Source organism: Oricola sp. (assembly GCF_022763245.1).
In the GTDB taxonomy this organism is placed as follows: Bacteria; Pseudomonadota; Alphaproteobacteria; order Rhizobiales; family Rhizobiaceae; genus Oricola.
On sequence record NZ_JALEGV010000030.1, the window covers coordinates 57,290 to 110,946 of the forward strand.

Consider the following 53,657-nt stretch of genomic DNA (forward strand, 5'->3'; position numbering starts at 1 on the left):
CTTGAACGACCATGCGTGATAGGGGCATCGGAAGAACTTGCCGGTGTTGCCGGTCCGGTCGATGGCGATCTTGGTGCCCTTGTGGGGGCAGCGGTTGTAGAGGACCTTGATCTCGTTGTCGGTGTGGCGAACCATGATCACCGGCTGGTCGCCGATCTGGGTGGTGAAATAATCGCCCTTGTTCGGGGTCTGGCTGTCATGGCCGACGAAGACCCAGCTGTTGGCGAAAAGGTGCTTCATCTCCAGCCGGAAGACTTCCGGATCGATATAGACGTCGCGATGCACTTCCTTGCCGCGGACGAGCCCGGCGACGGCAGCGGGATTGTCTGAATAGCGTCCCATGAATTCCTCCTCAAAGATCCAGCACGAGGCGTGCCGATTTCGCGCGGCTGACGCAGATTTGAATGACCTTGCCGGCCTCGCGCTCGGCCTCCGACAAGACGACGTCCCGGTGATCGGGCGTTCCGGAGATGACATCGGTCTGGCAGATGCCGCAGTCGCCGCGCTGGCAATCATACATCAGGTCGACGCCACCCTCTTCGAGCACGTCGATGATCGTGCGGCCGGGCGGGATGGTGAAGACGTCGCCCGTGGAGGCGACTTCAACCTCGAAGGGGGCGTCTCCGTCCTGCGCAGACGACGCGTTGTCGAACAGTTCGACATGGATCCGTTCGGCCGCGATGCCGGCCTTTTCGGCGGCAGCACGCGCCGCGTCAATCATGCCGCGCGGGCCGCAGATGTAGAGATGACGGTCGGCGCCGAGCTGCTTGACGAGCGCATCGAGATCGAGCGCATTTTCCGGCTCGTCGTCGCAATGCAGATGCAGCGCGTCCCCGAACCGATCGGCCAGACGGTCGGCATAGGCCATGACGCCGCGCGAGCGGCCGGCGTAATGCAGGGCGAATTCCGTTCCCTTCGCCGCCAGTTCGGCCGCCATGGAAATCATCGGCGTGATGCCGATGCCGCCGGCCAGCAGCACTACTGGCGTGTCCGCGGCCAGCGGGAAGTCGCATTTCGGCGGCGTGACGGCGAGTTCATCGCCCGTCTTGAGGCCGTGCATGAAGCGCGAACCGCCCTCGCCTTCCGGCTCGAGCTGCACCGCGACACGGCATGCGGGCTGGCTGCCCCTCGCCGCATCGAAGGCGATCAGCGAATAGGCGCGGTCTCCGCCGTCGGGCAGCGACACGCGGATATGGGCGCCCGGCTGCCAGTCCGGCAGGGCCTCACCGCCCGCGGCCTTCAATTCGAACTCCGCGATCCTGTCGGTCAGAGGGCGGATCGCCGCGACTTGCATCGTCTGGGTGGTCAATTCATTATCTCCTCCGTTCGAAATATGATTTTTCATATAAAAATGGTCAAGCGATTTTTTCGAAGCTTCGCGTGCGGCGTGCCGCGGCCGCATTGACAACAAGAGCGGGCACACCGACTAGAGAGGCCAGCCGGAGGGAGGAAGGGCGAAACGTGACTGAAAAGACCATGGAACGACAGGTGCTCCAGGCTGAAAGCGGCGAATTCGTGCCGGATTACCTCCTCTATCTGCTGGCCGCAGCCAGCGACGCCGCCAGCGCCCAGTTTCACGACCATGTGCGTCAGGCGGGGTTGCGCGTGCCGGAATGGCGCGTGCTCGCATGCCTGAACGACCGCGACGGCGCGATGATCACCCGGCTGGCCCGATTCGCCCTGATCGAACAGTCGCGCCTGACCAAGATCATCATCCAGATGGGCGAACGCGGGCTGATCCGCCGTCAGGGCGACCCCGAGGATCGCCGCCGCGTGCGCGTCTATCTCACCGACGAAGGCCGTGCGCTGGCCGAGCGGCTGGTCGCCGACGCCCGCGACCACGAGCAGAAACTGCTGCAGATGCTGGAGGGCGGCGACGGCGCGCGCATCAAGCTGGCGCTCAGTTCGCTGATCGAGCGCCTTTCGCCGCCGAGCGAGGGCGAGAAGTAGAGGCCCGCCTCAGATGAGCCTCGCGGGCAGCCTGGCGTAGCCGCGAAACCGCATGCGCCCGCCCGGCACGCGACCATCCGCGATCTGGAAATCCGGGAAGCGGTCGAGGAAGCGTCCGATCGCGATACGCCCTTCCATGCGCGCCAATGTCAGCCCGACACAGACATGCGGCCCGCCCGCAAACGCCAGATGCCGGTTCGGCCGGCGCGTCAGGTCGAGACGGTCAGGGTCCTCGAACTGGGCCGGATCGCGGTTGGCGGCGCCGATGCACAGATGCAAATTCGTGCCGGTCGCGATTTCCATGCCATCGATCTCGATCGGCGCCGTCGTCTCGCGATTGCCCAACTGGTTGGGCGAGGAGAACCGAAGGAACTCCTCGACGGCGGAGGTTATGATTTCCGGGTTGCCGATCAGGCGCGCCTTCTCGCCCGGATGATCGTTCAGCGCCGCAAGGCCGTTGCCGATGAGATTCGTCGTCGTCTCATGCCCGGCATTGAGGATGAAGATGCAGTTCTGCAGCAATTCGATCTCGGAGAGCTTCTCGTCGGCGCCGTCGCCATTGATCAATCGCGTCAGCACATCCGTTTCCGGGTTGCCGGGCCTGGCGCGCCGGCGGGCGACCAGATCCTCCAGATAGGTCTTGAACTCGGTGACGGCCTCCTGGCCCCGCTTCAATTGCTCCGGCGTGAGCGACGGTTCCAGCGCGCCGAGGATCACCAGCGACCATTCGCGCAAGGGACCGCGTTCGTCCATCGGCACGTCGAGCAGGTTGCCGATCACCTGGATGGGAATCGACGAAGCGAAATCCTCGATCAGATCGACGGTCTCTCCCTCTTCCGCGCGAAGGCGCATCGTGTCGAGCAGATGGTCGACCGTCTCCGTCAGACCCGGCTCCATCTTCGCGATCGCGCGCGGCGTGAGCGCCGACGTCATGATCTTGCGCACGCGCGTGTGCAGCGGCGGATCGTTGAAGACGAGCGATGTCGTGTGATGCTCGAACAGCGGCGATCCCGCTCCGAATTTCGGCGCGAACGCCGCCTTCTTGTCGGACGAGTAGAGCTTGGTGTCGCGATAGATCCGGTCGAGATCGGCGTATCGGCTGAGCAGGACCGATCCGTTCGGCTGGCGCAGCACGGGCGCATGGGCAAGCAACGCCGCGTAGAAGGGAAACGGATCGTCGACGAAGCCGGGCGGCGGCGCCTCCAGATCGAAGGCCTGCACGGTCTCCGCCGTCACCGGCTCAATCTCAGCACGAACACCCATTGCTCTCTCCCTGCGTCACGGCGCATCACCTGAAAAAAATATGTTCACAAACCCACGGTTCTGTGAATACATGAAAAAGCATATGATTGTGCGGCGCAAGGAGTGTGGCCGCACGCCACCACCAGGGTCAGGGAGGACCAAGGCATGAAATTAAAGACATTGCTGGCCAGCGCAGCGATCGCGATCTGTTCGAGCACGATGGCATTCGCCGCCGAGACGCTGACGATCTCCAGCTGGCTGCCGCCCACGCACCCCATCAACACCGAGATGCTGCAGGGCCTGGTGACGATGATGGAAGAAGCGACCGACGGTCAAGTGACCGGCGAGATCAAGATGGGCCTCGCTCCGCCCCCGGCGCAGATGGACCTCGTCATGGACGGCGCCGCCGACCTGACCATCATCTTCCACGGCTACCAGCCGGGCCGCTTCGTCGGCACGAAGCTGATCGAACTGCCCGGCTACACCGGCAATGCCGAGGCCGCCTCCGTCGCCTACTGGCATGTTCAGGAAAAATACCTCGACAAGCTGGACGAGCATCGCGGCGTCAAGCTCGTCGCGCTGACCACCCACGGCCCTGGCCAGATCCACTCCAACAAGCCGATCAGCAAGCTGTCCGATCTCAACGGTCTGAAGACCCGCCTCGGCGGCGGGGTTTCGGCCGATGTCGGCGCGGAACTCGGCCTGGTGGGCATCCAGGTGCCGGCGCCGAAGGTCTATGAGACGCTTGCTTCGGGCGCGGCCGACGCCGTTGCCATGAACATGGGCGAGCGCATCTCCTTCAAGCTGAACGAGGTCGCCAAGAACGTCTACGAAATGCCGGGCGGCTTCTATCGCGGCTCGTTCGCCGTGCTGATGAGCCAGGAGAAGTTCGACAGCCTGCCGGAAGACGTCCAGAAGGCCCTCGACGAGAAGGTCTTCGGCGAGCCGGCGAGCCGGATGATGGGCATCGCCTGGGACGCCAGCGACGCCACGGCACGCGCCGAGACCGAAGCGGCCGCCGACAACACGATCGTCACCGCGTCTGAAGAAGACCAGGCGACCTTCGCGGAAATGGCCGAGCGCGTGCGCACCAAGATCCTCGCCGAACTGGACGAGGCCGGCATCGACGCCAAGGCCGCCTACGACATGGTCGCCTCCGAGATGGCTGCCGCGTCGAAGTAAGACATGCTACGTTGTCCCGGGCGCCTCGGCGTCCGGGACACTCCTCAAAGCCGGCCCCCCAATGGAACAATTGCGCAAACTCGTCCATTTCGTCGCGGCCATCCCCATGATGACGGCCTCCGTGGCGCTGTTCGCGCTGATGGTCCTGACATTCGCCGATGTCGTCATGCGGTCCGCATTCAACATGCCGATCGAGGCTGCGACCGAACTGATCCGCATCGCCATCGCGATCATCGTCTTTTCCGCCCTGCCGATCCTGTCCGGAAGCGACCAGCACATCGTGGTCGACCTTGCCGATCCGATCGTCGACCGCCTCGGCCTGTCGCGGCTGCGCGACGGCGTCATCACGCTCGCCTGCGGGCTGATGCTGTGGCTGCCGGCGCAGCGCGTGGTCGATCTGGCGGAGCGCGCGCGCAGCTATGGCGACCAGACCGAATATCTCAACATCCCGACATTCTACGTCGCCTGGTTCGTGGCCGCGATGACCTTCGTGACCGCAGCGGTGCTGGTCGTTCGCGGGCTGCTCGTCCTGCTGGCGCCGAAAACGCTTGGATTCTTCAAACATGACTGAATCGCTCATCGGCTTCGCCGCCGTGCTGATTCTCGTGCTGCTGCGCATGCCGATCGCCTTCGCGATGGGCCTCGTGGGCATGATCGGCTACGCCTACGAGACCTCCTATCGCGGCGCGATCTCGATCGTCGCGCGGCTGATCATCGACACCAGCCAGGATTACGGCCTGTCGGTGGTGCCGCTGTTCATCCTGATGGGGCTGTTCGTCAACAAGGGCGGCATCAGCCGGGAGCTCTACCAGGTCTCCAACGCCTTTCTCGGCCATCTGCGCGGCGGCCTCGCCATGGCGACCATCGTCGCTTGCGGCGGCTTCGCGGCGATCTGCGGCTCGTCGCTTGCGACAGCCGCCACCATGTCCAAGGTGGCGATGCCGGAGATGCGCAAGTTCGGCTATGCCGACGGGCTGTCGACCGCCTCGATCGCCGCCGGCGGCACGCTCGGCATACTCATCCCTCCCTCCGTCATCCTGGTGATCTACGGGCTGCTGACGGAGACCTCGATCGGCCAGCTCTTCATCGCGGGCATCGTGCCCGGCATCATGGGCATCCTGTTCTACATGGTGGCCGTGCGCATTTCCGTGGCGCGCAACCCCGAATCCGGACCGGCCGGCCCGCGCGCGAGCTGGCCGGAGCGGTTGTCTGCGCTGCGCGACGTCTGGTCGGTGCTGCTGCTGTTCGGGCTGGTGATCGGCGGCCTCTACGGCGCGCTCGACTTCTGGCCGATCCACCTGACCTTCTCGCCGACCGAAGCCGCCGGCATGGGCGCGATGGGCGCGTTCCTGATCGCCCTCTTCCGCGGCAATCTGAGCTTCGCCGACACGCGCGAAGTGCTCAAGGAAACCGCCGGCACCACCGCCTCGCTGTTCTCGGTGCTGATCGGCGCCTGGATCTTCTCCAACTTCGTCAATCTCGCCGGCCTGCCCGAAGCGCTGCGCAACGGCGTCGATTCCCTGGGCCTGGCGCCCTGGATGGTGATGGGCCTGATCATCCTGATCTACATCGCGCTGGGCTGCGTCTTCGAGAGCCTGTCGATGCTGCTGCTGACGGTGCCGATCTTCTTCCCGTTGGTGACCAGCCTCGGCTTCAACCCGGTCTGGTTCGGCATCGTGGTCGTCGTGGTCACCGAGATCAGCCTGATCACGCCGCCGGTCGGCCTCAACGTCTTCATCCTGAAGGGCGTGGTCGGCGACGTCTCGACCGCGACGATCTTCAAGGGCGTGACGCCCTTCTGGATCATGGACATCGTGCGGCTGGCGCTGCTCCTGTTGATCCCGGGCATCGCACTGTTCCTGCCCTCGATGATGTAAACCCGGAGCGACGGACGCCCCGGGTTCGATCATTCATCGGCAATGCACAAACTGATTCAGCGGATCGCCGCAGCCTGTTGAATTGTCAGGAAATCTCGGCGGTCGCCTCGATCTCGACCATGGCTTCGTCCTCGACGAGACCGGCGACGACGACCAGCGTCATCGCGGGGAAGTGCCGGCCGAGAACCTTGCGGTAGACCTGCCCGACCTCGCGCTGGCGGGCCATGTATTCCTTCTTGTCGGTGACGTACCAGGTGAGCCGCGTGATGTCCTCGGCCTTGCCGCCGGCGCTTTCGACCACGGCGACGATGTTCTTCAGCGCCTGCTCCATCTGGCCGATGAAATCGTGGCTTTCGAACACCTGGTCGGCGTTCCAGCCGATCTGGCCGCCGACATAGAGCCGGCCGTCTTCCGTGAGCATGCCGTTTGCGTAACCCTTGGCGGGCGCCCAGCCCTCGGGTTGGATGATGCGATGAGCCATTCGCCAAGCTCTCCTTGCTTGCTGTTCGCGGTGCGCGGAGAGGCCGGTGAAGGCCCCGTCCGCGCGCGGTGATTGAATTTATGCGCCGCTGCGGCGCCGGTTGCGTTCGGACGGCATCAGCGTGCCGCCTCGAATTCGGACAATGCCTGGCGCGCGATGACCACGCGCTGCACGTCGGAAGCGCCCTCATAGATGCGCAGCGCCCGGATGTCGCGATAGAGCTCCTCGACCTTCTGGCCCGACTTGACGCCGTCGCCACCGTGGAGCTGCACCGCCTTGTCGATCACCTGCTGGGCCTGGTCGGTGGCGAAGAGCTTCGCCATCGCGGCCTCGCGGGTGACGCGCGGCGCACCGGAATCCTTCGTCCAGGCCGCGCGATAGACGAGGAGCGCCGCGGCATCGACGTCCAGCGCCATGTCGGCGATGTGGCCCTGGACCATCTGCAGGTCGAAGAGCGGCGCGCCCTGCACGCTGCGCGTCGTCACCCGCGCCAGCGCCTCGTCGAGCGCGCGACGCGCGAAGCCGAGCGCCGCGGCGGCCACGGTCGAGCGGAACACGTCGAGCACGGACATGGCGATCTTGAAGCCCGATCCTGGCGTGCCGATCAGCGCGGAGGCCGGGATGCGGCAGTCGGAGAACCGCAGGGTCGCCAGCGGATGCGGCGCGATCGTTTCCAGACGCTCGACAATCTCGAAGCCCGGCAGGCCGGCGGGAATAACGAAGGCCGACAGCCCCCTCGCCCCCGGCGCTTCTCCGGTGCGCGCGAACAGCGTGTAGACGTCGGCGATGCCGCCATTGGAGATCCAGGTCTTCTCGCCGTTCAGCACATAGTCGTCGCCGTCCCGGGTCGCGGTCATCGTGGAATTGGCGACGTCGGATCCCGATTGCGGCTCGGTGAGGGCGAAGGCGGAGATCGCCTGCCCGCTTCGCGTCAGCGGCAGCCACTCGTCTTTCTGTTGAGTCGTGCCGAAAAGGGAGAGCGCGCCCGTACCGAGACCCTGCATGGCGAAGGCGAAATCGGCGAGACCATCGTGGCGGGCCAGCGTCTCGCGCGTCAGGCAGAGCTTGCGAACGTCGAGGCGTTCGCCGTCCTGCGCGGCGCTGTGATTGAGCCAACCGTCCCGCCCCATCGCCGAAACGAGGTCGCGGCAGGCCGTGTCGGTGTCGCCGTGATCGATGCCCGGCAAGGCGCCTGCCGCCCAGGTGTCGAGATCCTGCGCGAACGCCTTGTGCTCGGGCGTCAGGAACGGCCAGTCGAGGAAGCTCCGGTCGGCCATCAGTCGCCCTCGAAGACCGGTTTCTGCTTGGCGACGAAGGCGTGGTAGGCGCGTTCGAAATCGCCGGTCTGCATGCAGATCGCCTGCGCCTGTGCCTCGGCCTCGATGGCCTGCTCGATCGACATCGACCATTCCTGTGCCAGCATGGTCTTGGTCATCATGTGCCCGAAATTGGGGCCGGCCGCGATGCGCTTCGCCAGGTCGGCGGCTTCGGCCTCCAGCGCGTCGGCCGGCACCACCTTGTTGTGGAAGCCCCAGGCCGCGCCCTCGTCGGCGCTCATCGAGCGGCCCGTATAGAGGAGGTCGGCGGCCCGGCCCTGCCCGATGATGCGCGGCAGGATCGCGCAGGCGCCCATGTCGCAACCGGCGAGCCCGACGCGGGTGAACAGGAAAGCGACCTTCGCCTCCGGCGTCGCGACGCGCAGGTCGGACGCCATGGCGATGATCGCGCCGGCGCCGACGCAGATGCCGTCGATGGCCGCGATGACCGGCTTGCCGCAATTGACCATCGCCTTGACGAGATCCCCCGTCATGCGGGTGAAGGCGAGCAGTTCCTTCATGCTCATCTTCGTCAGCGGCCCGATGATGTCGTGCACGTCGCCGCCCGAGGAGAAATTGCCGCCATTGGAGGCGAACACGACCGCCTTGACCTCGTCGTCATAGACAAGGTCCCGGAACCAGTCGCGCAATTCCGCGTAGCTGTCGAAAGTCAGCGGGTTCTTGCGCTCCGGTCGGTCCAGCGCGATCGTCGCGATCCCGTCCTCAATCCTGCACAGAAAATGCTTCACGTCGCTGCGCATCAGTCGTCCTTTTCCTCTGTCTCGCCGGCGGAGCGGGCCACCTCGGCCAGCAGCGCCGAAAGCCGCACGGCGCTGTCCGGTTCGACCTCGCCCAGCAGCTCGTTGACCCATCGTTCATGCGCGGCGGCCTGCCGCTCGAATTCGGCGCGGCCCTTCGATGTCAGCACGGCACGGAACGCCCGCTTGTCGCCATGCACCTTCTCGCGCAGCGCGAAGCCGTCCTCGACCAGCCGGTCGACGATGCCCGTGACATTGCCGTTGGACACCTTCAGCACGCCGCTCAATTCGCTCATCTTCAGCCCGGGACCGACGCGGTAGAGCGCCGACATCACGTCGAAGCGCGGCAGCGTCGTCGCGAATTCCACGCGCAGCCGCTCGCGCAGCTCCGCCTCGACATGGCGCGACGCCTTCAAGAGCCGCAGCCAGAGGCGCAGCCGGGCCTTGCTGGCCGGTTCCAGGACCGCCTGTTTGCGGGTCTGCGTCATGTTTCCCCTCCGCTGATGGACACCGCCTGGCCGTTGACCGACCGGCTGCCCTCCGAACAAAGCCAGAGCGCGGCCTCGGCGACCTCGTCGGTCTGGATGAAGCGGTCCTGCGGATTGCCGGCGCGCAGCGATTTCGCCGCGTCTTCCGCCGACATGCCCGTCTTCTCCACGATATTGGCGATCGAGCGCTCCAGAAGCGGCGTCTCGATGAAGCCGGGACACAGGGCGTTGACCGTGATGCCCGTGCGGGCCAGTTCGACGGCGAGCGCCCGGGTCAGGCCGACCACCGCATGCTTGGCGGCGCAATAGCCGGAGACGTAGGGATAACCCTTCAGGCCGGCCGTGGAGGCGACCGCGATCAGCCGGCCCCAGCCGCGTTCCTTCATGCCGGAGGCGCTTGCCTGCCACAGGTTGAAGACGCCCATCAGGTTGACCGCCAACGCGTCCTCAACATCGCCCGGCGCCATGCGCAGGAAGGGCTGGCTGGCGGCCGCGCCGGCATTGGCGATCGCGACCTCGACGGGACCGTTGGCCTCGACGGCACGGGCGAGCGCGTCATCGACGGCCGCGCGATCGGTGACGTCGCAGGCGAGCGGCAGCGCGCCGGTCCCGACGGCCACGGCCTGCAACGGCTGGGCGCGGCGTCCGAGAATGGTGACCTTGCCGCCGGCCGCAGCGAAACGCGCAGCCATCTCGGCGCCGACACCGCTGCCGCCACCCGAGATCACGACATGCCGTCCGGCCACGCTCATGCCCGGATCATCTCCGCTTCGCGGTCCGCCAGGCGCCAGGCCTGGTCGCGCCCTGCCCGGTACGGCAGCGGCCATTCCTCGTGACGGTCGCCGATCTTCGCCGCTTCGTGCAGCGTCCAGTAGGGATCGGCGAGATGCGGACGCGCGACGCAGACGAGATCGGCGCGCCCGGCCATCAGGATCGAGTTGGCGTGGTCGGCCTCATAGATGTTGCCGACCGCCATGGTCGAGATGCCGGCCTCGTTGCGGATGCGGTCCGAGAACGGGGTCTGGAACATGCGGCCATAGACCGGGCGGGCCTCGACCGAGGTCTGGCCTGCCGACACGTCGATGATGTCGGCGCCGGCGTCCTCGAACATGCGGGCGATCTCGACCGCCTCGTCCGGGGTCACGCCCGCCTCGCCGACCCAGTCATTGGCCGAGATGCGCACCGACATCGGCTTTTCCGCCGGCCAGGCCGCACGCATCGCCCGGAAGACTTCCAGCGGATAGCGCATGCGGTTTTCCAGCGAGCCGCCATATTCGTCCTGGCGCGTGTTCGACATCGGCGAGATGAAGGACGAGATCAGGTAGCCATGGGCGGCGTGCAGCTCGATCATGTCGAAGCCGGCGCGCTCGGCCATCTTGGTGGAGGCGACGAACTCGTCGCGCACCGCCTCCATCTCGGCGCGCGTCATCTCACGCGGCATCGCGTTCTTGTCCGACCAGGCGATCGGCGACGCGGAAACCAGGTCCCAGTTGCCGTCCTTCAGCGGCGCGTCCATCTCGTCCCAGCCGAGCTGGGTCGAGCCCTTGCGGCCGGAATGGCCGATCTGGCAGCAGATGCGGGCGCTGGTTTCGGCATGGACGAAATCGACGAGCCGTTTCCAGGCCGTCTCGTGCTCGGGCGCATAGAGGCCCGGGCAGCCCGGCGTGATGCGGCCTTCCGGCGAGACGCAGGTCATCTCGGTATAGACCAGCCCGGCGCCGCCCTTGGCGCGCTCGCCGTAATGGATCAGGTGCCAGTCGGTCGGGCAGCCATCGACGGCCTTGTACTGCGCCATCGGCGACACGACGATGCGGTTCTTCAATTCCATGTCGCGCAGCTTGTAGGGCGCGAACATCGGCGCGCGCACCGGCGCGTTTTCCGACACGCCCGCCCGCTGCTGGAACCAGGCCTCGGCCGATTTCAGCCATTCGGAATCGCGCAGGCGCAAATTCTCGTGGCTGATGCGCTGCGAACGGGTCAGCAGCGAATAGTTCAACTGGACCGGGTCCATGTCGAGATAGCGTTCGACCTGCTCGAACCATTCCAGCGAGTTGCGCGCCGCCGACTGCAGGCGCAGCACCTCGAGCCGGCGCTCCTCCTGGTAGCGCTCGAAGGCGCGTTCCATGCTCGTCTCGCTGTCGAGCAGGCTGGCCAGCGCGATGGCGCTGTCGAAGGCGAGGCGCGAGCCCGACCCGATGGAGAAGTGCCCCGTCGCGGCGGCGTCGCCCATCAGCACCACGTTCTTGTGATACCACTTGTCGCAGATCACCCGCGGGAAGTTCATCCACACGGCCGAACCGCGCAGATGCGCCGCGTTGGAGATCAGTTCGTGACCGCCGAGATGGGCCGCGAAGATCTCGCGGCACTTCTCCACGATCTCTTCCTTGCTCATGTTCTCGAAGCCGAAATTGTCCCAGGTCTCCTGCTGGCACTCGACGATGAAGGTCGCGGTGTCCTGGTCGAACTGGTAGGCGTGCGCCCAAATCCAGCCGTGCTCGGTCTTCTCGAAAATGAAGGTGAAGGCGTCGTCGAATTTCTGGTGGGTGCCCAGCCAGATGAACTTGCATTCGCGGATGTCGATGTCCGGGCGGAAATGCTCTTCCCAGGCGGTCCGCACGGCGCTGTTGATGCCGTCGCAGGCGACGACGAGGTCGTAGTCGTCGGTGTAGTCCTCGACCGGGCCGACCTCCGCCTCGAAGCGCAGGTCGACGCCGAGCTCGCGCGCCCTCTCCTGCAAGAGCAGAAGCATCTGCTTGCGGCCGATGCCGGCGAAGCCGTGGCCTCCGGAGACGGTGCGTTTGCCCTTGTGGACGACGGCGATGTCGTCCCAATAGGCGAATTTCTCGCGGATGGCGCGGGCGGAGACGGGATCGTTCTCCTGCATGTTTTCCAGCGCGTCGTCCGACAGGACCACACCCCAGCCGAACGTGTCGTCGGCCTTGTTGCGCTCGAACACCACGACCTCGTGGTCCGGGTTCCTGAGCTTGATAGAAATCGCGAAATAGAGGCCGGCCGGGCCTCCTCCAAGACATGCGATGCGCATGGTGCGTGTGCTCCTGTCCGCCTGTGCAAGACCGTTGTGTGGGTGAAGCATCCTGCAGTTCGGAAGATATTTCAAGCCTAAAATTTTAAGCTTGAAGTTTTTTGCCCGACCCCATAATGGACGTTCCCATCCACACGCACGCGAAGAGGAGGACCCATGTCCGTCGCCTTGGAAGCCAGCAAGCAAGCTGAAGTCGCCCGTTCGAAGATGCCGTCGATGAACTGGGAGGACCCGTTCCTGATCGACAGCCAGCTCACCGACGAAGAACGCATGGTCCGCGACAGCGCCGCCGCCTATTGCCAGGACAAGCTGGCGTCACGCGTGGTCGAGGCCAATCGCGACGAGGTGTTCCACCGCGAGATCATGTCGGAGATGGGCGAGCTCGGCCTGCTCGGCCCCACCATTCCCGAGGAATATGGCGGTGTCGGCGCCAACTACGTCTCCTACGGTCTCGTCGCGCGCGAAGTCGAGCGTATCGACAGCGGCTACCGTTCGGCCATGTCGGTCCAGTCCAGCCTCGTGATGCATCCGATCTTCGCCTTCGGCACGGACGGGCAGAAACGGAAATACCTGCCGAAACTCGCCAGCGGCGAATGGGTCGGCTGCTTCGGCCTGACCGAGCCGGACCACGGCTCCGATCCGGGCGGCATGGTTACGCGGGCCCGAAAGACCGACGGCGGCTACCTCCTCTCCGGCGCCAAGAACTGGATCACCAATTCCCCGATCGCCGACGTCTTCGTCGTGTGGGCGAAGTCGGCCGAGCACGACAACAAGATCAAGGGCTTCATCCTGGAAAAGGGCATGAAGGGGCTCGCCGCGCCGAAGATCGAGGGCAAGTTCAGCCTGCGCGCCTCCACCACCGGCATGATCCAGATGGACGAGGTCTTCGTGCCGGAGGAGAACCTGCTGCCGCATGTGGCCGGCCTCGCCGGACCGTTCGGCTGCCTCAACCGCGCGCGCTACGGCATCTCCTGGGGCGCGATGGGCGCGGCCGAAGCCTGCTGGCACGCCGCGCGCCAATACACGATGGACCGCAAGCAGTTCGGCAAGCCGCTGGCCGCCAACCAGCTGATCCAGAAGAAGCTCGCCGACATGCAGACCGACATTTCGCTCGGCCTCCTCGGCTGCCTGCGGCTCGGCCGGATGTTCGACGACCATTCCGCGCCGGCCGAACTGATCAGCCTGATGAAGCGAAACAATTGCGGCAAGGCGCTGGACATCGCGCGCACGGCGCGCGACATGCATGGCGGCAACGGCATCAGCGACGAATATGGCGTTATCCGCCACGTCATGAACCTGGAGGCCGTCAACACATACGAGGGCACGCATGACATCCATGCGCTGATCCTCGGCCGGGCACAAACAGGGATACAGGCCTTCACATGACCGTCAGGACAGAACGCCACGGCGACATCGCCCGCGTCATCGTCGACAACCCTCCCGTCAACGCGCTTTCCACCGAAGTGCGCCAGGGGCTGATGGACGCGCTGGCGGAAACCGACGCCGACGCGTCGGTGCGCGCCGTCGTTCTGGAATGCGCGGGCCGCACCTTCATCGCAGGCGCCGACGTGCGCGAGTTCGGACAGCCGGCGCGCGAGCCGCACCTGCCTGACGTCATCATGGCGATCGAACATGCGACCAAACCTTGGGTGGCCGCCATTCATGGCTCCGCGCTCGGCGGCGGGCTGGAGATCGCCATGGCCTGCGGCTACCGCATCGCGGCGAGCGACGCGAAGCTCGGCCTGCCGGAAGTCAATCTGGGCGTCATTCCGGGCGCCGGCGCGACCGTGCGCCTGCCCCGCCTGATCCCCGCCGACAAGGCGCTCGACATGATCGCCGGCGGCAAGCCGATCTCGGCGGACGCGGCTGAGAAGATCGGCCTGATCGACCGGCAGGTCGCCGACGACCTCAGCGCAGCCGCCATGGACATGGCGAAATCCGTGGCGTCGCAGCCACTTCCCCAGCCGCTGATCGAGCGCGAGCCGATCATGCCGAAGGACGCGACCGTCTTCGAGGACCAGAAGTTCAAGATCGTCACGAAAGCCAGGGGCCAGTTGGCCCAGACCGAGGCGGTGCAGGCGATCGACAACGCCCTCACCCTCGGCCCGGCACAGGCGCTCGCGGCAGAGCGTGACACATTCCTGCGCCTGCGTGCCGGCGAACAGTCGACGGCGCTGCGCCACATCTTCTTTGCTGAACGCTCCGTGTCCAAGATCCCAGCGGCGGAAGGCGCGAAACCCCGCAGCCTGAAGACGGTCGGCGTCATCGGCGGCGGCACGATGGGCGCTGGCATCGCCGCGGCCTGCCTGCTCGCGGGTCTGGGTGTCTGCCTGATCGAGCGCGACGATGCCGCATGCGCGGCCGCGTCCGACCGCATCCGGGGCACGCTGGAAGGAAGCGCCAAGCGCGGCCTTCTGAGCGCGGACGGTCTGGCGGCTGCGCTGCGGCGCCTGTCCGTCGGATCCGACTATGGCGCGCTCGCCGAGGCCGACCTCGTCATCGAGGCCGTGTTCGAGGACATGGACGTCAAGAAGACGGTCTTTGCCGAACTCGACCGCGTGACCCGTCCGGACGCCGTTCTGGCCTCCAACACGTCCTATCTCGACGTCAACGAGATCGCCCGCGCGACGGCCGATCCGTCGCGCGTCGTCGGGCTGCATTTCTTCTCGCCGGCCCATGTCATGAAGCTGCTCGAACTGGTGGTGACCGACACGGCCGCACCGGACGTGCTGGCCACGGGCCTCGCGCTCGGCAAGGCGCTGCGCAAGATCACGGTGCCGGCCGGCGTCTGCGACGGCTTCATCGGCAACCGCATCATGTCGGCCTACCGGCGCGAATGCGACTACATGATCGAGGACGGCGCCCTGCCCGCGCAGGTCGACAGCGCGATGACCGCGTTCGGCTTCCCGATGGGCGTCTTCGCCATGCAGGACCTCGCGGGCCTCGACATCGCCTGGGCCATGCGCAAGCGCCAGGCAGCCACCCGGCCGGCCGATCAGCGCTATGTCGAAATCGCAGACCGGCTGTGCGAGCAGGGTCGCCTGGGCCGAAAGACCGGCAAGGGCTGGTATGACTACAGCGCCGACAAGTCGGGCGAGACGGATCCGGAGGTCACCGCCCTGATCGAGTCGGAATCGGCACGCCGCGGGATCACCCGCGCCGACTTCACCGACGAGCAGATCATCGACCGCATTCTCGGCGTCATGCAGCGCGAGGGCGCCATGATCCTCGAGGAAGGCATCGCCCAGTCCGCCGACGCGATCGACGTCGTCATGGTCAATGGCTACGGCTTTCCTCGCTGGAAAGGCGGACCGATGTTCATGGCCGCCCAGAAGCAGCAGGCCTGACGGATTTCAGGGCCGGCACGCGCCGGCCCTTGCCTTACGACCAAAGCCTCAGGATTATTGCGTCAGAACCAGGCCTGGTCCGGGTCCGGCAGCGGGATCGCGTCCAGCAATTCGCGCGAATAGGCCGCGCCCGGCTTGGCGAAGAGGTCCGCCGTCGGTGCATGCTCGACGATCTCGCCGTGATACAGCACGAGGATGCGGGTGCAGAGCCTTCGGATGACCGACAGGTCGTGGCTGATGAAGGCGAGCGTGAGGCCAAGTTCGTCGACAAGTTTCTCCAGCAGAGACAGCACCTGCGCCTGCGACGACACGTCGAGGCCGGACACGATCTCGTCGGCGAGGATGAAATCGGGACGCAGCGCGATGGCGCGGGCGATGCCGACCCGCTGGCGCTGGCCGCCCGACAATTCGTGCGGGTAGCGCGAGGCGAAGCTGCGCGGCAGGCCGACATGGTCGAGCGCTTCGAGCGCCCGCTCCTTCGGGTTCTCCACACCGTGCAGTTTCAGCGGCGCGGCGACCAGTCCGCCGACGCGGTGGCGCGGATTGAGCGACGACATCGGATCCTGGAAGATCATCTGGAAGCGGCGGCGCAGCGGTCGCAATTCGGCTTCCGGCAGATGGGTGATGTCCTTGCCGTCGAAGCGGACGATGCCGCCGGTCGGCTCCAGCAGGCGCACCAGCGCCCGGCCAAGCGTCGATTTGCCCGAACCCGATCCGCCGACGATGCCGAGGATTTCGCCGCGCGGGATGGTGAAGCTCAGGTCCTTGAGGATTTCCGTGCGCGGCGCCGGACTGAGCAGCGGCTTGCGCGTCATGTCGGGGAAGGACAGCTTGAGGTTGGTGACGTGATAGAGGTCAGTCATGTTTCCAGCTCTTGTCCGCCGCTTCGACCTCGGCCTTCACCGCGGCGATCACCGCTTCGGGCACCGGCATGAGGCTGGCCTCCGGGTCGGTGTATTTCGGGGTCGCGGCGAGCAGCGCGCGCGAATAGGCATGGGCGGGCTCGTCGAAGAAGCTGCGCACATCCGTCGATTCCACCACCTTGCCGGCATAGAGCACGGAGAGCGACTGGCAGATCTTCGACACCACGCCAAGATCGTGGGTGACGAACAGAAGCGCCGTGTCATGACGCTGCTGCATCTCCTTGATAAGCTTGAGAATCTGCTTTTGAACCGTCACGTCGAGGGCCGTGGTGGGCTCGTCGGCGACGATCAGCTTCGGTTCGGCGGCGAAGGCCGAGGCGATCAGGATGCGCTGGCGCATGCCGCCCGACAATTCATGCGGATAGCTGCGCATCACGCGTTCAGGGTCCGGGATGTGCACCTCGTCGAGAAGCTCGATGGCGCGGTCTCGCGCGCGCTTCGCCTCCCAGCCAAGGATGTTGGTCAGCCGGTCGGTGATCTGCGGCGCGATGCGGCGCGACGGGTTGAGCGCGGTCAGCGGATCCTGCGGGATCAGGGCGCAGGACTGTCCGAGCCGGTAGCGGTGCTCGCGCGGCGACAGGGCGAGAAGGTCGACGCCGTCGAGTTCGATCGAGCCGCCGACGATCTCGGTGGCGCGCGGCAGGATGCCGAGCACCGCCTTGCCGATCATCGACTTGCCCGCGCCCGACTCGCCCACCAGCCCGTGCACCTCGCCCGATTTCACCGTCAGCGAGACGTCGCGCAGCAGCCGCATGGGCGTGCCCGCCAGGCGGACGTCGAGGTTGGATATCTTCAGATAGCTCATCGCAGCACCGGGTCGAAGCGGTCCTTCAGGCCCTCGCCCAGCTGCGAGAAGGACAGGACGGTCAGGAACAATGTGACCAGCGGGAAGACCATCACCCACCAGGCCTGGTGAATCGAGGCCCGCCCCTCCGAGATCATCCCGCCCCAGGTCGGGTCGTCGGTGGAGATCGACAGGTTGACGAAGGACAGGATCGCCTCGACGATCACCGCGATGCCCATCTCCAGCGTCAGCAGCACGACGATGGTCGGCAGCACGTTCGGCAGGATCTCGATCACCATCGTCGACAGCCGACGCCTCCCCGCCACCCGCGCCGACGCCGAATAATCCATCGCGCCCTGGGCCATCGCTTCCGCGCGAATCACGCGGGCGAAGCGCGTCCAGTCTATGACGACGATGGCGATGATGATGGATAACAGGCCCGGGCCGAGCACGGCGATCAGGAGGATGGAGAACAGGATCGGCGGGAAGGCCATCCAGATGTCGATGAGGCGCGAGATGACGACGTCCACCCAGCCGCGCAGATAGCCCGCGAGGAGGCCGAGCGTCGAGCCGATCAGGCCGGTCAGGCCGCCGGCGACGAGCGCGACGATCAGCGCGATGCGCGCGCCGTAGAGAATGCGCGCCAGGACGTCGCGGCCGAGGCTGTCGGTGCCGAGATAGAAGCCGGGCTCGGCGCCCTGCTCCCAGAACGGCGGCATCCGGCCGAGGAAGAGGTCCTGCTCGAGCGGATTGTGCGGGCTCAAGAGCGGCGCGAAGAGCGCGGCGAGCACCAGCAGCAGCAGCCAGCCGCCCGAGAGCCACAGGCGCAGGCCGACCTTGCGGCGGACTTGGGAGCGACCGTCAAGCATGGCGAAGCCTCGGATTGAGCAGCGCGTAGGTGAGGTCAACGACGAGGTTCACGGCGGTGAAGATGACGGCGAAGAGGATGACGATGCCCTGGATCAGCGGCAGGTCACGATTGATCACCGCGTCGATGGCCATGTTGCCGAGGCCCTCATAGCTGAACAGGCGCTCGATGATGACCGTGCCGCCGATCAGAAAGGTGAACTGGACGCCGACAAGCGTCAGCGTCGGCAGGATCGCGTTGGGCAGCGCCTCGCGGATGATCACGCGGTTCTCGCCGTAGCCCTTGGTGCGCGCCAGCGTGACGTAGTCCAGATGCATGGTCTCTTTCAGGGATTGCTTGAGAAGCTGGCCGATGATCGCCGCAAGCGGGATCGCGAGCGCCAGCGCGGGCATGAACATGTGGCTGACGATGTCGGCCCACAGGTCGAAGCGCAGCCGGAGCACGCTTTCGAACAGGTAGAAATTGGTGGCGAAGGGCAGGTCCAGAGACGGCGTGATGCGGCCGGAAATGTGGAAGACAGGCCAAGCTACACCGAAGAGCAGGATCAGAACCAGCGCCCAGAGGAAGTCCGGCACCGAAAGCGCCATGCCGTTGCCGACATCGATGCCGGCCTCGATCTTGGTGCCGCGCTCGCGGGTGCCGATCAGCGCCGCCGCGCCGCCGAGGATGACGGCGATCACCAGCGCCATGATGGACAGTTCCAGCGTCGCCGGAAGCCGGCCCAGCACCAGCTCCAGGACGGGGCGCCGCGCGGTGATCGACATGCCGAAATCGCCATGCAGAACGCCGCCGGCCCAGATCAGGAACTGCTGCGGTATCGACTTGTCGAGGCCGTAGAGCGCGGTCAGACGGGCGATGTCCTCGTCGGTGGCGCCGGGCGGCAGCATCATGGAGATCGGGTCGCCGGGGACGATGCGGATGACGAAGAAGACAATCACGGCCACGCCGATGAGCGTGATGGCCGTGCTCGCCAATCTGAACAGGAATGACCGAAGAAGCTGCATGCGTTCCCAGACGCGCCGGAGGATGTTCGACTATCGCCGACAAGGTTGCGGGACGGGCTGACCCGTCCCGCGCATTGTCAGCGTCAGGCTGAAGCGGATCAGGCCCGCTTCATGAGATGCGGCAGAAGCGCACCGGAGGCATGCGGGGTGACCGCAACGCCCTTGGCCGAAAGGATCGGCTGGACATACTGCAGAAGCGGAATGACCAGTGCGTTCTCGGCGATGTAGGCGTCGACGGCCTTCCAGCCCTCGATGCGCTTGGCCTCGTCGGCCTCGCCCCACAGGGGCCCGATCTTCTCGATGAGGTCCGCGCCGTCCCAGACGGAGTGGGGGCTCGGGCCGAACATGGCGAAGCCGGTCGAGGTGGTCGGATCGCCGACCGAGTTGCCCCAGTTGTAGAAGGCCGCCGGTGCAAGCTGGTCGGCTGCGCGCAGCTCGTAATGCTTGGCGATCTCGTAGACCTCGATCTCCGCCTCGATGCCGACCTTGCGCCAGAGGCCGACGATGGCCTGGACCATCTCGTAGTCCTTCGGCTTGAAGCCCTTGGTCGTCTGGATCTTGAACTTCACCGGATTGTCCGGGCCGTAGCCGGACGCGGCCAGGTATTCCTTCGCCTTCTCCGGATCGTAGGCGACCTTGATCGACGGATCATAGGCCTCGTATTCCGGCGTCTGCAGCGTGTCGATCGCGACGCCGTAGCCGGACAGTAGGCGGTCGATGATGGTCTGCTTGTCGATCGCATGCACGCAGGCCTTGCGCACATTCGGGTCGAGCATGACGTCGATGTCGTTCAGGAAGATCATGCCGATGTCGGAGATCGGGGCAGCGACGCCGTTCAGCGTGCCTTTCAGGCGATCATATTCCTCATAGGGCATTTCCAGCGTGACATGGGCGTTGCCGGATTCCACTTCGGCGACGCGTGCTGCGGCGTCGGTGACGAACTTGATCGTGACCGTCTCGAAGTCCGGCTTGCCACCCCAGTAGTTCTCGTTGGCTTTCAGGCGCACGAAGGCGTTGCGCTCGAATTTCTCGACCATGTAGGGGCCGGTGCCGATCGGCGCCGCTTCGAAGCCGTCCGCGCCGACCTTCTCGTAATAGGCCTTCGGCAGGACATAGCCGGTGAGGAAGTACATCCACTTGAAGATGGTCGGGTCGAACGACTTGACGTCGGCGGTGACGGTGTTGCCGTCGGCGGCGAAGTTTTCCAGCGTCGCCCAGACGAAGTTGATCGGGTTGCCGGTCGCCGGATCGGCCGCGCGCGCGAGGCTCCAGGCCACGTCTTCGGCGGTGAACGGGCTGCCGTCATGCCAGGTCACGCCTTCACGCACCTTCATGATGACCTGCGTGTTGTCATCGTTCCAGCCCCATTCGGTGAGCAGGCCCGGCGCAGGCGAGAGATCCGGCTCCTGCAGGATGAACTGGTCGAAGACCGACTGGTAGATGCCCTGGATCGTCGGGTTGACCGCCGACGGGCCGGTGGTCGGATCCCAGCTCGGCAGGTTGACGTTGTAGGCGATGACGAGTTCGTCGATGTCCTGGGCCAAGGCCGGCAGGCCGAAGGTCCCCGCCGCTGCCGTGGCAGCGGACAATTTCATCAGTTCGCGGCGAGAGAGTTTCATGTTCTTCCCCTGTCTTAGGTTTGAGTCCGTCATTTACCGGCAAGAGTCCTGGCCAAGAGAAAGCCGGATCCAGCCCCTGTGCCCGCACCGGGCCAAACCGCCGCCCCGGTGAGGTAAAGGTTCTTCGTCGGCGTCGATCCGTCAGCATGACCACGAACCGGCCGGAACAGGAAGTTCTGCGATATGTGATGGCTGCCGCAGACCTGGTCGCCGCCGACGAGATTGGGATTGTCCGCCTCCAGATCGGCGGGCGAAACGATGCGGCGCGCCAGGATCTTGTCGCGCGTGCCCGGCGCATAGCCTTCGAGGATGTCGAGCGCACGTTCGGCGAAAGGTTCGGCCGCGCTGGCCCAGTCGGTCGCCGTGATCTCGCCCTTGGCGTCGCCCTTGATCTCGCCAGGCGCCATGCGGACCTGCAGCCACAGGACATGCTTGCCCTCGGGCGCACGCGAAGGATCGAAGACGGTGGGCTGGCCGACGACCAGAATGGGCTCGTCCGGCAGCAGACCGGCGAGCGCCTGCTGATAGGTGCGGGCCATCTGGTCGAGTGACGGCGCCAGGTGCACGTAGGCGAAACCCTTGAGCTCGTCCGACGCCTTCCAGTCCGGCAGGTCGGAGAGCGCGAGATGGATCATCATCGTGCCGGGCGCGTGGACGAACTTGCCGAGTGCGTCGTCGAAGGCAGGCTCCATGCCGCCGGTCAGGCGCAGCAGCGCCGAGGGCGCGACGCCCGCGACCACGGCCTTTCGCGCCTTGATGATGCGACCGTCTGCCAGTTCGACGCCGGTCGCCTGCCCGCCGTCCTTGATGACGCGCGCCACGGCGGCGTTGCATTCCACGACGCCGCCCTTGGCACGAATGGTCTCGACCATGGCGTTGACCACCGTGTCGGCCCCGCCCTTGCCTATGACCATGCCCAGCGCCTGACCCGCCATGCCCTCAAGATAGGGAAAGATTGCGCCGCCCGCGATATCGGGTGCAAAGTCGAGATGCATGCCCCAGGCGGCGAGCATCGCGCGCACCTCGGGGCTCTCGAACGTCTCGCCAAGATAGCGCCGCGGCGAGGAGAGCAGGAAGCGGAGCATCCGCAACAGCCCGCCGGCTCCCCGCTCGGTAAATACTTTGAACATAAAATATGCAAATGAATGAATTTTCATCGACCCGCCGAGCAGGCGGCCGAGATGCGGGATCTCCCGACCGAACTCCGCGAGCAGCTCGTTCCAGCGCTCTGCGTCCTTCTCGGACAGGGCCGCGATGCGCGCCGTCGTGGCCTCAACATCCGTCGAAACGCCACACCAGCGACCATCCGGAAAAGCAGATGCGAACGGCTTGTCGATCGGCGCGAATTCGAGGCCGTGACCCGTCAATTCATCCGCATAAGCCTTGAAAAACGCGCTTCCTGCGAAGAGAGAGAGGTTCATCGCCGCCCAGTCGTGACGATAGCCGGACAGAGTGTATTCACCGGTCTTGACGGCGCCGCCGGGCGCCTCAGCGTGCTCGAAGACTCCGACACGCCAGCCGCGCGCAGCCATATGCACGGCTGCCGCCAGTGTGTTGTGCCCCGCACCGATCAGCACGGCATCGAATTCGTCGCTCACTCGCGCTCTCCTCTTGGCGGCAGGATATTTGCATTTGCATGCATTCATGTCTAGTGTATATCTCGATCGAAGACACAGGGCTGCAACAAGGGAGATTGCAATGAGCTCAGCGAACGTGCTGTCAGAGCTTGCCGGACTGCTGGCTACAGGCGGAATCGAGGTGGTGGACTGCTCGGGCACGCTTGGCCCGAACACCCCGCTCCTGAAGCTGCCGCCGGAACTGGCCGTGGACACGCCGAAGATCGAGATCCACAAGATCAGCGAATACGACAAGGACGGCCCGTTCTGGGCATGGAACTGGCTCAAGCTCGGCGAGCATTCCGGCACCCATTTCGACGCGCCGCATCACTGGATCACCGGCAAGGACTTCTCCGACGGCTTCACCGACACGCTCGACGTGCAGCGGCTGATCGCGCCGGTCAACGTGCTCGACTTCTCCAAGGAGAGCGCCGAGAACCCCGACTTCCTGCTGACGATCGAGCATGTGAAAGCATGGGAAGCCGAACATGGCGAGATCGGCGCCGGCGAGTGGGTCGTGCTGCGCTCGGACTGGGACAAGTTCGCCGATGACGAGGACAAGTTCCTCAATGCCGACGAAAACGGCCCGCACACGCCCGGACCGACGGCGGAAGTCATCAGCTACCTGATCGACAAGGGCATTGTCGGCTGGGGCAGCCAGTGCATCGGCACCGATGCGGGTCTCGCCGGCGGCATGGAACCGCCCTTCCCCGCGCACAACCTGCTGCACAAGAACAACCGCTTCGGCCTTGCGTCGCTCGCCAGCCTCGACAAGCTGCCGGCGAAAGGCGCCATCCTGGTCGTCGCGCCGCTGAAGATCGAAAACGGCACGGGATCGCCGATCCGCGCGCTGGCTCTGGTGCCGAAGGCCTAAGCCTTGGACGCCGATCACGTCATCATCGGTTCGGGCATCAACGGGCTGGTCGCGGCCAGCCTGTTGGCGCTCGAAGGTCGCAAGGTGCTCGTGCTGGAGCGCGAGGAGACGCTTGGCGGCTGCTTGCGCAGCGATGCGATCACCCTGCCCGGCTTCACGCATGACGTGATGGCGGCCACTTTCGTGCTGTTCATGACCGGGCCGGCAGGCGCCGAACTCGGTCCGCATCTCGAACGGCACGGCTTTGAGTATTGCCACACCCCCCATCCGACCGCGGTTCTGCGGCCGGATGGCAGTTCCCTGGTCCTGACGATGGACCAGGCCAAGAACGTCGCCACCTTCAACGCGCTCGCCACCGGTGACGGCGACCAGCACGCCAGGGATGTCGGCGAGATCGCGGCCGACGCGCCCTTCCTGTTCGCGCTGCTCGGCGGCAATCTCTGGTCCTGGCAGACGGCGAAGCTGTTGTTCGGCCAAGTGCGCAAGCGCGGCGCGCGCGGCCTCGCCGCCTGGATGGGATCGGCGCTCGCCCCGGCCCGCGGCTGGCTGGAAGCCAATTATCAAAGCCCTCTCGTGCAGGCACTGTGGGCGCCCTGGGGGCTGCATGCCGGCCTGACGCCGGAAACCGCCTATTCGGCCCAGATGGGCAAGGTCATCGCCTTCGCCCTGGAAGCGGCCGGCGCGCCGATCGCCAAGGGCGGAACCGCCTCGATCGTGAAGGCCTTCAAGGCGCTGATCGAGGAGAATGGCGGCAGCCTGCGCACCGGCGCCGATGTCGAGCGCATTCTGGTGAAGAACGGCCGGGTCACCGGCGTGCGCCTTGCCGGCGGCGAGGACATCGCCTGTCAGTCCGTGCTGGCGTCGGTGACGCCCGGACAACTCTACGACCGGCTGCTCGACACCGTCGATCTTCCCGAGGACCGCACGGCGGTACGCCAGTTCCGGCACGGGCGCGGCGATTTCCAACTGCATTACGCCCTGGACAAGCACCCCGATTGGCTCACGGACGGGCTCGACGACGTCGCCCTGATCCATCTCTCGGACGGGATCGACGCGGTGTCGAAGTCGGCGAACGAGGCCGAGCGCGGCATGCTGCCCGAGACGCCGACCATCTGCGTCGGCCAGCCGCACCGGCTCGATCCGTCGCGTTGCCCGGAGGGCAAGGCCATTCTCTGGCTGCAGATCCCCGACGCGCCGCGCGTGATCAAGGGCGACGCCGCCGGCGAGATTGCAAGCCTCGAATGGGACGAAGCCACGCGCGAAGCCTTCGCCGACCGGCTGGAGGCGATCCTGTCGCGCCACATCAAGGACTTCGACGCCATCAAGCTGGCGCGTCGGGCCTATTCGCCGCGCGACCTGGAGGCGATGAACATGAACCTGGTCGGCGGGGACCCCTATGGCGGGCATTGCGGCATCGACCAGTTCTTCCTGTGGCGACCCTTCGCCCATTCCACCAACGGCACCGGGCCGGTGCGCGGCCTCATCCATATCGGCGCCTCGACCCATCCGGGCCCCGGCCTCGGCGGCGGGTCGGGCTTCAACGCTGCCAAGAGGCTGGGCGCATGAATGACGAGGCGCCGCACATGCCGTTCATGAAGCTCGGCGAACTGGGACTGAACCATTTCGTTCCCTATCTGATGAACCGCATCATGGGACGCTACAATGCGTCGCTACGCGAGGAACTGTCGGATCTCGGCCTGTCGACGCCGAAGGCGCGCGCGCTGGCGGTGTTGTCGGTCAATGACGGCCTTTCGATCCGCGACCTCGCCGTCTACGCGATCACAGAACAGTCGACGCTCAGCCGGGCGCTCGACCAGCTTCAAAATGACGGACTCGTCCGGCGCGAGGCCGACCCGTCCGACCACCGGGCGGTGCGCGTCTTCATCACGGAATCCGGCCGTGCGGCCTTCGAGATGCTCTGGCCGCACATGGCCTCGGCCTATTCGCGGATGTTCCGCGGCATCACCGAAGACGAGCGCCTCGCCTTCATCGCGACCCTGCACAAGATGCTCGCCAATGTGCGCGTGCACGAGTTCTGAGGCGGCGAGATGCGGCGTTTGGGAGAGGCCGGCCCAGTCCATGAACGAACACCTGACGACAAAATGAATACGGAGTGCGGCAATGGCCGAGCGGTCATTTAAGGCTGAAGTCGAGCATCTGAAGCTCGGAGAAGGCGAGACCTTCACCGGCGAAGGCATCCTGGCGCTGACCAAGGCGCTGCTGGAAGCCGGCGTCGGCTATGTCGGCGGCTATCAGGGCGCGCCGATCTCGCATCTCATGGACGTGCTGGCCGATGCCGAGGAACTGCTGGCCGAGCTCGGCGTGCGCTTCGAGGCCAACGCCAACGAGGCGGCGGCAGGCGCCATGCTGGCGGCCTCGGTGCATTACCCGATCCGAGGCGCGGTCACCTTCAAGGGCTCGGTCGGCGTCAATGTCGCCTCCGACGCGCTCGCCAACCTGGCGTCGTCCGGCGTGACCGGCGGGGCGATGATCATCGTCGGCGAGGACTACGGCGAAGGCTCCTCGATCATGCAGGAGCGCACCCACGCCTTTGCGATGAAGTCGCAGTTCTGGCTGCTGGATCCGCGCCCGAACCTGCCGTCGATCGTCAAGATGGTGTCCGACGGCTTCGACCTGTCGGAAGCCTCCAACACCCCGGTCATGCTGATGGTCAGGATCCGTTCCTGCCATGTGACCGGAACCTTCGAGTGCAAGGACAACCAGCGCCCGGGGCTGACGGTGCGTGACGCGCTCTCCAATCCGCGGTCGGATTTCTCGCGCGTCGTGCTGCCGCCGATGTCCTATGCCCATGAGCAGGACAAGATCAACAACCGCTGGCCGGCCGCCGAGAAGTTCGTCCGCGAGCGCGGGTTGAACGAATTCTTCGGGCCGAAACAAGCCTCGCTCGGCATCGTCGTCCAGGGCGGCATGTATAACGGCGTTATTCGCGCGCTGCAGCGGCTCGGCCTCGCCGACATCCATGGCGAAACGCAGATTCCGCTTTACGTGCTCAACGTCACCTATCCTTTGATCTCGGACGAATTCCTGGAATTCTGCGCCGGCAAGGATCATGTCCTCGTCGTCGAGGAAGGCCAGCCGGAATTCATCGAAACGCAGCTCGGTTCGTTCCTCTATCGCGCCGGGTCGCAGGTTGCCTTGCACGGCAAGGACCTGTTCCCGATGGCCGGCGAATATACCGGCGCGGTCATGCTCGACGCGCTGGAGGGCTTCATCCGCCAGGCCGAGCCCGGCCTCCTGCCCGCCGCGGTGCGCGCGCCGAACGCGGAAAAGCCGGAGATCCCGGACCTCTCCAAAACCGTGCCGATCCGTCCGCCCGGCTTCTGCACGGGCTGCCCCGAACGGCCGATCTTCGCGGCGATGAAGCTGGTCGAAGCGGAACTCGGCAAGCACCAGATCGCCGCCGACATCGGCTGCCACCTCTTTGCCGCGCTGCCGCCCTTCGAGATCGGCGGCGCGACGATGGGCTACGGCCTCGGTCCTGCGGCCAACGGCGCGTTCGACGGCGGTGGCGAGAAGCGGCCGGTGGCGATCATCGGCGACGGCGGGTTCTGGCACAACGGGTTGTCGTCCTCCTTCACCAACATGTCGTTCAACAAGTCGGACGGCGTGGCGATCGTGGTGGACAACTACTATTCGGCGGCAACCGGCGGCCAGGACGTGATGTCGTCGCGCGCCTCAAACCCGACGAAATCCACGAAGAACCCGATTTCCAAGGCGCTGAAGGGCGTCGGCATCGACTGGGTGCGCGAGGTCGACCGCACCTATGACGTGGCCCGGATGCGCGACACGATCCGCGAAGCGCTGACCACGCCCGAGAAGGGTCCGAAGGTCATCGTCGCCTCTTCGGAATGCATGCTCAACCGGCAGCGCCGCGAGAAGCCGCTGCGCAACAAGGCGATCAAGGAAGGCCGACGGGTCGAGGCTCCGCGCTTCGGCGTTGATTCCGAGGTCTGCACGGGCGACCATGCCTGCATGCGCCTGTCCGGATGTCCGTCGCTGTCGCTGAAGAAGCTGGACGATCCGCTTCGCGACGATCCGGTCGCGCATATCGACCAGAGCTGTGTCGGCTGCGGCAATTGCGGCGAGGTCGCCGACGCGGCGATCCTGTGCCCGAGCTTCTATCGCGCCGATGTGGTGCACAATCCCGGCGGGTTCGAGAAATGGTGGGCAGGTCTGCGCTCACGCGTGATCGACTGGCTGATCCAGCGCCGCGCAACCCGGCGTCTCGAATTCAGAGTGGCGTCATGACTGTTCACGAATCCCTGGCCCCGCGCGAGGCCGACCCGCGCCTCGGCGGCATCATCAAGCTGGCGATCCTGGCCGTCGGCGGACAGGGCGGCGGCGTCCTGACCAACTGGATCGAAGGCGTCGCACGCGCCAACGGCTATGCCGCCCAGGCGACCAGCGTCGCCGGCGTGGCGCAGCGCACGGGCGCAACCGTCTACTATGTGGAGATGGCGCCGCTCGGCGAGCACACGCCGATCTTCTCGCTGATGCCGGCGGCCGGCGACGTCGACATCATGATGACCGCCGAGATGATGGAAGCGGGCCGCGCGATCATGCGCGGCTTCGTCACGCCCGACCGCACCGTTCTGATCTCGTCGAGCCACCGCGCCCTCGCGGTCTCTGAAAAGACAGTGCCGGGCGACGGCATCGCCTCCAGCGAGGAAGTGAAGGCCGCGGCCGAAGTGGCGGCGCGACGCTTCATCTGTGCGGATTTCGATTCGCTCGCCGTGAGGAACGGCTCCGTGATCTCCGCGACGCTGTTTGGCGCGCTGGCGGCGTCGGGTGCCCTGCCCTTCAGTCGCGAAGCCTTCGAAGAGGCGATTCGCGCCGGAGGCAAAGGCGTCGAGGCCAGCTTGCGGGCGTTCGCGGCCGGTTTCGAGGTGGCATCGCAGGGCGAAGAGAACCCCCTCGCCGAGGAGGCCGCCGCGCCCGCGGACGTCACCGGCCCCGACCACCTGATGCGGGACTGGCAGGCGCTGATCGAGCGGACGCGCGCCTTGCCGGGCGACGCCGCGGACATGGCCGAAGCCGGTTTGAAGAAAGTCGTCTCGTTTCAGGATCTCGCCTATGGCCGGGAGTATCTGGAGAGGCTGGAGGGCATCGCCGCGAAGGATCATCGCGACGGGACACTGGCCCGCGAAGCCGCAAAGTATCTCGCCAACGCCATGGCCTATGACGACATCATCCGCGTTGCCGACGCCAAGACCCGCACCGGACGGCGCGAACGGATCGCCACCGAGATGCGCGCCGGCGAGGCGCAGGTCATGCAGGTGACCGAGTTCCTGCATCCTCGCGCCGAGGAAATCGTCTCGATGCTGCCGGCGAAGATGGGCGCGCGCTGGGCGGCCAATCCGAAGCGCATGGCGCTGGTCGACAAGCTGTTCAATCGCGGCCGGCGGATGCGCACCGACCGCCTGTCCTCCTTCATGGCGCTCTATTTTCTCGGCGGCCTGAAGGGCTGGCGGCGGCGCACGCTGCGCCATGCCGACGAGATGGCGCATGTCGACGCCTGGCTCGGCCGAGTCACAGAAGTGGTCGATCGCGACTACGATCTCGCCGTGGAAGTCCTGCGCTGCCAGCGCCTGGTGAAGGGCTACTCCGACACCCACGCGCGCGGACAGTCGAAATTCGCCCGCGTGATGGAAGGCGTCGGTCTGGTTGCCGGTCGCGACGACGCCGCCGACTGGATCCGCCGCCTGCGCGAGGCAGCCCTTCTGGACGAGGGCGGCAAGGCACTCGACGGCGCGTTGAAGACGGTGCGCAGTTTCGTCTGACGCCACCGTCGCGACCTCAATAGGAAACCGCCCGGCATCGTCGATGCCGGGCGGCTCTTCTATGCTCATGTGCCTTTCGCCGCTCAGAGCGGCGTCAGCCGGTGGAACCGGGACTGCTCGTAGATCAGGGCCGCGCCCTCGCCGGTCTCGATCGCGGTGATCGCGCCGATGAAGACGACATGGGAGCCGGCTTCCATCTGTTCGGTGACGTAGCAGGAGAGGCTTACCACGCTGTCATGCAGGATCGGCAGTCCGCGCCCGTCCTCGCCCCAGTTGCCCGCGGCGAACTTGTCCTCGCCGGTCACCCCGCCCTGGCCCGCGAAACGCATCGCCACCTCGCCACCATCGCCGGCCAGGAGATTGACATTGAACCGCCCCGTCTCGGCGACCGCCGCGCAGGTGCCCGTCTTGCGGTTCAGGCAGACGAGGATACTGGGCGGCTCCGCCGTCACCGAGCAGACCGCCGTCGCGGTAATGCCGCGCCGTTCGCCCCCGGTCCGTGCGGTGACGATCGTCACCGCGCCGGGAAAGCGGGCCATGGCGGAGCGGAAATCGGCGGGGTCGATCTGCATGGTCATCTCACGCGGCCTTCAGTTCCTGAAGATAGTCTGCGGCCGCCTGCGGGTCCGCGAACCAGGGGAAGAAGTCGCGCGGATCGTTGAAGCCGTTGGCCATGCGATGAGCGAGCCGCGGCTCGGCACAAGCCGTTCCCATAATCTCCAGGATGAAGGGCGGCGGTGGCAGCAACAGCATGTTGGTCCACTGCACGACCCACTGGGCATAGTCCCAGAAGGCGTCGAACGTGCCCTGCATCCATGCGGCGTCGAAGGGCTGGTCGCCGTGATCCAGAATGCGCTTCAGGTAGACGGCGGCGGCCTTCGACGCATTGTTGGAGCCCTGCCCGGTGATCGGATCGTTGAGGCAGACCGCATCGCCGATGCCGAGGACATGCCGGCCAGACGGCAGGGTCGCGACCGGTCGGCGGATCGTCGGCGGGAAACGGCCTGCCAAAATGCCGTTGTCGTCGGTCAGTTCGATGTTGCGGCAACGCTCCGCCTCCCAAGGGAGGAAAGTGTCGAGGATCTCCTTGCTTTTCGCCAGATGCGCCTCGGGCGTCTTGACGTCGCCCCAGCAATCCATCGGGCCGCCGGGCACGCCTTCAAAGACCATGATCTCGCAGGGACCGGTGGTCGTGAGCGCCGGGAAGACAAAATATTCGCCCACGCCCGGGATCAGGTTGAAGCAGACGGCGGAGTGTTCGGCGCGGGGCACCATGCCGGTGACGTAAGTCAACGCCAGCGCGCGCATCGGCTTGTCATAGGCCGATTTCTCCGCGTCGCGCTCGAACAGGCGGCCGACCTCGCCCTTGCCGGAGGCGACCAAAACGAGATCGTCCTGACGCGCATATGTTTCCAGATCGGCAATGCCGGCCTCGGCGATCACCAGTTGGCCGCCGAGCGCCTCGAACTCGTCCAGCCATTTCGGCATCTTGACCCGCTGGTCGACCGAATAGGCCGGCTTGTCGAGCCGTCCGGCCCAGTCAATGACCTTGTTGCCCGAGCCCTCCGGGTCGGGAACGCAGAACTGGATGCCTTCGACCGGCGGGCATGTGTCCGACCAATAGTCGATGCCCAGATCGCGTTCGTTCTGGACAGAATCGTGAAACATGCACTGGCTGGAAAGCACCTTGCCCGCGGCGATTTCCTCGCCCGTGCGGTTCTGCACCACGCGGACCTGATAGCCGTTCTTCAGAAGGCCGAGACCCAGTTGCAGGCCGGACTGGCCGCCCCCGATGATGGTGATCTTGCGCATTGTCCTGTTCTCCCTTGCGTTCGAAGCTCGTTGTCAGTCCATCAGAAGCGGAATGGCCGGCTCGGCACGTTCCGGCCCCATCGCCGTGTAGCCGCCGTCGACGCGGATATCGGTTCCCGTGATGAAGCCCGCCTCGTCGGAGCACAGGAACAGCACCGCCGACGCCACCTCTTCGGGATGGCCCGTGCGCTTGAGCAGGTGGAAGGGGGCCGCCACGCTGTCGGTCTTCTCGCGATTGCCGCCGGTCAGTTCGTCCATGATGTTCGACCAGGTCCAGCCCGGGGAGACCGCATTGACGCGGATGCCGTCGCCGGCGAGGTCCATCGCCTGGTTGCGGGTGAGTTGCAGGATCGCGGCCTTGGAGACCGGATAGAGCCAGCGGCCGGTCTGGGCGACGCGCGCCGAGATGGAGCCGAAATTGACGATCGCGCCGCCGTTGCTGGCCAGTTCCTCGCGGGCGGCCTGCATCAGCATGACCGAACCGACGATGTTGACGTCGAGGCTTTCGAGCCACTCCGCCCGGGTCGAAGCCGCGCCGTTGTCGAGATAGGAACAGGCGACGTTGACCAGGAAATCGATCCGGCCGAATTCGGCCTTCGTCGCTTCCACGAGTGCCGCGATCTGGGCGTCGTCGCGCAGATCCGTTTCCTTGAACGCGACCCCGTCGCCGACAAGCGTCGCGCCGGCCTCGGCGTTGATGTCGGCCACCATGACTTTCGTTCCGGCCGCCTGAAACGCCTTGACGATCGCCGCGCCGATCTTCGTCGCGCCGCCCGGCACGATCGCCACCTTTCCTTCCAGTCCTCGCATGTTTCCTCTCCAGATCCTTTAAGCCTAAAGCAAAGGTGAGCGAGAAACGCGCGACCGGTCTATCCGCGCAGGACGCTGGCTATCCGAAAAACGAAAAAATCGTCCGTGGCGACGAGCCAAAAGGCTGCTAAGCTCCCGCGATGCAGTTTCGTCGCGAAACGATCGATGGAAGCGTGCATCCGGCCGGATCCCCTCTCGCCGGACATCCCCTCTTTGCCAGCAACGATCTCGACGAAGCGCGCGAGAAGGTCGCTCGGGTGTTCTGTCCGCACAAGCTCGATGTCGTCGGCAAGGGCAATCTGCGCGCCGAGCACAATCGTGTGCCGGGCGAGAACCTGTCCCTCAACTATCTCGAATACGGCGCAAAGACGCTGATCTCGCCGGGCGAATTGCAGTCCTTCTACCTGGTCCAGATTCCGCTGAACGGCCACGCCGCCATCGCCTGCGGGCCGGACCGATACTATTCCAGCGCGCGCGCCGCGGCGGTCCTCAATCCGCAGCATCCGGTTTCGATGATCTGGGAAGCGGGCACGCGCCAGGTGCTGGTGCAGATCCGACGCGAGGCGCTGAACGCACATCTTGAGCAGTTGCTCGACATGCACGCCAACCGGCCGCTCGCCTTCGAGGGCGCGCTGGACATCTCCAGCGGTCCGGGGCGTTCGTTTCGAAACCTCGTGCTGCATCTTGTGTCGGAGATCGACACCGGCGATTCAGCTTTCGGCGCGCCCGGCCTGATGAACCGCCAGATCGAGCACACGCTGATGACCGGGCTGATCGAGGCGCATCGCAACAATTATTCCCACTTCCTCGGCCGACGGCCGGGATCGCCGGCACCACGCCACCTGCGCCTGGCTGAATCCTTCATCGCCGCCAATCTGGATCTGCCGCTGACGATCGAGGACATCGCCAATGCGGCCGGCACGACGCCGCGGACGCTGCAACTGGCGTTCCGGCAGTTTCGCGGCACCACGCCGCTGGCGTTCTGGCGCGACCGGCGGCTGGCCTGCGCCCACAAGGCGCTGATGACCGGCCAGCCGGGAACCTCCGTCACCGATGTTGCGACCCAATGGGGGTTCACGCATCTCGGCCGCTTCTCGCAGACCTACAAGGCCCGCTACGGCCGCTCGCCCAGCGACACGCTGCGCGCCGCGCTCGGCACCGACTGGAGCGACTGAGCGCTTCGGGCAGGCCGGCGCTTGTTAAGACCGTCCATTTGCGTCTATGTGCGCGGCCACGCCCTGATGGGCCGCCGAGACCTAGAGATGCGAGGGGAGAGACGCATGGAAAAGATCTTCAAGACCAAACGGATGCTGCATTTCGGAGACTGCGACATCTCCGGAACCGCCTATTTCCCATCCTACCTCAACATCCTGAACGGCGTGAACGAGGAATTCTGGGCGCATATCGGCTATCCGTGGCACAAGATCATCTGGGAAGAGCGCTGGGGCACGCCGACCGTCCATATCGCGAGCGACTTCTCCAGCCCGTCCTTTTTCGGCGACGAGTTGGAATTCGAACTGACGGTAACGCGCGTCGGCCGGTCCTCGGTCACGGTGCATCACGACATCAGTTGCGAAGGACAGAAGCGTTGGTCGAGCACGCAGGTGCTGGCGGCGAGCGATCTCGACAAGCACTGCTCGATCCCGTGGCCTGCGGACGTCAAGGAGGTGTTGTTGTCGCTGCTGGTCGAGCCCGAGGAGAAATAGGCCGCACGCCTACTTCGGCGCCATGCGCAAGGCGCCGTCGATGCGGATCGTTTCGCCATTCAGCATCGGATTATCGATGATCGAGAGCGCCAGGCGGGCGTATTCGTCCGGCTGGCCGAGGCGCGACGGAAACGGAACGGCCGCTCCCAGGCTTTCCTGCGCGGCTTCCGGCAATCCCTTCAGCATCGCCGTTTCGAAGATGCCCGGCGCGATCGCGCAAACGCGGATGCCGAGCTGGGCGAATTCGCGCGCGGCCGGCAACGTCAGCGCAACCACGCCGCCTTTCGACGACGCATAGGCCGTTTGGCCGATCTGCCCTTCATAGGCTGCGACCGACGCCGTGTTGACGACCACGCCACGCTCTCCGGTGTCCAGAGGCTCAAGCTCGCTGGCCGCTTCGACGAAAAGGCGCATGATGTTGAACGTGCCGATCAGATTCACCTCGATCGCGCGCCGGTAATCGTCAAGCGGCATCAGTCCGGATCTTGAGAGCACTTTCTTAGCAGGCGCGACGCCGGCGCAATTGACGAGGATGCGGGCCGGACCATTCGCTTCTGCAGCCGTGTTGACCGCACTGGCGCCGTCGTCGGCCGACGACACGTCACACTTGATGGCGAAGCCTCCGATCTCGGCGGCGACTGCCTCCGCGGCTTCGATGTTGAAATCAAGCAAGGCCACTCTCGCCCCGCCGCGCGACAACGCCCTTGCCGTCGCGGCTCCGAGTCCTGATCCGCCGCCGGTGACCAGCGCTGCCACTCCATCCAGTTTCATGGCTCGTCTCCCTCAATCCGTTCAATCGCCTGCTCGCGCAACAGGATCTTCTGCACCTTGCCCACGGTGTTGACCGGCAGGGTCTCCGCGATCATCAGACGCTCGGGAAACTTCTGCTTGGCGAGACCCAGGGCATCAAGATGCGCAATCATGTCGTCGAAGGAGAACGCCTGGCCGTCCGCCGGGATCACATAGGCGACGACCATCTCGCCTCGCTCGCGGTCCGGTACGCCGACCACGGCGGCCTGTCGGACAGCGTCATGACGGGACAGCGCATTCTCGATTTCCAGCGGGCTCAGATTTTCACCCTTGCGGATGATGATGTCTTTCGTCCGGCCAGTGATCTGGAGATAGAGACCGTCGACCTGCCGCCCGAGATCGCCCATCATGAAGAAGCCGTCTTCGGTGAATGCGCCTTCGTCGTCTTCGGCTTCGAGGTAGCCCAGAAACATGCGCGGCGCCCGGACCGCTATCTCGCCGGAACACCCCTCGGCGACTGGCTTGCCTTCGCTGTCGAGGATGCGAAGTTCGGCCTCACATTCGCCGTCAGTGTCGGCGTGTAGGGCAGCATCTTCACGGTCGCGAATGCCGGGGCAGACCAGTGGCACCTCCGAAGAACCGTAGGCTCGCGAGACAACCGCATTTGGAAATCGCTCCAGACCACGCCGGACAAGCTCTGGCGGCACGCTGGCGCCACCGCAAATGAAGCGGCGCAATCCAGGAAGTCGGGTGCCTGCCCGCACGGATGCTTCGATCAACCCTTCCAGGAAAGGTGTCGCCCCCGCCATGAAGGTGCAGCCTCGGGATTCAATGTCGGCGATTGCGCGGTCCGGGCTCCAGCTTTCTGCCAGTACGACGCGGCACCCGGTGATCCAGGGAAACTCGAAGGCGTAGATCGAGCCGCCGATATGGGCGATCGGCGATGGGACATAGAGCCGGTCCTGCGTGCCGACGTCCCAGAATGCCGCGACCATGCTAATGATCGCATCAACCGAGGCATGGCTGTGCAGCACACCCTTTGGCCGTCCAGTGCTCCCGGAGGTAAAGAGGATCATCTTCACGTCGTCGCCATCCGGCAGGCGCGGCGACGCCGACGGATGATCAAGCAGGCTTTCGAAGCTTTCTGAACCCGCCGCTCCGCGCACTGTGAAGACATGTGCCGGCGGGCGCGCGAGGCCCGCAACCTGTCCGGCAAAGTCCTTGCCGCGATACGTTTCGGGCACGAAAATCGCCCGCACGTCACAGGCCGGAAGGATCGTCTCCAATTCGGCAGAACGGTAGATCGTCAACAGGGGCACAACGCGGAAGCCGAACAGGCAAGACGCAAGATTGATGACGCAGGCTTCCCACCAGTTCGGCAGTTGGAAGGCTATTGCATCTCCTGGCGCAAGACCGCGCTCCAAGAGCGCACCGCCCAGCCTCAAGGCTGCGTCGAGCATCTCCGCCCGGCTGAACTCGCGTTCGCCTTCAACCACGACGATATGGTCGGGCGCCTCGCGCGCCTTCTCAATGGCGATAGCGCCGACGCTACGACCGGAGGCTCGCCCTAGGCGACCGGCCCGACGCAATTCGTCCAGCCTCTTCTCAAGAACGGTCATCGCGGATCACCTGCGAACAGGAGAACGCGGCCGCGTATGCGCCATACGTGCATCATGACTTTTTCGCGGTGATTTTTGTCTTGATCGCCTGTACCGCATCCCGATGCGCCTGCGACCGCTGCGTCAGCGCTTCATAGGCCATGCCCGGATCCATCAGCGCATGGGCGACACGCTTGAGCTCGATATTGACAGTGGTCTTGGTCCAGCGGATCGCCTGGGTCGCCCCGGCGAGGAGCCGATCGCAAAAGGCGTCCACACGTGTATCGAGGTCACCGGCTGAAACGGCGTGGTTGATCAGGCCTATCGCAGCCGCCTCGGGGGCCGGAATGAGATCACCGGTGAGCAAATACTCCTTGGCGCGCGCGAAACCGATCAATTGCGGCCAGATCACCGCTCCGCCATCGCCAGCCACCAGTCCGACATTCACATGTGGGTCGCCGATTTTTGCTGTCTCGGCCGCGAATATCACGTCACAGAACAGGGCGATCGTCGCGCCGAGACCAACGGCGTGACCATTGATCTTCGCTATGACCGGCTTCTCGATGTCGAGCAACGAAAAGACAAGGCGCTTGGCGTCGGCAGCCTCCGCTTCGAAGAGCGACGGGTCGGCGATGCAGTTTTCCATATGCTCGAGGTCGCCGCCGGCCGAGAAGGCTCGGCCCTCGCCAGTCAGCAGCACCACGTCAGACCCCGGATCCGAGGCCGCAAACCGCATTGCCTCCACGACCTCGCGATGCATTGTCGCGTTGAATGCGTTGAGAACGTCCGGACGATTGAACGCCACCGTCAAAAGCCTGTCTCGCCTGGTGACGAGCAGCGTCTCGAATTCTGGCAAAACGCTCATGCCTCCCCCCAGCGCCGGACCGAAGCCAATTGCATGTTCCCAAGCGCTCCACCAAGCGACGATCGCAGGAGCCGCGCCCGATAGGTCCAGCGATGGAGCGGGTGCTCCAAGGTAAGCCCCATCGCGCCCATGAACTGGTGCAGATCATACACAATGTCGGTCGATGCATCCTGCACGTAACCAAGCGCGGTGGCGCTGTCGACGGGGTCCAAGCTCTGGGCGGCCTTCAGGACAAGCAAACGGGCCGCTTCAATGCTCGACGCGGCTCCGGCCAGCCTGTGCTGGATAGTCTGGAAGCTGCCAAGCGGCCGACCGAACTGTTTGCGATCGCGCACATGGGCAAGCACTGATTCCAACCCGCCCTTCAGTGCGCCGGCCAGTTCGGCCGCAATCGCGATGCGCCAGTTTTCAGACACCAGGTGCGGATCCGCGTCGATCTTCATCCATTGGATGGGCGCGTCTCGAAGGACACCCATGGGATACGCGAATATGCTCTCGACCGGCTCCACCATCATCGGCTCGATCAGTGCGGCGCGCACGCCATCCTCACCGATGTGCAGGATCGAGCGCGCGACGGGGAGGAAGCGAACTGCAGACGCTTCGTCCTCGATCACCGCCAGCGGGCGCGGCAAGTGCGGGAAAAACTGCGGGCGCAGCAATGACGAAGCGGCGCATTCCAGTGTTACCGGCAGGCTGGCAAGGCAGAACACCATGTCGGCAGCGGCGACGGCTCCCAAGTCCTCTTCGGCAGCACAATCGAAGAAACCGTTCTCTTCCAGCAGTTGGTCGAACTCGGCCGACCAGTCGAAGCGAACCCAGTCCTCACCGGCGCGCCAGCCGGCCCCGCCGGACCCCATCATCTGCTCGAGGACGGTGAAGAACGTGGACTGGTCCTCATTGGGTTGGAACCGCATCAGCAGGCCTCCCTCGGAAGATCGAGATGCCGGCGCGCAACCAGGCTGAGCTGGATTTCCGCCGCTCCTGCCGCAATTCCGGCAACGATTGCCCGCTCATGATGCGCAAGATGCGCGGGATGACCAGTTCCCGAAAACGTGTCGGGCAGGAAATCGAGCCCGAAATCCGTGACGGCATGGTCGGCCCTGATCACTGCAACGCGCGCGATATTGGCGTCAGCGTCCGGGTCCCGACCATTGGCCAGTTGGTCGACCACGCGATAGACCAGCAGCCGTGCGGCTTCGCAGGCTGCGTGCGCGGCGCCAGCCCTTGCCTGGACAGCACTGTCCCGGAACTGGCCGCGCTGCTTGAGCGCAGCGACCATGTCGCCAAGCACTCGAGACGAGAGCTCATAGCGGGGAATGCCCACTCTTTCGTTGGCCAAAGAGTAAGTGATGATCGACCACGCCTCCCCTTCCCCCCCGAGCCGGGACGTCGCGGGAATGCGGACGTCTGTGAAAAAGGTCTCGTGAATGTCGCCATGTCCGATCAGGCTGGGGATCGATCGTACCTCGATCCCATCGGTCGACATCGGCACCAGGAAGATCGTGATGCCCGACTTGTCACCCGGCGCGCCTGCGGTTCGCGCGAGCAGGAAGCAATGCTCGGCCAGGCCAGCATAGGACGTCCAGATCTTGCTGCCGTTGATCACATAATGGTCGCCGTCGAGGACCGCGCGAGTGCGGAGCGCAGCAAGATCGGATCCGGCATCCGGCTCCGAAAAACCCTGACACCAGATCGCGGCACCGGCGGCCATCTGGGGAATGAAGGCGCGTCTCTGCTCTTCGCTTCCGAAGCGCATCAGCGTTGGGCCGATCCAGTTCACATTCATGTACTGGGCGCCACGTGGCTCTCCAGCGGCCCACATCTCTTCGCCGAGAATGAAATGTTCCCAAGTGGACAGCTCCCCGCCGCCCCACGCCGTCGGCCAGTGCGGCACGAGGAGACGGGCTGATGCAAGCTTCGGGCAAAATTCAAGGCTGAACTCCGTCTGCTCCTTCGACCCGGGCCCGTGCCGACGAATCTCATCCCAGTCGGACGGCAGCTCCTGCGCCAGGAAATCCCGGACACGCGCCCGAAAAGCCTGGTCTCTGTCGGTCCATCCGAAATCCATTCCGCTTTCTTCCCTCCACATTATGGGACGCATATCGAATTCGATATGGAGCGCCATAACTGCCCAAGGCACCCTATCCTGTCAAGGAATTAAAGCGCGCACTCCCTTGCGAGGCATCCCAGAAAGGACTAGTTCAGCATATAAGGGCGAGGGGAGTTGGATCGATAATCCCATATTGTAGGAAATGTATCCTGAGCCATTTGCAACAATGCACAACGGAGGAGGAAGCGAAGTGTATCATGGCAGGCACCCGCCGGCGGCGCGCCACGACCGGCCGTTCAGCTTCGCGATCAGACCATGCAGCTAGATTTCTCACCCGAAGACGAAGAATTCCGAACTGCCGCTCGCACATGGCTTGCAGGCAATGTCCCTCAGCAGACCTCCCCGCATGAAGGGCAGGCTGCCCGCGACTATGCAACGGACTGGTTGGCGCGGTGCCATCGCGACGGATGGGCCGGGATTGCCTGGCCCGCAGACTATGGCGGGCGGGGCCTGTCACCCGAGCGGCTGGTTATTTGGTACGAGGAATATGTTCGCGCACGTGCGCCCTCTGTGCTCGACTGTACGTTCGTCGCCTTGAACCATGCCGGACCAACCCTCATCGCGTGCGGCACCGACGAGCAGAAAGCGTTTCATCTACCCCGGATTGTCTCCGGCCGGTCGATATGGTGCCAGGGTTTCTCCGAACCGAACTCGGGCTCCGACCTCGCGTCATTGTCGACGAGTGCAGTGATCGACGGCGATGTCCTCGTCGTGAATGGCCAGAAGATCTGGAGCAGCTATGCCGACATAGCCGACTTCCAGGAACTGCTGATCAGAACCGATTCGACATCGAAGCGTCACAAGGGCCTCTCGTGGGTGATCTGCGACATGAAGGCGCCCGGCATCACGGTGCGGCCGATCGAGAACATGGCTGGTGTCTGCCATTTCGCGGAGGTGTTCTATGACGACGTGCGAATTCCGCTTTCGAACGTGGTCGGCGACCTAAATGACGGCTGGCGCGTGGCGATGACAACGCTCGGCTTCGAGCGCAAGACAGCGGCCATGGGGCTGCAACTCGATCTGTCGGTCAGGATCGAGGATCTGATCGCACGCGCGGACGCCGCCCCAGGTTCAGCGACGGCGGAGAGGCTGGGCCTGTTGCGCGCCCAGGCCGCCGCCTTGCGGGCGATGACGTGGCGAACCCTTTTCCGGGAGCCCGCCACAGTGTTCGACGGTTCGCTTGTCCGGCTTCGCTTCGCAGAACTCGCCCAACACATTCACCGTCTTGCAATGGACATTCTCGGGCCGGACGCGCTGCTCATGAGCCAGCCGACGCACGACTATCTCGAAGCCTACAGCGAGACGATCGCCGGCGGGACGGCAGAGATTCAGCGCAACATCATCGCCGAGCGTATTCTCGGCCTGCCGCGGGAGTAAGCGACCGTGACCTGCAATCTCAATCGATCGGAAGATCAACGCCAGATCCTCGATGCGGCCGCTTCGATGCTCGACGCTGATTTCGATGTGTCGCGCGATCTTGCCGCGGACCGGGACCGCATGGCCAAGATCGCGGAATTCGGCGCTTTCTCTCTCGCGCTGGACGAGCAGTCTGGCGGGGCCGGGTTCACCCTCGTGGAAGAGGCATTGCTGCACGTTCAATTCGGCCGACACATCATATCGACGCACAGCATCGCCGCACCGATCGCCGCGCGGCTAGCCGCCGAATCCGAATTGATCGATCTGGTCGGCGATGCTGTGGCTGGGGGGGTGTTGTGCGGTGGTGGCGGTCGTCTAATTGACGGGGCAAACGCCCGGTTTGCCTTGGTTTTTGCGCCCGACCGGTTGCAGTTGATCGACATCGCGAAGACGACGGTGGTGGCGAACAATCCCGGTTTCGGGCATTTCGTGCCGATCACGGACGTGGCGTTCGACGAGGATGCGATCGTTGCGACGAGCGACAGCCGGCACCTGCTCGACATCGCGGCACTGCTGGTTTCCGCCCAGTTGCTCGGCATCGCGGAGGCCACGCGCGACCTCGCCGTCTCCTATGCGGGCGTCCGGCGCCAGTTCGGCAAGCCGATCGGCGCGTTCCAGGCGATCAAGCATCACTGCGCGAACATGGCGATCGGGGCGGAGATGCTGTCGGCACAGCTGGACATGGCGGCCATCGCGCTGCGCGACGGGCGCGACGACGCGACTTTCCAGGTCGCCGCCCTGCGCCTGCTGGCGCCGCAGGTCGCGCTGGAGAATGCGCGGCTGTGCATACAGATTCACGGCGGCATGGGATTTTCGGCGGAGGCGGACGCACACCGCTTCCTCAAACAGGCACATGTGCTGCGCCTGATCGGCGACGCGGCTCCGATCCTCGACCTCGAATCGCCCATGGCGCCATACAAGCCGCGACTGGGAGGCTAGACATGCGCGTTGCGATCATCACCGGAGCGTCGAGCGGTATCGGGCTGGCGACGGCCAAGGCGTTTCTCGCCGAGGGCGTCGCCGTCGTCGCCGTCGGGCGCGATCCCGACAAACTGGCGAACATGGAAAAAGCGTGCGCGGACTTCGACGCGCCGCTTGCGACAGCGGCCCTCGACGTCACGCATGCCGACGCGCCGCGGCAGGCCGTCAAATGCGCGATGGACACGTTCGGCCGGCTCGATCATCTCGTCAACAATGCCGGCATCGGCAGCCCGAAGCCCATCCACGAGACGGATGACGAGACGCTGGACCATTTCCTCGACCTGATGCTGCGCGCGCCGTTCCGCATGTGCCGCGAGGCGCTGTCCGCCTTCGGCGCCGAGGCGACGATCGTCAATGTGAGTTCAACCTATTCGCTGGTCGGCGGACTGCGCGGCGGCGCCTATTCGGCGGCGAAGGGTGGCATCAACGCGCTGACGCTGCATCTTGCCTGCCAATACGGCTCGTCCGGCATCCGCGCCAACGCCGTGGCGCCCGGCGTGATCCCGACGCCGATGACGTTTCACCGGCTGGAGGACGAAGGCTTTCGCCGGATGAACACGGACATGACACCGTCGGCGGGCATGGCGACACCCGAGGACGTCGCCAACGCGATCCTGTTCCTGTCTTCGCCGCAGTCGCGCTGGATCAACGGACAGGTGCTGGCGGTGGACGGCGGCTGGTCGACCACGAAGTTCCTGAGCGAGGAGGCCCTGACCGCCGAACGCAGGATGACGACGCCCGACTGGACCCATTCCGGCCGGCCACGCGCCGAGCCGGAATAGGCCCCGGGCGCGTCAGTTGCGCAGCGGCTTTCCCGTCGTCAGGAAATGCCCCATCCGGTCGCGCGTCTCCGGTGTCCGGGCGAGCCCGACAAGCGCTTCGCATTCCAGGCGCATGAGATCGTCTTCCGACTGCAGCCGGGACGGATCGCCGTCGGCACCGCCGGTCAGGACCTCTGCGATCGCACCCGCGACGCGCGCGTCGGTCTCCGTCAGCCGGCCCGCGGCAACCGCGCCACGAACATTCGACATCAGGCTCAACCAGCCCGATCGCCCCGTCACCGGGATCATCGCCCGGTCCGGCGCGGCGTAGCCATCCGCCATCGCGATCGCCCTCGCCCGCGCTGTTGAGAACACGTCGTCGCGATGCATCACGATGTCATCGCCCGGGCGCAGGAAGCGGTGTTCGGCCGCTTCCGGAGCGGAGCCCGAGACGTATGCGCCACGCACGAGCTCGAATGCGGACGCGGCCGCCGCGAGCGGGCCACCGGTTCCTCCGCCGGCCTGGGTGCGGAGCAGAAGCTGGGTGCAGCCGCCCCAACCGGGCAGAACGCCGAGATTGGCCTCCGGCACGCCGAGCCGCGCCTCCGAATGGGCGATCACCGCATCCGCGTGCAGGCTCAGTTCGCATCCGCCCCCGAGCGCCACACCCTGCACCGCCGCCACGACGGGCACCGAGGCGTATTTCAGCGCGAGGAACAGTTCCTGCCCGCGGCGGATGAAGCGATGCAGACCGGCAAAGTCGCCCTGCTCGATGACGCTGTAGAAATGGCCGAGATCGGCCCCCGCGGAAAACGCTCGCGGTGACGCATTGGCGATCAGGAGGGCGCGGTATCCGGCACCGGCGCGCGCCACCGCCTGTTCGAGAATGTCCTGAACGGCCGGGCTGATGCTGTTCATCTTCGTGTGGATCTCGAAAACGGCGATCCCGTCGCCGATGTCGCGTAACGACGCGTCCGGGTTCCCGGCGATCTCGTCTGCCCCGGACAGGAGCGCGGCAACGGAAACAGCCTCACCCTTTGGCGAAGTCCGATCGACCGGCCCGGCTTCCAGAAGCGCAGGCACGGCAAGGCCGAGGCTCTCGATGCTGGCGCACACCGTATCCAGCCCCGCCTTTTCGGCCAGTTTCAGAGGCCCTTCGCGCCACGAATAGCCAAGTTGCATGGCGACATCGATGTCGGCGGTCTCGACCGCGATGTCCGGACCGTGCGTGGCGGCATAGGCGACCACGCGGGCGAGCACCGCCGCTGCATATTGCCCGAGCGGACCGTCATCGGCGAGGAGCGCACGCACGTCCCGGCCTCCGCCGGGCAGCGCGTCCGGCGCCAAGGCCTGCTGTGGCCGATACTCGCCGTTTGCAAGATCGAGGACCTCGCGCGAGCCGTCCTTGTTCTTGCGATAGAAGCCGGCCCCCGTCTTTCGACCAAGAGCACCGGCCGCAATGAGCCTTGCGGCGACATCCCATTTCGGCAGGTCGAACGCATGCAGTTCGTCGGTTTCCGGCAGGGCGTCGGCCAGGCTCCCCCAGACGGTCGGGATCAGATCGATGCCGATCAGGTCCATCAACCCGAAGGCGCCAGTGCGGGGAATGCCGAACACGGTCTGGACCGCATCCGCCTCCTCGATGGAGAGCCCGCGGCGCGCCGCCTCGAGGATCGCGACGGCAATCCAGAAACACCCGATCCGGTTGGCGATGAAGCCCGGCGTGTCGCGACAATCGACGGCAGTCTTGCCGAGGGCGTGCCTGGCAGCGGCGCGCACCGTCTGTTCGACCTGCGTCGAGGTTTCCGGTGCGATCACCAGTTCCAGCAGTTCCATCACCCGGGGCGGATTGAAGAAATGCGTGATGATGAAATCGCGCTTGAATGCCTCGGTGGCGCCTTCGACGAGCGCCGCACGTGGGATGGTGGAGGTGTTGGACGCGACGATGCTGCCCGGCTTTCTCAGGCCTTCCAGCCGCGCATAGAGCTTGCGCTTGATGTCGAGGTTCTCGATCACGGCCTCGACGATCCAGTCGGCCTGCGCGACGCGATCGAGATCGTCCTCGATCGTGCCAGGCTTCACCAGCTTCGCTGCCGACGCGGTCATAAAGCCGGCCGTCTTCAACTGGCGGGCGATGCCTGCCTTCGCCGGCCCCGCACCGCCGTCAGCGTCCCTGATGTCGAGAAGATCGACGGGAATGCCGGCATTGGCGAAGTGCGCAGCGATACCGCTGCCCATCGTTCCCGCGCCGATCACCGCGACGCGCCGGACACCTGTTTCCATCGCCCCGAGGGCGACCCTGCCTGTCTCAAGACTTGCCATCATGCAGCTTCCAGAACCATGGCGACGCCCATGCCGCCGCCGATGCATTGGGTGGCGAGACCGTACCGGCCACCGTCGCGCTTGAGCAGCGTCGCACATTTGCCGACGAGCCGGGCCCCGGTCGCGCCGAGCGGATGGCCAAGCGCGATCGCCCCGCCATCGCGATTGAGTTTCGCCGGATCGATCTCCAGCGCCCGACGACACGCCTCGGCCTGGGAGGCGAAGGCTTCGTTCATCTCGACCACGCCGACATCGTCGATGGTGATGCCGGCCCGCTGCATCGCCTTGCGGGAGGATTCAATCGGGCCGAGGCCCATGACGCCCGGCTCACAGCCGGACACCGCGAAACCGGCGACGCGTGCGAGCGGCTCCAACCCGTTGCGCTTGAGGAAATCCTCCCCGCAGACGAGCACGGCCGCCGATCCGTCCGTCATCGGAGAGGACGAGCCGGCGGTCACGCTGCCGCCTTCGAGGAACACCGGCCTGAGATCGGCCATCTTCTCCATCGGCGTGTCGCGCACGCAGCCGTCGTCCGATACGACCATGCCGCCGATGTCGTAGGGGGCGATTTCCGCCGCAAGCCGTCCGTCGCGCTGCGCGGCGAGCGCCTTCTGGTGGCTGTCATAGGCGAAGCGGTCCTGGTCTTCGCGCGTCACGCCGCACTCGCGGGCAACACGTTCCGCGGTCAGACCGACGCTGACGTAATCATCAACCTGCTCCGGGCTCCAACCCGGAGGCGGCAACAGGTTGAAGCCCATCATCGGCACCCGCGACATGCATTCCGTTCCGCCGGCGACAAAGGCCTCGCCGGCCCCCATGAGGGCCATGCCCGCCGCGATCTGCACCGCCTGCACCGAGGAACCGCACCAGCGGTTGACCGTCATGCCGCAGGTCGTCACGGGCAGCCCGGCTTCCAGTCCGACCACACGGCCGAGATTGAGCCCCTGCTCGCCTTCCGGAAACGCGCATCCCCAGACGACATCCTCGATCTCCTCACCGGCGACGCCGGTCTTGTCGAGCAGCGCCCGCACCACATGGGCGCCGAGCGCTTCGGGCCGCACGCCGGCCAATGCGCCTTTTCGCGCGAAGGTGAATGGGCTGCGGACATATCCCGCAACATAGGCTGTCGTCATCGTTGGTCCTCCATCTGGCGCGATGCCATTGGTCATGGTTGTCGTTTGCGGGGTCAGGTCCCGCTGAAGTCCGGTTTCCGGCGGGCGAGAAAGGCCGCGAGCCCTTCGCCGAAATCCTGTGTGCCCGCCGCCGCCACGAAAGCCGCCCGCTCCCGTTCGAGCTGCTCGGCGAATGTGCCCTGCTCCGCCAGCAAGGCCCGGCATGCAGCGAAAGCAAGCGTCGGCCCGGCGGCGAGACGACTGACGCGCTCCGCTACCGAAGCCGCGAAGGTCTCGTCGGGATAGACCGCGCTGACGAGGCCCATCTCACGGGCCGTGGCCGCGTCGATCAGCGGATCGTCCAGAAGCAGTTCGAGCGCGCGCGCCGGTCCGATGCGGCGGGCGAGAGACCATGTCAGCCCGCAGTCAGGCGTTCCGCCGAGCCGGGTGTAGGCGACCGAGAACCTGGCCCCCTCGGCGACGAGAACGAAATCGCCGCACAGAGCCAGCGCGAAGCCGGCGCCAGCCGCGACGCCCTGCACCGCGGTCACCACCGGAGCGGCGCAATCGCGCAGCATCAGGACCGCCGCGTGCATCGGTTCGAGGATCGCGTCGATCTCGGCTGCCGGCCCGTCGGGACCGCCGAACGACTTGACGTCGCCGCCCGCGGCAAAGGCCCGCCCGGCCCCCTCGATCACGATGCAGCGCAAGCCGTCCCGCTCGACGGCACCGCGCACGGCGCCCAGGAAATCCGCCGCCATCACGCGGTCGATCGCGTTCAGCGCATCGGGCCGGTTGAGCGTGATCCGGGCGATGCCCGTCCCGGGATCGAAATGCGACAGGACAAGCGGATTAGCGGTCATCGGGGCCTCCCAGCGGATCGGCGCTCTTCGTCAAACGGGAGCGATCTTGTTTACGCGTGTGTCTGGAACTTACTCGTGAGTAACGTATTGCGCATTCGGTCGTCAATCGAAGGCTCCGTGTCGGTCAATCCGGGATCACCTTTCCCGGGTTCATGATGTTGCGGGGGTCGAAGGCGTGCTTGATCGCGGCCATGAAATCGGTCCCGTTCCCATGCTCGTGGCGCAGCATCGCCCGCTTGCCCTGGCCGATGCCATGTTCGCCCGTGCAAGTGCCGTCCATGGCCATCGCGCGGCGCGACAGTCGCTCCAGAACACCTTCGGCGCGCGCAAGTTCGTCCGCATCGTCCGAATCGACGAAAAGCGCGACGTGGAAATTTCCGTCGCCCACATGGCCGAGAACCGGACCGTAGAGGCCCGCCTCGGCAATGTCGCGCTCGGTTTCCGCGACGCAATCGGCCAGCCTTGAGATCGGCACGCAGGCGTCGTTGGCGATCGTGCGCTTGCCGGGCGCGGCGGCCTGCATCGCGAAATAGACGTCGTGACGCGCCTTCCACATGCGCGCGCGGTCCTCCGGATCCGCCACCCATTCGAACCCGGAACCGCCGGTCTCGGCGGCGATCTCGCCGAAGAATTCGGATTGTTCGCGCACGCCCGAGGCGCTGCCGTGAAACTCCAGCAGCAACAGGGGCGACGCCGAGAATCCGGTGCGCGAATAGGCGTTGACCGCTTCGACGCAGGACCGATCCATCAACTCGATGCGCGCAACCGGAATGCCGGCCTGCATGGCCATGATCGTCGCGTTGCATGCCGCCTCGACATCGGGGAAGGAACAGACCGCCGAGGCCATCGCCTCGGGAATGCCGTAGAGCCGAACCGTCAGTTCGGTGATGATGCCCAGCGTGCCCTCCGACCCGACGAGCAGGCGCGTAAGATCATAGCCGGCGGAGGACTTGCGGGCGCGTCCGCCGGTCCTGATCGCCGATCCGTCCGGCATCACGGCCGTGACGCTGATGACGTTCTCGCGCATCGTGCCGTAGCGCACCGCATTGGTTCCGGAGGCGCGCGTCGCCGCCATGCCGCCAAGCGAGGCGTTGGCGCCGGGATCGATCGGGAAGAACAGCCCGGCGTCGCGGAGGTGGACGTTCAGGGCCTCGCGGGTCACGCCCGGCTGGACGACGGCGTCGAGATCTTCGGCGTTGACCTTGACGATAGCGTCCATCCGGCCGAGATCGATGCAGAGGCCGCCCGCCGGCGCATTGACGCCGCCTTCCAGCGAGGTTCCGGTCCCGAACGGGATGACCGGGACATGCTGAGCGGCGCAGACCCGGACGGCTTCCTGCACCTCTTCCGTCGAGTGCGCGAAGAAGACGGCGTCCGGCGGCTGGTTCGGGATGTAGGTCAGGGTGTGGCCGTGCTGCTCGCGTAGCGCCATGCCGGTCGTCAGCCGGTCGCCGAACCGCTGCCCCAGTGTGGCGATCATCGCCGCGATGCCGCTCTCGTTGCGTTGAAGCGGCTGGACCTCGCGCAGCGCCATGCCCGTCCCTCCCTTCGGCCGGAACGCCTCAGCGCCCCTGTACGAGTTCCCTGGCGATGACCATGCGCTGGATGTCGCTCGTGCCCTCGTAGATCTTGCAGACACGCACGTCGCGACAGATGCGCTCGACCGGGAAGTCGGCGACATAGCCGTAGCCGCCATGGATCTGCAGCGCCTGCGAGCAGACGCGTTCCGCCATTTCGGAGGCGAACAGCTTGGCCATGGACGCGGCCTTCAGCGCCGGCTCGCCTGCGCCGCGCAGGGCCGCGGCGTGGAGCACCAGTTGCCGCGCCGCCTCGACCTCCGTCGCCATGTCGGCGAGTTGCGCCGCGATCACCGGGTGTTGCGTCAGCGTCACGCCGAAGCTCTCGCGCTCCCCGGCATAGTCGAGCGCGGCCTCCAGCGCGGCCCGCGCCATGCCGACGGATTGCGCGGCGATGCCGATCCGGCCGCCCTCGAGGTTGGACAGCGCGATCCTGTAGCCCTGCCCCTCCTCGCCGAGACGCAGCCCGGCGTCGATCTCCATGTCCTCGAAGACGATCTGTGCCGTGTCCGACAGGTGCTGTCCGAGCTTGTTTTCGATATGGGCGACCGTGTAGCCGGGCGTCGCCGTCGGCACGATGAAGGCGGAGATGCCGCGCTTGCCCGCCTCCGGATCGGTCACCGCAAAGACGATCGCGACGTCGGCGTTCTTGCCCGAGGTGATGAACTGCTTGACGCCGTTGATGACATATTTGTCGCCCGAGCGCCTCGCCCGCGTCCGGATCGCCGAGGCGTCGGAGCCGGCATGCGGCTCGGTCAGGCAAAAGGCTCCGAGCCATTCGCCGCGCGCCATCGGCCCGAGAAAGCGCTCCTTCTGCGCATCGCTGCCGAATTTCAGGATCGGACCGCATCCGACCGAATTGTGCACGCTCATGACGGTCGAGAGGGCGCCGTTGCCCGCGGCGATCTCTTCCAGGGCGATGGCGTAGGCGACCAGGTCGGTCATCGAACCGCCCATCTCCTCGGGAACCAGCATGCCCATCAGGCCCAATTCGCCCATTTCGGCGATCCGGTCGCGCGGGAAATGCCTGGTCGCATCCCATTCGGCGGAATGCGGCTTCAGCCGCTCCTCGGCGAACCGGCGCGCCATGTCGCGGATCATCACATGCTCTTCGGACAGCAGCATGATACGTCCTCCCCCGGCCCGCTCAGGCCAATTCGACAGCGATGGCGGTCGCTTCGCCGCCGCCGATGCAAAGCGACGCGACGCCGCGCCTGAGGCCGCGCGCCTTCAGGGCCGAGATCAGCGTGACGACGATCCGCGCGCCGGAACAGCCGATCGGATGGCCGAGCGCGCAGGCGCCGCCATTCACGTTCACCTTGTCGTGCGGCAGGTCGAGGTCGCGCATCGCCGCCATGGCGACCACGGCGAAGGCCTCGTTGATTTCGAACAGATCGACATCGTCGGCCGTCCAGCCGGTTCTTTCGAAGAGCTTGCGGATGGCGAAGACCGGCGCGGTGGTGAACCAGGCCGGCTCCTGTGCGTGGCTGGCCTGGCCGCGGATGAATGCCAGCGGCGCCAGCCCCCTTTCGTCCGCAACCGACCGGCGGGCCAATACGAGCGCGGCAGCGCCGTCGGAAATGGATGACGAATTTGCAGCCGTCACAGTGCCGCCGTCGCGGAATGCGGGCTTGAGCAGCGGGATCTTCTCCGGCTTCGCCCGTGACGGCGCCTCGTCGTCGACGACATCCCCGACCGCGACGATCTCCTGCCTGAAGTCACCCTCGGCAACGGCCCTGCGCGCACGGCTGAGCGATTCCAGCGCGTAGGCGTCCTGATCTTCACGCGTGAACTGGTAGTGCTCCGCTGTGTCCTCCGCGAAGGTGCCCATGGCGCGCCCCTTGTCATAGGCGTCCTCGAGCCCGTCCAGGAACATGTGGTCGTAGATGCGGCCATGGCCGGCGCGATATCCGCCGCGCGCCTTGTCGAGCAGGTAAGGCGCGTTGCTCATGCTCTCCATGCCGCCGGCGACCACGATCTGCGCCTCGCCACCAACGATCTGGCCGGCGGCCAGCATGGTCGCCTTCATGCCGGAGCCGCAGACCTTGTTGACCGTCGCGCAGGGCACCGACAGCGGCAGCCCGCCACCCAGCGCCGCCTGCCGCGCCGGCGCCTGCCCCAGCCCGGCCGGCAACACGCAGCCCATGATCACCTCATCGACATCGTCGCTGCCGACACCCGATCTCTTCAACGCCCCCTCGACAGCCCTCGCGCCAAGCGCAGTTGCCGTCTCTCTGGACAGCGCTCCCTGGAATGCCCCCATCGGCGTTCGGCACGCGGACAGGATTGCGACCGGATCGGACTGGTCTTGCATTGGAAACACTCCTGCAATGGCTGTTTGACAGTTTCTTACTCATGAGTATCATATCTACCTGTTGGACAAGCACAAGCCTGAATCGCACGCTCGACCGACGGCACAGGCAACAACGACCGGACAAGATACGATGACATCCCAGGCGGCCTGCTCACCGTGGCTCAAGCCCGAAGAACGCAAGCGCGAGCGCAACGAAAAGCGCGAGGCCGTGCTTTCGGCGGCCGTGAAATCATTCAATGAACAGGGGTTCAGGGCGACATCACTCGACGATGTCGCGGCATCGCTGAACGTCACCAAGCCAACGATCTACTATTACTTCAAGACGAAGGACGACATTCTGTTCGAATGCGTCCGCAGGGGGCTCGAGGGCATCCGCGACGCGGCGGAGGCTGTCGAAGCGACCAACGGCGCGGGCATGGACCGGCTGCGCGCCCTGCTCAACGACTATGCCGTGACCATGACCAAGGATTTCGGGATGTGCGTCATCCGAACGTCCGATCACGAACTGACGCCCGAAAGCCGGACCAAGTTCCGCGGATTGAAACGCGAGATCGACGAAACCATCCGCCGCGTGATCGAGGACGGCATGGCCGACGGCTCGATCGCGCGCGGCGACGCACGCATCGCGACCTTCACGGTGACGGGCGCCCTCAACTGGATCGCCAAGTGGTTCGATCCGTCGGGGCCGCTGTCATCCGAAGACGTGGCCGCCGCTGCGGTCGAGACGCTGATGGCCGGCCTTGCGCCCCGCCACGCCGGAACGGAGACCGACTGATGCCCCTGCCCAAGACACTGGACGGCCGACTTCGCCTGCCCGCCATTTCCGCGCCGATGTTCCTGACGTCCGGGCCCGATCTGGTCGTTGAAGTCTGCCGGTCCGGCATTCTCGGCACCTTCCCCGCGCTGAACCAGCGTACCACGGAAGGGTTCGCCGACTGGCTTGCGGAAATCCAGACCCGGCTGGCCGCCCACGAGGCGGCCGCGCCCTATGGCGTCAACCTGATCGTGCACAAGTCCAATCCGCGGCTCGAAGCCGACCTGCGCGAAGTCGTGCGCCACAAGGTGCCGCTCGTCATCACGTCGCTCGGCGCCGTTTCGGAACTGGTGGACGCCGTCCATTCCTATGGCGGGCTGGTCTTCCATGACGTGATCAATCGACGCCATGCCGAAAAGGCTGCCGCAGCCGGCGTCGACGGCCTGATCGCGGTCTGCGCGGGTGCAGGAGGCCATGCGGGCACGATGAGCCCCTTCGCGATGGTCGAAGAGATCCGGTCGTTCTTCGACGGTGCGATCGTGCTGGCAGGCGCCATGAGCACCGGACGCCACATCGCCGCCGCGCGGATGATGGGCGCCGATCTGGCCTATCTCGGCACACGGTTCATCGCGACACGCGAAGCGATGGTCGGCGACGCCTACAAGCAGATGATCGTCACGTCGGGCGCGTCCGACATTCTCTACACGCCGAACATCTCGGGCGTGCATGCGAACTTCATGCGGCCGAGCATCGCCGCGGCGGGGCTCGACCCGGACAATCTTCCCGCCCATGCCGAACTCGACATGCAAAACGAGGCGAAGGCGTGGAAAACCGTCTGGTCCGCCGGTCAGGGCGTCGCTTCGATCGGCGACATCCTGCCTGCCGCCGAGCTTTGCGAGCGCCTCGTCAAGGAATATGCGGTAGCGGCTTCGGCCTTCTGCGCCACGCCGCTTCCGGGATGAGCGCGCCGGAAGCGCGCCTCACCAGAATGGCATCGTGTCGGCGTCGAGCTTCAGCTCGATCAGAAGCGGCCGGTCACGCGTCTCGACCGCCTGACGCACAGTTTCGAGATCCTCGACACGGCGCACCGTCACGCCGCGCCCGCCCAGCGCGTCGGCCAGCGGAGCAAAGTCCGGCCAGTCGAACCGGCTGAGCGCGGTATCCATCTGCTTGTCACGCAGGATCGCGAACTCGGCGCCGTAGCAGCTGTCGTTGCACAGAATGACGATCAGGTCCGTGCCGTGACGGACGGCGGTGTTGAATTCCGTCAGGCCGCCCAGCATGAAGCCGCCGTCGCCGATGGTCAGCACGACAGGACGCGCCGGTTCCGCCGCGGCTGCGCCGATCGCTTGGGGCATGCCGAGACCGATCGAGCCGAAACTTGCCGTCTGCACGTAGAAGCGCGGATGCGGCACGTCCAGATACTGCATCGCCTTGACCATGTGACGGCCCGCATCGGTGACCAGCAGCCTGTCCGGCGGCAGCAAGTCGTTCAGCCGCACGAGCATGTCGATGTAGTCCAGTGGCGCGCCATCCGAACTGTCAGTTGGCCTGGGCGACGGGAGTTCGGCCAGCCCCTTTGGCTCAAGTTCGCCCCGGAAACCGGACGGCGGAATGTCCGCCTCGTCGAGCCAATAGAGGATCTTCTCCACCGTCTCGGCAACGCCACCGACAAGCCCGACATCCGGCGTGTGACCACGCCCGATGCCGCTTGCGTTGGCCGCGACCTGCACCACGCGCTTGCCGTCGACGAATGCGCCCTCGGACGTCGTGTGGAAGTTGAGCCCTGCCCCGAAGGCGAGAATGCAGTCGCTCTTCATGATGACGTCGATGGCGGCGGGGGCGCTGAGCGTCCCCATGATGCCGAGATTGTAATCCGCATCCTGAAAGAGGCCCTTGGCGCGCAATGTCGTTGCGACCGGCGCCTCTATTCTTTCGGCCAGACGCAACAGGGCGTCGCGCGCCGCATCGTCGATCGCATCTCGCCCGGCAAGCACGATCGGCCGTTTCGCTGCGGCGATGATGCCGATGGCGTTGTCCAGATCGTCTCCGGCCGGCGTGATCGAGGGCGCGGAGAACGCGACCGGCACGTCCTCGATCCCGGTTTCGACGCCTTGACGCTGGATGTCGGTTCGAAAATTGAAGGCGATCGGTCGCCGCTCCGCCTCGGCACGGCGGATCGCGCGGGCGAGATCCGTGGCAGCCGTCTCCGGCTTGTGCAGTTCCTCGAAGCCGGCCCCCGTTGCGAGGATCACGTCGCGCTGCGAGATCTTCTGCAGGTTTTCGCGATCCCCATGGGCCGTGTCGCCGCACAGCAGGACCATGGGCGTTCCGGCCTTCACGCCTTCCGCGAGCGCCGTGAGCGTGTTCGTCAGGGCGGGCCCGTGCGTCACGGTTGCAAGACCGGCCCGGCCGGTCACGGACGCCAGACCGAGCGCCATGAGCGCCGCGCCGTTTTCGTTGGCCGCGGCGATGAAACGCCCGCCATGCGCGGTCACGAACCGGTCCACCAGATAGACATTCGCGTCGCCCGTGACGCCGAACAGCGGACCCCGTCCGCTGTCGGCGAGAACGCGGGCGAGCACTTCGAAGACCTTCATACTTGCCATATCTTCCCCTCCCTGCCGCTTCGGCCCTACAGCGCCTTTTCGAGCTCTGGCAGGACCTCGAAGAGGTCTGCGACGAGGCCGTAATCGGCGACCTGGAAGATCGGCGCTTCCTCGTCCTTGTTGA

General features: G+C 65.7%; 48 protein-coding genes and 1 pseudogene (1 of these 49 cut by a window edge). 18 read left to right on the top strand and 31 right to left on the bottom strand.

Annotation, left to right across the window (positions count from 1 at the left end):
* Both MRY80_RS13485 and MRY80_RS13490 read right to left on the bottom strand, forming a co-directional pair.
* A protein-coding gene (locus MRY80_RS13485) for an aromatic ring-hydroxylating dioxygenase subunit alpha (protein WP_293291543.1) crosses the window boundary here: on the bottom strand, nucleotides 1-342 show its 5' portion. Its footprint begins 1,014 nt before the window's first position; 342 of the gene's 1,356 nt are visible here — the first part of the coding sequence; the start codon lies at nucleotides 340-342; the stop codon falls past the left edge of the window.
* Nucleotides 343-352: 10 nt separating this feature from the next.
* Entirely contained in the window at nucleotides 353-1,309 is a 957-nt protein-coding gene (locus tag MRY80_RS13490; protein ID WP_293291544.1) for a PDR/VanB family oxidoreductase, read from the bottom strand.
* Between the two features lie 152 nt (nucleotides 1,310-1,461).
* Here MRY80_RS13490 and MRY80_RS13495 point away from each other — a divergent pair, with 152 nt between their 5' ends.
* Nucleotides 1,462-1,950: a MarR family transcriptional regulator gene (locus MRY80_RS13495; protein WP_293291545.1), complete on the top strand. Its 489-nt coding sequence runs from the start codon at nucleotides 1,462-1,464 to the stop codon at nucleotides 1,948-1,950.
* Nucleotides 1,951-1,959: 9 nt separating this feature from the next.
* On the opposite strand, the gene MRY80_RS13500 is transcribed toward MRY80_RS13495, so the two are convergent.
* Nucleotides 1,960-3,213, bottom strand: a complete 1,254-nt coding sequence (locus MRY80_RS13500) for a cytochrome P450 (RefSeq protein ID WP_293291546.1) — start codon at nucleotides 3,211-3,213, stop codon at nucleotides 1,960-1,962.
* 144 nt (nucleotides 3,214-3,357) lie between these two features.
* On the opposite strand from MRY80_RS13500, the gene MRY80_RS13505 reads away from it, so the two are divergent.
* The 3 genes from MRY80_RS13505 (at nucleotide 3,358) to MRY80_RS13515 (ending at nucleotide 6,251) form a co-directional block, all read left to right on the top strand.
* A complete protein-coding gene (locus tag MRY80_RS13505; RefSeq protein ID WP_293291547.1) occupies nucleotides 3,358-4,374 on the top strand; it encodes a TRAP transporter substrate-binding protein in 1,017 nt (338 codons plus the stop codon).
* A gap of 61 nt (nucleotides 4,375-4,435) precedes the next feature.
* Nucleotides 4,436-4,945, top strand: a complete 510-nt coding sequence (locus MRY80_RS13510; RefSeq protein ID WP_293291548.1) for a TRAP transporter small permease subunit — start codon at nucleotides 4,436-4,438, stop codon at nucleotides 4,943-4,945.
* Nucleotides 4,938-6,251, top strand: coding sequence for a TRAP transporter large permease (locus tag MRY80_RS13515; protein WP_293291549.1), 1,314 nt, complete (start codon nucleotides 4,938-4,940; stop codon nucleotides 6,249-6,251). Before MRY80_RS13510 ends, MRY80_RS13515 begins: the two co-directional genes overlap by 8 nt.
* An 85-nt stretch (nucleotides 6,252-6,336) precedes the next feature.
* Here MRY80_RS13515 and MRY80_RS13520 read toward each other — a convergent pair whose 3' ends face one another.
* The 6 genes from MRY80_RS13520 to MRY80_RS13545 all read right to left on the bottom strand — a co-directional run bounded on the left by MRY80_RS13520 (nucleotide 6,337) and on the right by MRY80_RS13545 (nucleotide 12,337).
* Complete coding sequence (locus tag MRY80_RS13520; protein ID WP_293291550.1) at nucleotides 6,337-6,732, bottom strand: RidA family protein; 396 nt, start codon at nucleotides 6,730-6,732, stop codon at nucleotides 6,337-6,339.
* A gap of 116 nt (nucleotides 6,733-6,848) precedes the next feature.
* The gene (locus MRY80_RS13525; protein WP_293291551.1) at nucleotides 6,849-8,009 is read right to left on the bottom strand and encodes an acyl-CoA dehydrogenase family protein; all 1,161 of its coding nucleotides are present in this window, start codon (nucleotides 8,007-8,009) and stop codon (nucleotides 6,849-6,851) included.
* Nucleotides 8,009-8,809 carry an enoyl-CoA hydratase family protein gene (locus MRY80_RS13530; RefSeq protein ID WP_293291552.1) on the bottom strand — a complete coding sequence of 267 codons (801 nt, stop codon included), beginning with the start codon at nucleotides 8,807-8,809 and terminating at the stop codon, nucleotides 8,009-8,011. Before MRY80_RS13530 ends, MRY80_RS13525 begins: the two co-directional genes overlap by 1 nt.
* Entirely contained in the window at nucleotides 8,809-9,294 is a 486-nt protein-coding gene (locus tag MRY80_RS13535) for a MarR family transcriptional regulator (protein WP_293291553.1), read from the bottom strand. The genes MRY80_RS13530 and MRY80_RS13535 overlap by 1 nt, the downstream gene beginning before the upstream one ends.
* A complete protein-coding gene (locus MRY80_RS13540) occupies nucleotides 9,291-10,046 on the bottom strand; it encodes an SDR family NAD(P)-dependent oxidoreductase (RefSeq protein WP_293291554.1) in 756 nt (251 codons plus the stop codon). The genes MRY80_RS13535 and MRY80_RS13540 overlap by 4 nt, the downstream gene beginning before the upstream one ends.
* Nucleotides 10,043-12,337: a bifunctional salicylyl-CoA 5-hydroxylase/oxidoreductase gene (locus tag MRY80_RS13545; protein WP_293291555.1), complete on the bottom strand. Its 2,295-nt coding sequence runs from the start codon at nucleotides 12,335-12,337 to the stop codon at nucleotides 10,043-10,045. The genes MRY80_RS13540 and MRY80_RS13545 overlap by 4 nt, the downstream gene beginning before the upstream one ends.
* Nucleotides 12,338-12,544: 207 nt before the next feature.
* Between MRY80_RS13545 and MRY80_RS13550 the strand changes: the two genes are divergently transcribed.
* Nucleotides 12,545-13,723 (top strand): acyl-CoA dehydrogenase, encoded by a 1,179-nt coding sequence (locus MRY80_RS13550; protein WP_293291591.1) that lies wholly within the window; start codon nucleotides 12,545-12,547, stop codon nucleotides 13,721-13,723.
* Nucleotides 13,720-15,684 carry a 3-hydroxyacyl-CoA dehydrogenase NAD-binding domain-containing protein gene (locus tag MRY80_RS13555; RefSeq protein ID WP_293291556.1) on the top strand — a complete coding sequence of 655 codons (1,965 nt, stop codon included), beginning with the start codon at nucleotides 13,720-13,722 and terminating at the stop codon, nucleotides 15,682-15,684. Before MRY80_RS13550 ends, MRY80_RS13555 begins: the two co-directional genes overlap by 4 nt.
* Before the next feature lie 62 nt (nucleotides 15,685-15,746).
* Here MRY80_RS13555 and MRY80_RS13560 read toward each other — a convergent pair whose 3' ends face one another.
* The 6 genes from MRY80_RS13560 to MRY80_RS13585 all read right to left on the bottom strand — a co-directional run bounded on the left by MRY80_RS13560 (nucleotide 15,747) and on the right by MRY80_RS13585 (nucleotide 22,528).
* A complete protein-coding gene (locus tag MRY80_RS13560; protein ID WP_293291557.1) occupies nucleotides 15,747-16,547 on the bottom strand; it encodes a dipeptide/oligopeptide/nickel ABC transporter ATP-binding protein in 801 nt (266 codons plus the stop codon).
* Entirely contained in the window at nucleotides 16,540-17,412 is an 873-nt protein-coding gene (locus tag MRY80_RS13565) for an ABC transporter ATP-binding protein (RefSeq protein ID WP_293291558.1), read from the bottom strand. Before MRY80_RS13565 ends, MRY80_RS13560 begins: the two co-directional genes overlap by 8 nt.
* Nucleotides 17,409-18,260 carry an ABC transporter permease gene (locus tag MRY80_RS13570; protein WP_293291559.1) on the bottom strand — a complete coding sequence of 284 codons (852 nt, stop codon included), beginning with the start codon at nucleotides 18,258-18,260 and terminating at the stop codon, nucleotides 17,409-17,411. The genes MRY80_RS13565 and MRY80_RS13570 overlap by 4 nt, the downstream gene beginning before the upstream one ends.
* Nucleotides 18,253-19,263 carry an ABC transporter permease gene (locus tag MRY80_RS13575; protein WP_293291560.1) on the bottom strand — a complete coding sequence of 337 codons (1,011 nt, stop codon included), beginning with the start codon at nucleotides 19,261-19,263 and terminating at the stop codon, nucleotides 18,253-18,255. The genes MRY80_RS13570 and MRY80_RS13575 overlap by 8 nt, the downstream gene beginning before the upstream one ends.
* A gap of 98 nt (nucleotides 19,264-19,361) precedes the next feature.
* Complete coding sequence (locus tag MRY80_RS13580) at nucleotides 19,362-20,882, bottom strand: ABC transporter substrate-binding protein (protein WP_293291561.1); 1,521 nt, start codon at nucleotides 20,880-20,882, stop codon at nucleotides 19,362-19,364.
* A 29-nt stretch (nucleotides 20,883-20,911) separates the two neighbouring features.
* Entirely contained in the window at nucleotides 20,912-22,528 is a 1,617-nt protein-coding gene (locus MRY80_RS13585; protein WP_293291592.1) for an NAD(P)/FAD-dependent oxidoreductase, read from the bottom strand.
* 52 nt (nucleotides 22,529-22,580) lie between these two features.
* On the opposite strand from MRY80_RS13585, the gene MRY80_RS13590 reads away from it, so the two are divergent.
* The 5 genes from MRY80_RS13590 (at nucleotide 22,581) to MRY80_RS13610 (ending at nucleotide 29,173) form a co-directional block, all read left to right on the top strand.
* The gene (locus tag MRY80_RS13590) at nucleotides 22,581-23,372 is read left to right on the top strand and encodes a cyclase family protein (RefSeq protein WP_293291562.1); all 792 of its coding nucleotides are present in this window, start codon (nucleotides 22,581-22,583) and stop codon (nucleotides 23,370-23,372) included.
* Nucleotides 23,373-23,375: 3 nt separating this feature from the next.
* Nucleotides 23,376-24,938, top strand: a complete 1,563-nt coding sequence (locus MRY80_RS13595; protein ID WP_293291563.1) for an NAD(P)/FAD-dependent oxidoreductase — start codon at nucleotides 23,376-23,378, stop codon at nucleotides 24,936-24,938.
* Nucleotides 24,935-25,411, top strand: coding sequence for a MarR family transcriptional regulator (locus MRY80_RS13600; protein ID WP_293291564.1), 477 nt, complete (start codon nucleotides 24,935-24,937; stop codon nucleotides 25,409-25,411). The genes MRY80_RS13595 and MRY80_RS13600 overlap by 4 nt, the downstream gene beginning before the upstream one ends.
* 82 nt (nucleotides 25,412-25,493) lie before the next feature.
* Nucleotides 25,494-27,641, top strand: coding sequence for an indolepyruvate ferredoxin oxidoreductase subunit alpha (locus MRY80_RS13605; protein ID WP_293291565.1), 2,148 nt, complete (start codon nucleotides 25,494-25,496; stop codon nucleotides 27,639-27,641).
* Complete coding sequence (locus tag MRY80_RS13610; protein ID WP_293291566.1) at nucleotides 27,638-29,173, top strand: indolepyruvate oxidoreductase subunit beta family protein; 1,536 nt, start codon at nucleotides 27,638-27,640, stop codon at nucleotides 29,171-29,173. Before MRY80_RS13605 ends, MRY80_RS13610 begins: the two co-directional genes overlap by 4 nt.
* A gap of 83 nt (nucleotides 29,174-29,256) precedes the next feature.
* On the opposite strand, the gene MRY80_RS13615 is transcribed toward MRY80_RS13610, so the two are convergent.
* Genes MRY80_RS13615 through MRY80_RS13625 form a run of 3 tightly spaced genes read right to left on the bottom strand, consistent with a single transcriptional unit; the run spans nucleotide 29,257 to nucleotide 31,795 of the window.
* Complete coding sequence (locus MRY80_RS13615; RefSeq protein WP_293291567.1) at nucleotides 29,257-29,745, bottom strand: flavin reductase family protein; 489 nt, start codon at nucleotides 29,743-29,745, stop codon at nucleotides 29,257-29,259.
* 7 nt (nucleotides 29,746-29,752) lie between these two features.
* Nucleotides 29,753-30,985 carry a styrene monooxygenase/indole monooxygenase family protein gene (locus MRY80_RS13620; RefSeq protein WP_293291568.1) on the bottom strand — a complete coding sequence of 411 codons (1,233 nt, stop codon included), beginning with the start codon at nucleotides 30,983-30,985 and terminating at the stop codon, nucleotides 29,753-29,755.
* A 33-nt stretch (nucleotides 30,986-31,018) separates the two neighbouring features.
* Nucleotides 31,019-31,795, bottom strand: a complete 777-nt coding sequence (locus MRY80_RS13625) for an SDR family oxidoreductase (RefSeq protein ID WP_293291569.1) — start codon at nucleotides 31,793-31,795, stop codon at nucleotides 31,019-31,021.
* 140 nt (nucleotides 31,796-31,935) lie between these two features.
* Here MRY80_RS13625 and MRY80_RS13630 point away from each other — a divergent pair, with 140 nt between their 5' ends.
* Both MRY80_RS13630 and MRY80_RS13635 read left to right on the top strand, forming a co-directional pair.
* Entirely contained in the window at nucleotides 31,936-32,970 is a 1,035-nt protein-coding gene (locus tag MRY80_RS13630) for an AraC family transcriptional regulator (RefSeq protein ID WP_293291570.1), read from the top strand.
* A 105-nt stretch (nucleotides 32,971-33,075) separates the two neighbouring features.
* Nucleotides 33,076-33,501 carry a thioesterase family protein gene (locus MRY80_RS13635; RefSeq protein WP_293291571.1) on the top strand — a complete coding sequence of 142 codons (426 nt, stop codon included), beginning with the start codon at nucleotides 33,076-33,078 and terminating at the stop codon, nucleotides 33,499-33,501.
* Nucleotides 33,502-33,510: 9 nt separating this feature from the next.
* Here MRY80_RS13635 and MRY80_RS13640 read toward each other — a convergent pair whose 3' ends face one another.
* The 5 genes from MRY80_RS13640 to MRY80_RS13660 are packed head-to-tail and all read right to left on the bottom strand — an operon-like array spanning nucleotide 33,511 to nucleotide 38,782.
* Complete coding sequence (locus MRY80_RS13640) at nucleotides 33,511-34,272, bottom strand: SDR family NAD(P)-dependent oxidoreductase (RefSeq protein WP_293291572.1); 762 nt, start codon at nucleotides 34,270-34,272, stop codon at nucleotides 33,511-33,513.
* Nucleotides 34,269-35,870, bottom strand: a complete 1,602-nt coding sequence (locus MRY80_RS13645; protein ID WP_293291573.1) for an AMP-binding protein — start codon at nucleotides 35,868-35,870, stop codon at nucleotides 34,269-34,271. The genes MRY80_RS13640 and MRY80_RS13645 overlap by 4 nt, the downstream gene beginning before the upstream one ends.
* A 52-nt stretch (nucleotides 35,871-35,922) precedes the next feature.
* A complete protein-coding gene (locus MRY80_RS13650; RefSeq protein WP_293291574.1) occupies nucleotides 35,923-36,714 on the bottom strand; it encodes an enoyl-CoA hydratase/isomerase family protein in 792 nt (263 codons plus the stop codon).
* Nucleotides 36,711-37,628: an acyl-CoA dehydrogenase family protein gene (locus tag MRY80_RS13655; protein WP_293291575.1), complete on the bottom strand. Its 918-nt coding sequence runs from the start codon at nucleotides 37,626-37,628 to the stop codon at nucleotides 36,711-36,713. Before MRY80_RS13655 ends, MRY80_RS13650 begins: the two co-directional genes overlap by 4 nt.
* Nucleotides 37,628-38,782 (bottom strand): acyl-CoA dehydrogenase family protein, encoded by a 1,155-nt coding sequence (locus tag MRY80_RS13660; protein WP_293291576.1) that lies wholly within the window; start codon nucleotides 38,780-38,782, stop codon nucleotides 37,628-37,630. The genes MRY80_RS13655 and MRY80_RS13660 overlap by 1 nt, the downstream gene beginning before the upstream one ends.
* Nucleotides 38,783-39,079: 297 nt before the next feature.
* On the opposite strand from MRY80_RS13660, the gene MRY80_RS13665 reads away from it, so the two are divergent.
* The 3 genes from MRY80_RS13665 to MRY80_RS13675 are packed head-to-tail and all read left to right on the top strand — an operon-like array spanning nucleotide 39,080 to nucleotide 42,003.
* Nucleotides 39,080-40,201: an acyl-CoA dehydrogenase family protein gene (locus MRY80_RS13665; protein WP_293291577.1), complete on the top strand. Its 1,122-nt coding sequence runs from the start codon at nucleotides 39,080-39,082 to the stop codon at nucleotides 40,199-40,201.
* 6 nt (nucleotides 40,202-40,207) lie between these two features.
* Complete coding sequence (locus MRY80_RS13670) at nucleotides 40,208-41,179, top strand: acyl-CoA dehydrogenase family protein (protein WP_293291578.1); 972 nt, start codon at nucleotides 40,208-40,210, stop codon at nucleotides 41,177-41,179.
* Nucleotides 41,180-41,181: 2 nt separating this feature from the next.
* Complete coding sequence (locus tag MRY80_RS13675; protein WP_293291579.1) at nucleotides 41,182-42,003, top strand: SDR family oxidoreductase; 822 nt, start codon at nucleotides 41,182-41,184, stop codon at nucleotides 42,001-42,003.
* A 12-nt stretch (nucleotides 42,004-42,015) separates the two neighbouring features.
* On the opposite strand, the gene MRY80_RS13680 is transcribed toward MRY80_RS13675, so the two are convergent.
* From MRY80_RS13680 to MRY80_RS13705, 6 genes are all read right to left on the bottom strand, one after another.
* A complete protein-coding gene (locus tag MRY80_RS13680; RefSeq protein WP_293291580.1) occupies nucleotides 42,016-44,307 on the bottom strand; it encodes a 3-hydroxyacyl-CoA dehydrogenase/enoyl-CoA hydratase family protein in 2,292 nt (763 codons plus the stop codon).
* Nucleotides 44,304-45,437, bottom strand: coding sequence for a thiolase family protein (locus MRY80_RS13685; protein WP_293291581.1), 1,134 nt, complete (start codon nucleotides 45,435-45,437; stop codon nucleotides 44,304-44,306). Before MRY80_RS13685 ends, MRY80_RS13680 begins: the two co-directional genes overlap by 4 nt.
* Before the next feature lie 53 nt (nucleotides 45,438-45,490).
* A complete protein-coding gene (locus tag MRY80_RS13690) occupies nucleotides 45,491-46,279 on the bottom strand; it encodes an enoyl-CoA hydratase-related protein (protein WP_293291582.1) in 789 nt (262 codons plus the stop codon).
* A gap of 124 nt (nucleotides 46,280-46,403) precedes the next feature.
* Nucleotides 46,404-47,813, bottom strand: a complete 1,410-nt coding sequence (locus tag MRY80_RS13695; protein WP_293291583.1) for an FAD-linked oxidase C-terminal domain-containing protein — start codon at nucleotides 47,811-47,813, stop codon at nucleotides 46,404-46,406.
* 28 nt (nucleotides 47,814-47,841) lie between these two features.
* Entirely contained in the window at nucleotides 47,842-48,981 is a 1,140-nt protein-coding gene (locus tag MRY80_RS13700) for an acyl-CoA dehydrogenase family protein (RefSeq protein WP_293291584.1), read from the bottom strand.
* Nucleotides 48,982-49,003: 22 nt separating this feature from the next.
* Nucleotides 49,004-50,170: an acetyl-CoA C-acyltransferase gene (locus MRY80_RS13705; protein WP_293291585.1), complete on the bottom strand. Its 1,167-nt coding sequence runs from the start codon at nucleotides 50,168-50,170 to the stop codon at nucleotides 49,004-49,006.
* Between the two features lie 130 nt (nucleotides 50,171-50,300).
* Between MRY80_RS13705 and MRY80_RS13710 the strand changes: the two genes are divergently transcribed.
* Both MRY80_RS13710 and MRY80_RS13715 read left to right on the top strand, forming a co-directional pair.
* Entirely contained in the window at nucleotides 50,301-50,945 is a 645-nt protein-coding gene (locus MRY80_RS13710) for a TetR/AcrR family transcriptional regulator (protein ID WP_293291586.1), read from the top strand.
* Nucleotides 50,945-51,886 (top strand): nitronate monooxygenase family protein, encoded by a 942-nt coding sequence (locus tag MRY80_RS13715; protein ID WP_293291587.1) that lies wholly within the window; start codon nucleotides 50,945-50,947, stop codon nucleotides 51,884-51,886. Before MRY80_RS13710 ends, MRY80_RS13715 begins: the two co-directional genes overlap by 1 nt.
* A gap of 18 nt (nucleotides 51,887-51,904) precedes the next feature.
* Here MRY80_RS13715 and MRY80_RS13720 read toward each other — a convergent pair whose 3' ends face one another.
* Together MRY80_RS13720 and MRY80_RS13725 are read right to left on the bottom strand one after the other, a co-directional pair.
* Nucleotides 51,905-53,533, bottom strand: a complete 1,629-nt coding sequence (locus tag MRY80_RS13720) for a thiamine pyrophosphate-binding protein (protein ID WP_293291588.1) — start codon at nucleotides 53,531-53,533, stop codon at nucleotides 51,905-51,907.
* Nucleotides 53,534-53,559: 26 nt separating this feature from the next.
* Nucleotides 53,560-53,657, bottom strand: a pseudogene (locus tag MRY80_RS13725) (electron transfer flavoprotein subunit alpha/FixB family protein); the annotation flags it as partial.

Excerpts from the sequence above, each read along its gene's own strand:
- MRY80_RS13500 (WP_293291546.1), bottom strand. The coding sequence starts at position 3,213 with ATGGGTGTTCGTGCTGAGATTGAGCCGGTGACGGCGGAGACCGTGCAG.
- MRY80_RS13565 (WP_293291558.1), bottom strand. The coding sequence starts at position 17,412 with ATGAGCTATCTGAAGATATCCAACCTCGACGTCCGCCTGGCGGGCACG.
- MRY80_RS13505 (WP_293291547.1), top strand. The coding sequence starts at position 3,358 with ATGAAATTAAAGACATTGCTGGCCAGCGCAGCGATCGCGATCTGTTCG.
- MRY80_RS13540 (WP_293291554.1), bottom strand. The coding sequence starts at position 10,046 with ATGAGCGTGGCCGGACGGCATGTCGTGATCTCGGGTGGCGGCAGCGGT.
- MRY80_RS13590 (WP_293291562.1), top strand. The coding sequence starts at position 22,581 with ATGAGCTCAGCGAACGTGCTGTCAGAGCTTGCCGGACTGCTGGCTACA.
- MRY80_RS13710 (WP_293291586.1), top strand. The coding sequence starts at position 50,301 with ATGACATCCCAGGCGGCCTGCTCACCGTGGCTCAAGCCCGAAGAACGC.
- MRY80_RS13615 (WP_293291567.1), bottom strand. The coding sequence starts at position 29,745 with ATGCAGATCGACCCCGCCGATTTCCGCTCCGCCATGGCCCGCTTTCCC.
- MRY80_RS13580 (WP_293291561.1), bottom strand. The coding sequence starts at position 20,882 with ATGAAACTCTCTCGCCGCGAACTGATGAAATTGTCCGCTGCCACGGCA.
- MRY80_RS13550 (WP_293291591.1), top strand. The coding sequence starts at position 12,545 with ATGCCGTCGATGAACTGGGAGGACCCGTTCCTGATCGACAGCCAGCTC.
- MRY80_RS13655 (WP_293291575.1), bottom strand. The coding sequence starts at position 37,628 with ATGCGGTTCCAACCCAATGAGGACCAGTCCACGTTCTTCACCGTCCTC.
- MRY80_RS13610 (WP_293291566.1), top strand. The coding sequence starts at position 27,638 with ATGACTGTTCACGAATCCCTGGCCCCGCGCGAGGCCGACCCGCGCCTC.
- MRY80_RS13570 (WP_293291559.1), bottom strand. The coding sequence starts at position 18,260 with ATGCTTGACGGTCGCTCCCAAGTCCGCCGCAAGGTCGGCCTGCGCCTG.
- MRY80_RS13700 (WP_293291584.1), bottom strand. The coding sequence starts at position 48,981 with ATGCTGCTGTCCGAAGAGCATGTGATGATCCGCGACATGGCGCGCCGG.
- MRY80_RS13585 (WP_293291592.1), bottom strand. The coding sequence starts at position 22,528 with ATGAATGCATGCAAATGCAAATATCCTGCCGCCAAGAGGAGAGCGCGA.
- MRY80_RS13520 (WP_293291550.1), bottom strand. The coding sequence starts at position 6,732 with ATGGCTCATCGCATCATCCAACCCGAGGGCTGGGCGCCCGCCAAGGGT.
- MRY80_RS13630 (WP_293291570.1), top strand. The coding sequence starts at position 31,936 with ATGCAGTTTCGTCGCGAAACGATCGATGGAAGCGTGCATCCGGCCGGA.
- MRY80_RS13605 (WP_293291565.1), top strand. The coding sequence starts at position 25,494 with ATGGCCGAGCGGTCATTTAAGGCTGAAGTCGAGCATCTGAAGCTCGGA.
- MRY80_RS13680 (WP_293291580.1), bottom strand. The coding sequence starts at position 44,307 with ATGATGGCAAGTCTTGAGACAGGCAGGGTCGCCCTCGGGGCGATGGAA.
- MRY80_RS13715 (WP_293291587.1), top strand. The coding sequence starts at position 50,945 with ATGCCCCTGCCCAAGACACTGGACGGCCGACTTCGCCTGCCCGCCATT.
- MRY80_RS13555 (WP_293291556.1), top strand. The coding sequence starts at position 13,720 with ATGACCGTCAGGACAGAACGCCACGGCGACATCGCCCGCGTCATCGTC.
- MRY80_RS13685 (WP_293291581.1), bottom strand. The coding sequence starts at position 45,437 with ATGACGACAGCCTATGTTGCGGGATATGTCCGCAGCCCATTCACCTTC.
- MRY80_RS13600 (WP_293291564.1), top strand. The coding sequence starts at position 24,935 with ATGAATGACGAGGCGCCGCACATGCCGTTCATGAAGCTCGGCGAACTG.
- MRY80_RS13560 (WP_293291557.1), bottom strand. The coding sequence starts at position 16,547 with ATGACTGACCTCTATCACGTCACCAACCTCAAGCTGTCCTTCCCCGAC.
- MRY80_RS13510 (WP_293291548.1), top strand. The coding sequence starts at position 4,436 with ATGGAACAATTGCGCAAACTCGTCCATTTCGTCGCGGCCATCCCCATG.
- MRY80_RS13695 (WP_293291583.1), bottom strand. The coding sequence starts at position 47,813 with ATGGCGCTGCGCGAGGTCCAGCCGCTTCAACGCAACGAGAGCGGCATC.
- MRY80_RS13545 (WP_293291555.1), bottom strand. The coding sequence starts at position 12,337 with ATGCGCATCGCATGTCTTGGAGGAGGCCCGGCCGGCCTCTATTTCGCG.
- MRY80_RS13705 (WP_293291585.1), bottom strand. The coding sequence starts at position 50,170 with ATGCAAGACCAGTCCGATCCGGTCGCAATCCTGTCCGCGTGCCGAACG.
- MRY80_RS13530 (WP_293291552.1), bottom strand. The coding sequence starts at position 8,809 with ATGCGCAGCGACGTGAAGCATTTTCTGTGCAGGATTGAGGACGGGATC.
- MRY80_RS13660 (WP_293291576.1), bottom strand. The coding sequence starts at position 38,782 with ATGGATTTCGGATGGACCGACAGAGACCAGGCTTTTCGGGCGCGTGTC.
- MRY80_RS13650 (WP_293291574.1), bottom strand. The coding sequence starts at position 36,714 with ATGAGCGTTTTGCCAGAATTCGAGACGCTGCTCGTCACCAGGCGAGAC.
- MRY80_RS13625 (WP_293291569.1), bottom strand. The coding sequence starts at position 31,795 with ATGCGAGGACTGGAAGGAAAGGTGGCGATCGTGCCGGGCGGCGCGACG.
- MRY80_RS13635 (WP_293291571.1), top strand. The coding sequence starts at position 33,076 with ATGGAAAAGATCTTCAAGACCAAACGGATGCTGCATTTCGGAGACTGC.
- MRY80_RS13515 (WP_293291549.1), top strand. The coding sequence starts at position 4,938 with ATGACTGAATCGCTCATCGGCTTCGCCGCCGTGCTGATTCTCGTGCTG.
- MRY80_RS13640 (WP_293291572.1), bottom strand. The coding sequence starts at position 34,272 with ATGAAACTGGATGGAGTGGCAGCGCTGGTCACCGGCGGCGGATCAGGA.
- MRY80_RS13575 (WP_293291560.1), bottom strand. The coding sequence starts at position 19,263 with ATGCAGCTTCTTCGGTCATTCCTGTTCAGATTGGCGAGCACGGCCATC.
- MRY80_RS13645 (WP_293291573.1), bottom strand. The coding sequence starts at position 35,870 with ATGACCGTTCTTGAGAAGAGGCTGGACGAATTGCGTCGGGCCGGTCGC.
- MRY80_RS13690 (WP_293291582.1), bottom strand. The coding sequence starts at position 46,279 with ATGACCGCTAATCCGCTTGTCCTGTCGCATTTCGATCCCGGGACGGGC.
- MRY80_RS13675 (WP_293291579.1), top strand. The coding sequence starts at position 41,182 with ATGCGCGTTGCGATCATCACCGGAGCGTCGAGCGGTATCGGGCTGGCG.
- MRY80_RS13525 (WP_293291551.1), bottom strand. The coding sequence starts at position 8,009 with ATGGCCGACCGGAGCTTCCTCGACTGGCCGTTCCTGACGCCCGAGCAC.
- MRY80_RS13665 (WP_293291577.1), top strand. The coding sequence starts at position 39,080 with ATGCAGCTAGATTTCTCACCCGAAGACGAAGAATTCCGAACTGCCGCT.
- MRY80_RS13620 (WP_293291568.1), bottom strand. The coding sequence starts at position 30,985 with ATGCGCAAGATCACCATCATCGGGGGCGGCCAGTCCGGCCTGCAACTG.
- MRY80_RS13720 (WP_293291588.1), bottom strand. The coding sequence starts at position 53,533 with ATGGCAAGTATGAAGGTCTTCGAAGTGCTCGCCCGCGTTCTCGCCGAC.
- MRY80_RS13535 (WP_293291553.1), bottom strand. The coding sequence starts at position 9,294 with ATGACGCAGACCCGCAAACAGGCGGTCCTGGAACCGGCCAGCAAGGCC.